56 protein-coding genes and 3 tRNA genes are annotated in these 54622 nt (G+C 75.6%); 18 read left to right on the plus strand and 41 right to left on the minus strand.

Annotation, left to right across the window (positions count from 1 at the left end):
• From ACFO3M_RS20265 to ACFO3M_RS20320, 12 genes are all read right to left on the minus strand, one after another.
• Nucleotides 1–1462, minus strand: a 1462-nt coding sequence (locus ACFO3M_RS20265; RefSeq protein ID WP_387993208.1) for a chromosome segregation SMC family protein, incomplete at its 3' end; no start/stop codon positions are given.
• Between the two features lie 76 nt (nucleotides 1463–1538).
• Nucleotides 1539–1730 (minus strand): hypothetical protein, encoded by a 192-nt coding sequence (locus tag ACFO3M_RS20270; protein WP_387993211.1) that lies wholly within the window; start codon nucleotides 1728–1730, stop codon nucleotides 1539–1541.
• Nucleotides 1731–1881: 151 nt separating this feature from the next.
• A complete protein-coding gene (locus ACFO3M_RS20275) occupies nucleotides 1882–2157 on the minus strand; it encodes an acylphosphatase (protein WP_387993214.1) in 276 nt (91 codons plus the stop codon).
• A complete protein-coding gene (gene mutM, locus ACFO3M_RS20280) occupies nucleotides 2154–3029 on the minus strand; it encodes a bifunctional DNA-formamidopyrimidine glycosylase/DNA-(apurinic or apyrimidinic site) lyase (protein WP_387993217.1) in 876 nt (291 codons plus the stop codon). Before mutM ends, ACFO3M_RS20275 begins: the two co-directional genes overlap by 4 nt.
• 3 nt (nucleotides 3030–3032) lie before the next feature.
• A complete protein-coding gene (gene rnc, locus ACFO3M_RS20285; protein WP_387993220.1) occupies nucleotides 3033–3827 on the minus strand; it encodes a ribonuclease III in 795 nt (264 codons plus the stop codon).
• Between the two features lie 11 nt (nucleotides 3828–3838).
• On the minus strand, nucleotides 3839–4018 hold the full coding sequence (gene rpmF / locus ACFO3M_RS20290) for a 50S ribosomal protein L32 (protein WP_089402499.1): 180 nt from the start codon (nucleotides 4016–4018) through the stop codon (nucleotides 3839–3841).
• A gap of 2 nt (nucleotides 4019–4020) precedes the next feature.
• Nucleotides 4021–4647 carry a YceD family protein gene (locus tag ACFO3M_RS20295; RefSeq protein ID WP_387993223.1) on the minus strand — a complete coding sequence of 209 codons (627 nt, stop codon included), beginning with the start codon at nucleotides 4645–4647 and terminating at the stop codon, nucleotides 4021–4023.
• Nucleotides 4648–4832: 185 nt separating this feature from the next.
• Nucleotides 4833–5522, minus strand: coding sequence for a hypothetical protein (locus ACFO3M_RS20300; protein ID WP_387993226.1), 690 nt, complete (start codon nucleotides 5520–5522; stop codon nucleotides 4833–4835).
• Nucleotides 5519–6007, minus strand: a complete 489-nt coding sequence (gene coaD / locus ACFO3M_RS20305; RefSeq protein WP_387993229.1) for a pantetheine-phosphate adenylyltransferase — start codon at nucleotides 6005–6007, stop codon at nucleotides 5519–5521. The genes ACFO3M_RS20300 and coaD overlap by 4 nt, the downstream gene beginning before the upstream one ends.
• Entirely contained in the window at nucleotides 6004–6558 is a 555-nt protein-coding gene (rsmD, locus tag ACFO3M_RS20310) for a 16S rRNA (guanine(966)-N(2))-methyltransferase RsmD (RefSeq protein ID WP_387993232.1), read from the minus strand. Before rsmD ends, coaD begins: the two co-directional genes overlap by 4 nt.
• Complete coding sequence (recG, locus tag ACFO3M_RS20315; protein ID WP_387993235.1) at nucleotides 6555–8738, minus strand: ATP-dependent DNA helicase RecG; 2184 nt, start codon at nucleotides 8736–8738, stop codon at nucleotides 6555–6557. Before recG ends, rsmD begins: the two co-directional genes overlap by 4 nt.
• A 4-nt stretch (nucleotides 8739–8742) precedes the next feature.
• Complete coding sequence (locus ACFO3M_RS20320; protein WP_387993238.1) at nucleotides 8743–10338, minus strand: DAK2 domain-containing protein; 1596 nt, start codon at nucleotides 10336–10338, stop codon at nucleotides 8743–8745.
• Between the two features lie 182 nt (nucleotides 10339–10520).
• Between ACFO3M_RS20320 and rpmB the strand changes: the two genes are divergently transcribed.
• The gene (gene rpmB, locus ACFO3M_RS20325; protein ID WP_436277817.1) at nucleotides 10521–10703 is read left to right on the plus strand and encodes a 50S ribosomal protein L28; all 183 of its coding nucleotides are present in this window, start codon (nucleotides 10521–10523) and stop codon (nucleotides 10701–10703) included.
• Between the two features lie 84 nt (nucleotides 10704–10787).
• On the opposite strand, the gene ACFO3M_RS20330 is transcribed toward rpmB, so the two are convergent.
• The 3 genes from ACFO3M_RS20330 to ACFO3M_RS20340 are packed head-to-tail and all read right to left on the minus strand — an operon-like array spanning nucleotide 10788 to nucleotide 12953.
• Nucleotides 10788–11417, minus strand: a complete 630-nt coding sequence (locus ACFO3M_RS20330) for a cytidylate kinase-like family protein (protein ID WP_387993242.1) — start codon at nucleotides 11415–11417, stop codon at nucleotides 10788–10790.
• Nucleotides 11405–11935, minus strand: a complete 531-nt coding sequence (locus ACFO3M_RS20335) for a GNAT family N-acetyltransferase (protein ID WP_387993245.1) — start codon at nucleotides 11933–11935, stop codon at nucleotides 11405–11407. Before ACFO3M_RS20335 ends, ACFO3M_RS20330 begins: the two co-directional genes overlap by 13 nt.
• Nucleotides 11919–12953, minus strand: coding sequence for a thiamine-phosphate kinase (locus tag ACFO3M_RS20340; protein WP_387993248.1), 1035 nt, complete (start codon nucleotides 12951–12953; stop codon nucleotides 11919–11921). Before ACFO3M_RS20340 ends, ACFO3M_RS20335 begins: the two co-directional genes overlap by 17 nt.
• A gap of 92 nt (nucleotides 12954–13045) precedes the next feature.
• On the opposite strand from ACFO3M_RS20340, the gene ACFO3M_RS20345 reads away from it, so the two are divergent.
• Together ACFO3M_RS20345 and ACFO3M_RS20350 are read left to right on the plus strand one after the other, a co-directional pair.
• Nucleotides 13046–13279 (plus strand): Lrp/AsnC ligand binding domain-containing protein, encoded by a 234-nt coding sequence (locus ACFO3M_RS20345; RefSeq protein ID WP_091212468.1) that lies wholly within the window; start codon nucleotides 13046–13048, stop codon nucleotides 13277–13279.
• Nucleotides 13280–13373: 94 nt separating this feature from the next.
• Nucleotides 13374–13868, plus strand: a complete 495-nt coding sequence (locus ACFO3M_RS20350; protein WP_387993251.1) for a DUF3515 domain-containing protein — start codon at nucleotides 13374–13376, stop codon at nucleotides 13866–13868.
• A 6-nt stretch (nucleotides 13869–13874) separates the two neighbouring features.
• Here the strand turns inward: ACFO3M_RS20350 and ACFO3M_RS20355 are convergent, their stop codons facing one another.
• Both ACFO3M_RS20355 and ACFO3M_RS20360 read right to left on the minus strand, forming a co-directional pair.
• Nucleotides 13875–14513: a hypothetical protein gene (locus ACFO3M_RS20355; RefSeq protein WP_387993254.1), complete on the minus strand. Its 639-nt coding sequence runs from the start codon at nucleotides 14511–14513 to the stop codon at nucleotides 13875–13877.
• The gene (locus tag ACFO3M_RS20360) at nucleotides 14510–15658 is read right to left on the minus strand and encodes a D-alanine--D-alanine ligase family protein (protein ID WP_387993257.1); all 1149 of its coding nucleotides are present in this window, start codon (nucleotides 15656–15658) and stop codon (nucleotides 14510–14512) included. The genes ACFO3M_RS20355 and ACFO3M_RS20360 overlap by 4 nt, the downstream gene beginning before the upstream one ends.
• A 109-nt stretch (nucleotides 15659–15767) precedes the next feature.
• Between ACFO3M_RS20360 and ACFO3M_RS20365 the strand changes: the two genes are divergently transcribed.
• Nucleotides 15768–16553, plus strand: a complete 786-nt coding sequence (locus ACFO3M_RS20365) for a CDP-alcohol phosphatidyltransferase family protein (protein ID WP_387993260.1) — start codon at nucleotides 15768–15770, stop codon at nucleotides 16551–16553.
• A 61-nt stretch (nucleotides 16554–16614) separates the two neighbouring features.
• On the opposite strand, the gene ACFO3M_RS20370 is transcribed toward ACFO3M_RS20365, so the two are convergent.
• The 4 genes from ACFO3M_RS20370 to ACFO3M_RS20385 are packed head-to-tail and all read right to left on the minus strand — an operon-like array spanning nucleotide 16615 to nucleotide 21244.
• Nucleotides 16615–18255 (minus strand): TIGR03767 family metallophosphoesterase, encoded by a 1641-nt coding sequence (locus ACFO3M_RS20370; protein WP_387993262.1) that lies wholly within the window; start codon nucleotides 18253–18255, stop codon nucleotides 16615–16617.
• A gap of 4 nt (nucleotides 18256–18259) precedes the next feature.
• Complete coding sequence (locus ACFO3M_RS20375) at nucleotides 18260–19399, minus strand: cystathionine gamma-lyase (RefSeq protein ID WP_387993265.1); 1140 nt, start codon at nucleotides 19397–19399, stop codon at nucleotides 18260–18262.
• A gap of 25 nt (nucleotides 19400–19424) precedes the next feature.
• Nucleotides 19425–20447, minus strand: coding sequence for an NAD(P)H-dependent glycerol-3-phosphate dehydrogenase (locus ACFO3M_RS20380; protein ID WP_387993268.1), 1023 nt, complete (start codon nucleotides 20445–20447; stop codon nucleotides 19425–19427).
• Entirely contained in the window at nucleotides 20444–21244 is an 801-nt protein-coding gene (locus ACFO3M_RS20385; RefSeq protein ID WP_387993271.1) for a lysophospholipid acyltransferase family protein, read from the minus strand. The genes ACFO3M_RS20380 and ACFO3M_RS20385 overlap by 4 nt, the downstream gene beginning before the upstream one ends.
• Before the next feature lie 111 nt (nucleotides 21245–21355).
• Here ACFO3M_RS20385 and cofC point away from each other — a divergent pair, with 111 nt between their 5' ends.
• The 3 genes from cofC to ACFO3M_RS20400 are packed head-to-tail and all read left to right on the plus strand — an operon-like array spanning nucleotide 21356 to nucleotide 25076.
• Nucleotides 21356–21991 carry a 2-phospho-L-lactate guanylyltransferase gene (gene cofC / locus ACFO3M_RS20390; RefSeq protein WP_387993274.1) on the plus strand — a complete coding sequence of 212 codons (636 nt, stop codon included), beginning with the start codon at nucleotides 21356–21358 and terminating at the stop codon, nucleotides 21989–21991.
• 54 nt (nucleotides 21992–22045) lie between these two features.
• Complete coding sequence (locus ACFO3M_RS20395; protein ID WP_387993277.1) at nucleotides 22046–24151, plus strand: RNA degradosome polyphosphate kinase; 2106 nt, start codon at nucleotides 22046–22048, stop codon at nucleotides 24149–24151.
• Complete coding sequence (locus tag ACFO3M_RS20400; RefSeq protein WP_387993280.1) at nucleotides 24141–25076, plus strand: NUDIX hydrolase; 936 nt, start codon at nucleotides 24141–24143, stop codon at nucleotides 25074–25076. Before ACFO3M_RS20395 ends, ACFO3M_RS20400 begins: the two co-directional genes overlap by 11 nt.
• Before the next feature lie 87 nt (nucleotides 25077–25163).
• On the opposite strand, the gene leuD is transcribed toward ACFO3M_RS20400, so the two are convergent.
• Together leuD and leuC are read right to left on the minus strand one after the other, a co-directional pair.
• The gene (gene leuD, locus ACFO3M_RS20405; protein ID WP_387993283.1) at nucleotides 25164–25763 is read right to left on the minus strand and encodes a 3-isopropylmalate dehydratase small subunit; all 600 of its coding nucleotides are present in this window, start codon (nucleotides 25761–25763) and stop codon (nucleotides 25164–25166) included.
• A gap of 33 nt (nucleotides 25764–25796) precedes the next feature.
• Entirely contained in the window at nucleotides 25797–27215 is a 1419-nt protein-coding gene (gene leuC, locus ACFO3M_RS20410; protein WP_387993285.1) for a 3-isopropylmalate dehydratase large subunit, read from the minus strand.
• A 65-nt stretch (nucleotides 27216–27280) separates the two neighbouring features.
• On the opposite strand from leuC, the gene ACFO3M_RS20415 reads away from it, so the two are divergent.
• From ACFO3M_RS20415 to ACFO3M_RS20425, 3 genes are all read left to right on the plus strand, one after another.
• A complete protein-coding gene (locus ACFO3M_RS20415) occupies nucleotides 27281–27982 on the plus strand; it encodes an IclR family transcriptional regulator (protein ID WP_387993287.1) in 702 nt (233 codons plus the stop codon).
• 40 nt (nucleotides 27983–28022) lie between these two features.
• Nucleotides 28023–29132 (plus strand): sulfite oxidase, encoded by a 1110-nt coding sequence (locus ACFO3M_RS20420; protein WP_387993290.1) that lies wholly within the window; start codon nucleotides 28023–28025, stop codon nucleotides 29130–29132.
• A gap of 146 nt (nucleotides 29133–29278) precedes the next feature.
• Entirely contained in the window at nucleotides 29279–29512 is a 234-nt protein-coding gene (locus ACFO3M_RS20425; protein ID WP_387993293.1) for a hypothetical protein, read from the plus strand.
• A 30-nt stretch (nucleotides 29513–29542) separates the two neighbouring features.
• On the opposite strand, the gene ACFO3M_RS20430 is transcribed toward ACFO3M_RS20425, so the two are convergent.
• Nucleotides 29543–30319 carry a helix-turn-helix domain-containing protein gene (locus tag ACFO3M_RS20430; protein ID WP_387993296.1) on the minus strand — a complete coding sequence of 259 codons (777 nt, stop codon included), beginning with the start codon at nucleotides 30317–30319 and terminating at the stop codon, nucleotides 29543–29545.
• A 177-nt stretch (nucleotides 30320–30496) separates the two neighbouring features.
• Here ACFO3M_RS20430 and ACFO3M_RS20435 point away from each other — a divergent pair, with 177 nt between their 5' ends.
• A complete protein-coding gene (locus ACFO3M_RS20435) occupies nucleotides 30497–30757 on the plus strand; it encodes a hypothetical protein (protein ID WP_387993299.1) in 261 nt (86 codons plus the stop codon).
• A 44-nt stretch (nucleotides 30758–30801) separates the two neighbouring features.
• On the opposite strand, the gene ACFO3M_RS20440 is transcribed toward ACFO3M_RS20435, so the two are convergent.
• From ACFO3M_RS20440 to ACFO3M_RS20485, 10 genes are all read right to left on the minus strand, one after another.
• Nucleotides 30802–31113, minus strand: coding sequence for a hypothetical protein (locus ACFO3M_RS20440; RefSeq protein WP_387993302.1), 312 nt, complete (start codon nucleotides 31111–31113; stop codon nucleotides 30802–30804).
• A 16-nt stretch (nucleotides 31114–31129) separates the two neighbouring features.
• Nucleotides 31130–32812: a sodium:solute symporter family protein gene (locus ACFO3M_RS20445; protein WP_387993305.1), complete on the minus strand. Its 1683-nt coding sequence runs from the start codon at nucleotides 32810–32812 to the stop codon at nucleotides 31130–31132.
• Nucleotides 32813–32833: 21 nt separating this feature from the next.
• Nucleotides 32834–33997 carry a galactokinase gene (galK, locus tag ACFO3M_RS20450; RefSeq protein WP_387993308.1) on the minus strand — a complete coding sequence of 388 codons (1164 nt, stop codon included), beginning with the start codon at nucleotides 33995–33997 and terminating at the stop codon, nucleotides 32834–32836.
• Entirely contained in the window at nucleotides 33994–35082 is a 1089-nt protein-coding gene (gene galT, locus ACFO3M_RS20455) for a galactose-1-phosphate uridylyltransferase (RefSeq protein ID WP_387993311.1), read from the minus strand. Before galT ends, galK begins: the two co-directional genes overlap by 4 nt.
• A 134-nt stretch (nucleotides 35083–35216) precedes the next feature.
• Nucleotides 35217–35289, minus strand: a tRNA-Glu gene (locus ACFO3M_RS20460).
• A 114-nt stretch (nucleotides 35290–35403) separates the two neighbouring features.
• A tRNA-Glu gene (locus ACFO3M_RS20465) sits at nucleotides 35404–35476 on the minus strand.
• A gap of 45 nt (nucleotides 35477–35521) precedes the next feature.
• Nucleotides 35522–35593: transfer RNA gene (locus ACFO3M_RS20470), tRNA-Gln, on the minus strand.
• A gap of 61 nt (nucleotides 35594–35654) precedes the next feature.
• Complete coding sequence (locus ACFO3M_RS20475) at nucleotides 35655–36770, minus strand: CPBP family intramembrane glutamic endopeptidase (RefSeq protein WP_387993314.1); 1116 nt, start codon at nucleotides 36768–36770, stop codon at nucleotides 35655–35657.
• A 173-nt stretch (nucleotides 36771–36943) separates the two neighbouring features.
• Nucleotides 36944–38461, minus strand: coding sequence for a glutamate--tRNA ligase (gene gltX / locus ACFO3M_RS20480; RefSeq protein ID WP_387993317.1), 1518 nt, complete (start codon nucleotides 38459–38461; stop codon nucleotides 36944–36946).
• Nucleotides 38458–39270: a fumarylacetoacetate hydrolase family protein gene (locus tag ACFO3M_RS20485; RefSeq protein ID WP_387993320.1), complete on the minus strand. Its 813-nt coding sequence runs from the start codon at nucleotides 39268–39270 to the stop codon at nucleotides 38458–38460. Before ACFO3M_RS20485 ends, gltX begins: the two co-directional genes overlap by 4 nt.
• A 54-nt stretch (nucleotides 39271–39324) precedes the next feature.
• Between ACFO3M_RS20485 and ACFO3M_RS20490 the strand changes: the two genes are divergently transcribed.
• The 5 genes from ACFO3M_RS20490 (at nucleotide 39325) to ACFO3M_RS20510 (ending at nucleotide 42463) form a co-directional block, all read left to right on the plus strand.
• Nucleotides 39325–39705 carry a VOC family protein gene (locus ACFO3M_RS20490; RefSeq protein WP_387993323.1) on the plus strand — a complete coding sequence of 127 codons (381 nt, stop codon included), beginning with the start codon at nucleotides 39325–39327 and terminating at the stop codon, nucleotides 39703–39705.
• A 16-nt stretch (nucleotides 39706–39721) separates the two neighbouring features.
• Entirely contained in the window at nucleotides 39722–40051 is a 330-nt protein-coding gene (locus ACFO3M_RS20495; protein ID WP_387993326.1) for a putative quinol monooxygenase, read from the plus strand.
• A 163-nt stretch (nucleotides 40052–40214) separates the two neighbouring features.
• Nucleotides 40215–41327: a sensor histidine kinase gene (locus ACFO3M_RS20500; RefSeq protein WP_387993329.1), complete on the plus strand. Its 1113-nt coding sequence runs from the start codon at nucleotides 40215–40217 to the stop codon at nucleotides 41325–41327.
• The gene (locus ACFO3M_RS20505) at nucleotides 41324–41977 is read left to right on the plus strand and encodes a response regulator (protein WP_387993332.1); all 654 of its coding nucleotides are present in this window, start codon (nucleotides 41324–41326) and stop codon (nucleotides 41975–41977) included. Before ACFO3M_RS20500 ends, ACFO3M_RS20505 begins: the two co-directional genes overlap by 4 nt.
• A gap of 81 nt (nucleotides 41978–42058) precedes the next feature.
• Nucleotides 42059–42463 (plus strand): hypothetical protein, encoded by a 405-nt coding sequence (locus ACFO3M_RS20510; protein WP_387993334.1) that lies wholly within the window; start codon nucleotides 42059–42061, stop codon nucleotides 42461–42463.
• A 71-nt stretch (nucleotides 42464–42534) separates the two neighbouring features.
• Here ACFO3M_RS20510 and cimA read toward each other — a convergent pair whose 3' ends face one another.
• From cimA to serA, 3 genes are all read right to left on the minus strand, one after another.
• Nucleotides 42535–44127, minus strand: a complete 1593-nt coding sequence (gene cimA, locus ACFO3M_RS20515) for a citramalate synthase (protein ID WP_387993337.1) — start codon at nucleotides 44125–44127, stop codon at nucleotides 42535–42537.
• Between the two features lie 250 nt (nucleotides 44128–44377).
• The gene (locus tag ACFO3M_RS20520) at nucleotides 44378–45400 is read right to left on the minus strand and encodes a 3-isopropylmalate dehydrogenase (protein ID WP_387993340.1); all 1023 of its coding nucleotides are present in this window, start codon (nucleotides 45398–45400) and stop codon (nucleotides 44378–44380) included.
• Between the two features lie 15 nt (nucleotides 45401–45415).
• Nucleotides 45416–47017 carry a phosphoglycerate dehydrogenase gene (gene serA / locus ACFO3M_RS20525; RefSeq protein ID WP_387993343.1) on the minus strand — a complete coding sequence of 534 codons (1602 nt, stop codon included), beginning with the start codon at nucleotides 47015–47017 and terminating at the stop codon, nucleotides 45416–45418.
• Between the two features lie 195 nt (nucleotides 47018–47212).
• Here serA and ACFO3M_RS20530 point away from each other — a divergent pair, with 195 nt between their 5' ends.
• Nucleotides 47213–48019, plus strand: a complete 807-nt coding sequence (locus ACFO3M_RS20530) for a hypothetical protein (RefSeq protein ID WP_387993346.1) — start codon at nucleotides 47213–47215, stop codon at nucleotides 48017–48019.
• A gap of 112 nt (nucleotides 48020–48131) precedes the next feature.
• Nucleotides 48132–48758 carry a hypothetical protein gene (locus ACFO3M_RS20535; protein ID WP_387993349.1) on the plus strand — a complete coding sequence of 209 codons (627 nt, stop codon included), beginning with the start codon at nucleotides 48132–48134 and terminating at the stop codon, nucleotides 48756–48758.
• A 66-nt stretch (nucleotides 48759–48824) separates the two neighbouring features.
• Here ACFO3M_RS20535 and ilvC read toward each other — a convergent pair whose 3' ends face one another.
• From ilvC to ACFO3M_RS20555, 4 genes are all read right to left on the minus strand, one after another.
• Entirely contained in the window at nucleotides 48825–49850 is a 1026-nt protein-coding gene (gene ilvC, locus ACFO3M_RS20540) for a ketol-acid reductoisomerase (RefSeq protein ID WP_387993352.1), read from the minus strand.
• A gap of 45 nt (nucleotides 49851–49895) precedes the next feature.
• The gene (ilvN, locus tag ACFO3M_RS20545) at nucleotides 49896–50423 is read right to left on the minus strand and encodes an acetolactate synthase small subunit (protein WP_387993355.1); all 528 of its coding nucleotides are present in this window, start codon (nucleotides 50421–50423) and stop codon (nucleotides 49896–49898) included.
• Between the two features lie 91 nt (nucleotides 50424–50514).
• Nucleotides 50515–52383 carry an acetolactate synthase large subunit gene (locus ACFO3M_RS20550; RefSeq protein WP_387993358.1) on the minus strand — a complete coding sequence of 623 codons (1869 nt, stop codon included), beginning with the start codon at nucleotides 52381–52383 and terminating at the stop codon, nucleotides 50515–50517.
• Between the two features lie 297 nt (nucleotides 52384–52680).
• A partial coding sequence (locus ACFO3M_RS20555; protein WP_387993361.1) for a putative bifunctional diguanylate cyclase/phosphodiesterase occupies nucleotides 52681–54622 on the minus strand: 1942 nt, incomplete at its 5' end.

Raw genomic sequence — 54622 nt, forward strand, 5'->3', positions numbered from 1 at the left:
GGCGGGCGGCCCAGGCGGCGCGGTCGCGGTCGGCGGCGCGCTCGGCGTCGGCGAGCTCGGTGACCGCCCGCGCGGCGGCGGTGTGCGCGGCGACGGCGTCGGTGTGCGCGGTGACCAGCGCGACGTCCTCGTCGTCGACGTCGGCGACGCCGGCCCGCCGCTCGGCCAGCCGCGCCCCGGCGGCCTCGGCGCGCGCGGCCGCCTCGGCGGCGGCCTGGGCCAGCCGCTCCACCTCGGCCTGCCCGGCGGCGGCGCGGGAGCGCCCGGCGGCGACCTTCCCCGACAGCCGGGCCAGGCCCTCGCGGCGGTCGGCGAGCTCGCCGGTGGCGGCCACCCAGGCGCGCTGCTCCGCGGCCAGCGCCTCCTCCAGCCCGGCGCGGGCGGCGACGGCGGTGGCGAGCCGGCCGCGCTCGGCCTCGAGCCCGGCGGCGAGCTCGGCCTCGGTCGCGGCGACCCGGTCGGCCTCGGCCTCCAGCTGCTCGGGGTCGCGGCCGCCCGTGGGGGCGGGTCCGGCGGCGGACAGGTGGCGGTGCCGCTCGGCGGCCAGCTGGGCGACGCCGCGGAACCGCTCGCCGAGCGCGGACAGCCGGTACCAGGTGTCCTGCGCGGCACCCAGGCGCGGCGCGTCCGCGGCCAGCGCCGCCTCCAGCGCGCCCTCCCGCGTCGACACCTGCACCAGCTCGGCCTCGACGACGGCGCGCCGCTCGCGGGCCGCGGTCTCGTCGGCGACGTCCTTGGCCAGGGCGTCGCGCAGGCCGACCAGGTCGTCGGCGAGCAGCCGGAGGCGGGCGTCGCGCAGCTCGGCCTGCACGCCGGCGGCGCGGCGGGCGACCTCGGCCTGGCGGCCCAGCGGCTTGAGCTGGCGGCGCAGCTCGGCGGTCAGGTCGGCCAGCCGGTCGAGGTTGGCCTGCATCGCGTCGAGCTTGCGGAGCGCCTTCTCCTTGCGCTTGCGGTGCTTGAGGACGCCGGCGGCCTCCTCGACGAACGCGCGCCGGTCCTCGGGGCGGCCGGACAGCACGGCGTCGAGCTGGCCCTGGCCGACGATGACGTGCATCTCGCGGCCGATGCCGGCGTCGCTGAGCAGCTCCTGCACGTCGAGCAGGCGGACCTTGTCGCCGTTGATCTCGTACTCGCTCTCGCCGGAGCGGTACATCCGGCGGGTGACCGAGACCTCGGTGTAGTCGATCGGCAGCGCGCCGTCGGCGTTGTCGATGGTGAGGGTCACCTCGGCCCGGCCCAGCGCCGGGCGGCCGGCGGTGCCGGCGAAGATGACGTCCTCCATCTTGCCGCCGCGCAGCGACTTGGCGCCCTGCTCGCCCAGGACCCAGGCGATGGCGTCGACGACGTTGGACTTGCCCGAGCCGTTGGGGCCGACGACGGCGGTGATGCCCGGCTCGAGCCGCAGCGTCGTCGGGGACGCGAAGGACTTGAAGCCCTTGAGCGTCAGGCTGGACAGGTGCACGGACTCGGCAGCCTAGTCCTCCCGGGCCGGCGCGCCGGGGCGGGCGAGGCGGGTGGTGCTGAGGAGCAGGACGCGGTTACGCGAGGGCCGGCTCGGCGTTGTCGCCGGTCAGGCTCATCAGCTCGTGGGCGATGGCCGCCTCCCGCTGGGCCCGCAGCTCGGTCAGCTCCTGCTCCAGACGGCGCACCTTGGCACGCAGGACCGCGTTCTCCTCGAGTACGCGGAGCTCCGCGGGGGACACGACGGAACCGAACAGGGCCTTGGCCATGGCGGAAACGGCCTTTCCGACAGCGAGAGGGGGTGCCCGCCGCCCCGGGAGGTCGGTCGGCGCGGGCTCGGTGTCCCCAGGGTGACAGCCCCCGACACGCAGGTCAACGCCAAGACCGGAGCGTCATCGTGTCGGGGGGATGTCGCCTTCGTCACGCGGTGGTGAAGCCGGGGACCCCCTGCACCTCGCGGTCCTCCTGCACCGTCCCGGTCACCCGGCCGGGGGCGTCCGGGCCGCTCAGCGCGGCGACGACGGCGCGGACGTCGTCGGCCGGTCCCTCCAGCTCGACCTCGACGCGGCCGTCGGGCAGGTTGCGCGCCGAGCCCGACAGGCCGGCGGACTCGGCCAGGCCGCGGACGAACCAGCGGTAGCCGACGCCCTGCACGCGGCCGGAGACCAGCACGCGCACGCGGACGGCGTCGCTCACGACCGCCTCGCGCGCGGGCGCGGCTGGCACTGCGGGCAGCTGTAGCTCGACCGGTTCGTGAAGGACTCCCGGACGATCGGCGTCCCGCACCGCGGGCAGGGCCGGTCGGCCTGGCCGTAGACGGCGAGGAAGCGGGAGAAGTAGCCGCTCTGCCCGTTGACGTCGACGTACAGCGAGTCGAACGAGGTGCCGCCCTGCGCCAGCGCCTCGCCGAGCACGCTGCGCACGCCGTCGAGCAGGTCCGCGACCTGGGTGCGGGTCAGCCGGTCGGTGGGCCGCGTGCCGTGCAGGCGGGCCCGCCACAGCGCCTCGTCGGCGTAGATGTTGCCGACGCCGCCGATCAGCGTCTGGTCGAGCAGCGCCCGCTTGACCTCGGTGCGCCGGCGGCGCAGCGCGGCGCTGAAGCCGGCCTCGTCGAACGAGGTGTCGAGCGGGTCGATGGCGATGTGCGCCAGCCGCGGCGGGATCCGCTCGCCGTCCGCGTCCTCGACCGCGAGCCCGCCGAACGTGCGCTGGTCGACGAAGCGCAGCTCGCGGCCGCCGTCGGTGAAGGTGAACCGGGCGCGCAGGTGGGTCTCGTCGGGCTGGGACCGCTTCTCCACGAGGAGCTGCCCGCTCATGCCGAGGTGGGCGACCAACGCCCGGCCGGCGGGTGTGCCGTCGGCCTCGGTCAGCGGCAGCCACAGGTACTTGCCGCGGCGGTGCGCGGCGCTGAACGTGCGGCCGGTCAGCGACTGCACGAAGGAGTCGGTGCCCTCGAGGTGCCGGCGCACCGCGCGCGGGTGGTGCACCTCGACGGCGGCCACGGTGCGCCCGGCGACCCAGCGCTCCAGACCGCGCCGGACCACCTCGACCTCGGGCAGCTCGGGCACGGGTCAGTCCCCGGCGGGCGCGGGGGCGTCGGCGGGCGCGGGGGCGTCGGCGGAGACGGCGCGCCAGGCGGCCTCGGCGGCCTCCTGCTCGGCGGCCTTCTTGGTGCGCCCGGTGCCCTTGCCCCGGACGACGCCGGCCAGCGAGACCGCGGCGGTGAAGGTCTTGGCGTGCGGCGGGCCCTCGTCGGTGACGTCGTAGACGGGGGCGCCCAGGCCGCGGGCGGCGCCGAGCTCCTGGAGGCTGGTCTTCCAGTCCAGGCCGGCGCCGCGGGTGGCGGACTCGACCAGCAGCGGGTCGAACAGGCGGTGCACGACGGCCGCCGCGGTCTCCAGGCCCACGCCCAGGTGCACGGCGCCGATCAGCGCCTCGAGCGCGTCGGCGAGGATCGAGTCCTTCTCCCGGCCGCCGGTGGTCTCCTCGCCGCGGCCGAGCAGCAGGTGCGGCCCCAGGCCGCCGTCGCCGAGCCGCCGGGCGACCCCGGCCAGCGAGGTCATGTTGACCACCGAGGCGCGCAGCTTGGCCAGCCGGCCCTCGGGCAGGTCCGGCTGGCTGCGGTAGAGCTCGTCGGTGACGACGAGGCCGAGCACCGCGTCGCCGAGGAACTCCAGCCGCTCGTTGGTGGGCAGGCCGCCGTGCTCGTAGGCGTAGGAGCGGTGGGTCAGCGCCAACGCCAGCAGGCCGCCGGGCAGCTCGATGCCGAGGGCGTCGAGCAGCCAGGCGGCCGCGGAGTCGGCGTGCGCCGGTCCCGCCGGCGAGCCGCCGTCGGGGACGACCGGCGGGCGGGCGGCGCTGCCCACGTCGTACCGGGTCAGACCGAGAGGACCTGGCGGCCGGCGTGCTGGCCGCAGTTCGGGCAGGCCTGGTGCGGCGGCTTGAGCTGGCCGCAGGCGCGGTTCGGGCAGGGGGCCAGCGTGGGGGCGCTCGCCTTCCACTGCGACCGGCGGGCGCGGGTGTTGGCGCGGGACATCTTCCGCTTCGGGACGGCCACGGTCAGTTCTCCTCAGGGTCGCCCGGACGGTCGGTGACCGCTCCGGTGGTGAAACGGCCGGCGAGGCCGGCCCAGCGGGGGTCGACCAGCTCGTGCGAGTGGTCGTCCGGCAGGTCGTCGAGGCGCTGGCCGCAGCCGGAGCACAGGCCGGCGCAGTCCTCGGTGCAGGTGGGCGAGAGCGGCAGGGCGAGGACGACGGCGTCGCGCACCATCGGCTGGAGGTCGATGCGCTCGCCCTCGACGAGGCGCACCTCGTCCTCCTCGCTGGTGGCCTCGGTGGTGCTGCCCGGGTAGGCGAACAGCTCCTGGACGTCGAGGTCGTAGGTGTCCTCGACCGGGTCCAGGCAGCGGGCGCACTGGCCCTCGACCGGCACCTCGACGTCGCCGGAGACCAGCACGCCCTCCATCACCGACTCCAGCCGCAGCCGCAGGTGGACCGGCGCGCCCTCGGGTACGCCGATCATCTCCAGCCGCCAGCCCTCGGGGGCCGGGACGGTGCGGTCGAGCTCCTGCATCGAGCCCGGACGGCGGCCGAGCTCGCGCAGTTCCACGGCCCAGGGGTCGGCGGCAGGGCGCCGGGCGTCGGGGGACGCGGCGCCGGGGCGGCGGTCGGCAGGTGCGGCAGGCATGTCGGTACTCGCGGTCGTCAGGGTGGGAGGGGATCCGGCCGGGCACGGACACCGGTGGTCGGACCAGCAACCGAGACTACCCGATCCCGCGCCGACGCCGTCCGGCCGTGGCGGGGTGCTGGAACGGCCACCCTCCACGGGCCCTCCGCCTGCGCGTGCGAGGCGTGGGGGGAAGGGTGGCCCTCCTACGGCTCCCGCAGCGTCTCGCGGGCCTTCTCCACCGAGCGCAGCATCCGCTCGAGGGTGGTGCCGAAGTCGGCCAGCCGGGTGTCGACGTACTCGTCGACCTCGGCGCGCATCCGGTTGACCTCGGCGACGGTCTGCGCGCCGAGCTCGTCGGAGCGGGCGACCGCGCCGCGGTAGACCTCGGTCTCGCTGACCAGCCGCTCGTGCTCGGCCTGCGCGGCGGCGAGCACCTCGGCGTGCTGGGCCTGCGCGTCGGCGAGCACCGCCTCGTGGTGCGCCTGCGCCTCGGCGATCAGCCGGTCGGCCTCCGCCTCGGCCCGGGTCAGCAGGTCCTCGGCCTCGGCCTGGGCGCGGGCGAGCAGCTCGTCGCGCTGCCGCCGGGCGGTCCCGAGGACCTCCTCGCGCTGGCGGCGGGCCGAGGCGACCAGCCGGTCGGCCTCCTCGCGGGTGCGGCCGGTGAGCTGCTCGGCCTCGGCCTGCGCCTGCTCGAGGATCTCGGTGCGCTGCTCGACGATCGCGCCGGCCGCGTGCACCTCCTCGGGCAGGTTCTCCCGCAGGTCGTCGAGCAGGTCGAGCACCTGGTCGCGCGGCACCATGCACGAGCCGGACATGGGCACGCTGCGGGCGCTCTCGATGAGCCGGCTGAGCTCGTCGACGGTCTCGTAGAGCCGGTACACGACCTCGGTCACGGCTGCGCCCCGTCGTCGCGCTTGGCCAGCAGCCGCTCGAGGACCGCCTTGGGCACCAGCCGGGAGACGTCGCCGCCGAAGGTGGCGATCTGCTTGACCAGGCTGGAGGACAGGTGGCCGACCTGCGGCGCGGTGGGCACGAACAGCGTCTCGACGCCGGCCAGCTCGCGGTTCATCTGCGCCATCTGCAGCTCGTACTCGAAGTCGCCGACCGCGCGCAGGCCCTTGACCACCACCGGGACGTCGTGGCTGCGGCAGTAGTCGACGAGCAGGCCGCTGAAGCTGTCGACGACGACGTTGGGCAGCTCGGCGACCGCCTCGCGCAGCAGCTCCATGCGCTCGTCGACGGAGAACAGCCCGGCCTTGCCGGGGTTGACCAGGACGGCGACCACGAGCTCGTCGTACAGCGCCGCGGCCCGGGTGATGACGTCGACGTGGCCGTTGGTGACCGGGTCGAACGACCCGGGACAGACCGCTCGCCTCACGGGAGGCGACCGTACCGGAGCACGGCCTCCCCGTAGCGGCGGTCGCGGATCCCGGTGAGGGGTGTCGGCCACTCCCAGGGCTCCTCGCGGGAGGAGCGCTCGACGACGACGACCGCGTCCGGGGCGAGCCACTCCCCCGTGACCAGCGCGCTCAGCACGCCGCGCACCTCGTCGGCCGGGACGGCGTAGGGCGGGTCGGCGAGCACGAGGTCGAAGCGGGCCGGCGGCGCGCCGCCGACGACGGTGGGCACCGACCCCGCGACCACCCGCGCGCCGGGCAGGCCGACGGCGGCGACGTTGGCGCGCAGCACCGGCAGCACGCGCGGGCCGTTCTCGACGAGCACCACCTGCGCGGCCCCGCGGGACAGCGCCTCCAGCCCGAGCGCGCCGGAGCCGGCGTAGAGGTCGAGGACGGCGGCGCCGTCGAGGTCGAGCAGGGTGCCGAGGCTGTTGAACAGCCCCTCGCGGGCGCGGTCGCCGGTGGGGCGCACCCCGCTGGGCGGCACCTTCAGCCGCCGCCCTCCGGCCGCCCCGGAGATCAGCCGCGTCATGCCTTCTCGAGGTAGCCCGCGCGCTCGTCGGTGGCCAGGGCGGCGACCTCGGCGGCGAGGCCGGGGTGGTCGGCCAGCCCGCGCTCGGTGGCCAGCAGCGCGGTGGCCTCGGCGCGGGCGGTGGCGATGAGCTCCTCGTCCTCGAGCAGGGACAGCAGCTTGACGGTGGAGCGCCGCCCGGACTGCGCGGCGCCGAGGACGTCGCCCTCGCGGCGGGTCTCGAGGTCCACGCGGGCGAGCTCGAAGCCGTCGGAGGTGCCGGCGACGGCGGCCAGCCGCTGCCCGGTCGCCGTCGTCTCGCGGGCCTCGGTGACCAGCAGGCACAGGCCGCGGTGCTTCCCGCGGGCCACCCGGCCGCGCAGCTGGTGCAGTTGGCTGACGCCGAACCGGTCGGCGTCCATGACCACCATCACGGTGGCGTTGGGCACGTCGACGCCGACCTCGACGACGGTGGTGGCGACGAGGACGTCGACCTCGCGGGCGGCGAAGGCCCGCATGGTCGCCTCCTTCGCCTCGGGCGTCATGCGGCCGTGCAGCACCGCCAGCCGCAGCCCGGCGAGCGGCCCCTCGCTCAGCGCCTCGGCGACGTCGAGGACCGCCAGCGGCGGGCGCCGGTCGTCGCCGCCGCTCTCCTGCGGGGCGTCGGCCTCGTCGGGCTCGTCCTCGCTGCCGGTGTCCTCGTCGCCGATCCGCGGGCAGACGACGTAGGCCTGCCGGCCGGCGGCGACCTCCTCGCGCAGCCGCTCCCACGCGCGGTCGAGCCAGGTGGGCTTGTCGCTGACGGGGACCACCGAGCTGGCCACCCCGCCGCGGCCGCTGGGCAGCTGCCGCAGCACGGAGGTCTCCAGGTCGCCGTAGACGGTCATGGCGACGGTGCGCGGGATCGGCGTGGCGGTCATGACCAGCACGTGCGGCGGCCGGTTGCCCTTGGCGCGCAGCGCGTCGCGCTGCTCCACGCCGAAGCGGTGCTGCTCGTCCACGACGACCAGGCCGAGGTCGGCGAACTCGACGCCCTCCTGTAGCAGCGCGTGGGTGCCGACGACGATCCCGGCGCTGCCGTCGGCCACCGCGGCGCGGGCGGCGCGGCGGGGCGCGGCCTTGAGCGAGCCGGTGAGCAGCACGACCTTCGTGCCCGCGGGGTCGCCGTCCAGCTCTCCGGCGCGGGCCAGCGGGCCGAGCATGCCTGCGATGCTGCGGGCGTGCTGCGCGGCGAGGACCTCGGTGGGCGCCAGCAGCGCGGCCTGCCCGCCGGCGTCGACCACCTGCGCCATGGCCCGCAGCGCGACGACGGTCTTGCCGGAGCCGACCTCGCCCTGCAGCAGCCGGTGCATGGGGTGGTCGCGGGCGAGCTCGGCGGCGAGCTCCTCCCCCACCTGCCGCTGCCCCTCGGTCAGCTCGAAGGGCAGCGCGGCGTCGACGGCGTCGAGGAGTCCGCCGTCGCGGCGCGGGCGGGCGGTGCCCGGCTCCAGCGCCGCGGCCCGCCGGCGGGCGCCGAGGACCAGCTGCAGGACCAGCGCCTCGTCCCACTTGAGGCGCTCCTCGGCGCGCTCGACGTCCTCGTCGCTGGTGGGGCGGTGCACGTCGAGCAGGGCGGCGGGGAGGCTGAGCAGCCCGTGGCGGCGGCGCAGGTCCTCCGGCAGCGGGTCCTCGACGAACCCGAAGCCGCCGGAGGCGTCGAGCAGCAGCCGCACCGACTTCTGGATGACCCAGCTGGAGACGTCCTTGCTCGCCGGGTAGATCGGGATGAGCGCGCGGGCCCAGTCCTCGTCGTCGTCGCCGGTGATCAGGTGGAAGTCCGGGTGGGCGAACTGCTTGGTCCGGCGGTACTCGCCGACCGTGCCGGCGAACAGCCCCCAGGCGCCCTCCTCGAGCTTCCCGAACCTGCGGTTGAAGAAGACCAGCTGCATCTCGCCGGCGCCGTCGCCGACGGTGACCTCGGTGAGCGTGCCGGGCCGGTTGCGCATCCGCCGGCTGGTCACGCGCCGGACCTGGGCGAGCACGGTCACGCGGTCGCCGACCTGCAGGTCGTCGAGCCGGGTCATCTCGCCGCGGCGGGCGTAGCGGCGCGGGTAGTGGCGCAGCAGGTCGCGGACGGTGCGCAGCCCCAGCGACTCGGCCATCGCCTTGGCCGTCTTGGCGCCGAGCACGCGCGCGAGGTCGGTGTCGAGGGTCACCGCCATCGGGCTACTCCACCCCCACCTGCAGGGGCAGGACCGCGCCGGCGTCGTAGCGGACGACCTCGACGGTCGGGTGGACGGCGGCCAGGTGCGCGCAGACGGCGTCACCGAGCGCGGCGTCCGGCCCGACGACGAGGGTGGCCATCTCGCCGCCGGCCGACAGCAGCCGGTCGAGCAGGTCGCAGGCCACCGCGGCGAGGTCGCGCCCGACCACCACGACGTCGCCCTCCGCCGAGCCCAGCGCGTCGCCGGGCCGGCAGAACCCGGCGCTGGTGAGCGCCTCCTGCTCGGCGAGGGTGACCTCGGCCCAGCGGGTGGCCGCAGCGGCCTCGGCCATGGCGATGACGTCGTCGCCGAAGCGGCGGGCGGGGTCGGCCACGGCGATGGCCGCCAGGCCCTGGACCGGCGAGCGGGTGGGGACGACGGCGACGTCGCGGCCGGCCTGGCGGGCCCGTTCGGCCGCGCGGGCGGCGACCGGGGTCAGCGCGGGGTCGTTGGGCAGGACGACGACGTCGCCGGCGGCCGAGACGAGCAGCTCGTCGAGCAGCTCGTCCTCGTCGACGCCGTCGGGCCCGCAGGCGACCACGCGGACGCCCTCCCCGGAGAACAGCTGCGCCAGGCCCTCCCCCGGCACGACCGCGACGACGGCGCGGCGGCCGGGCACCGGGGCGGCGGGGCGGACGGGCGCCAGCGGGGTGACGGTGATCCGGTGCGGCCGGCCGGCCTCGATGCCGGCCTCGATGGCGCCGCCGACGTCGCTGGTGTGCACGTGCACGTTCCACTGCCGGCCGGTGGGGGTGTCGACGCCGACGACGACGAGGCTGTCGCCGAGGGCGGCCAGCCGGGTCTGCAGGACGGTGACGGCGGCCTCGTCGGTGTCGGCGAGCAGGTACTGCACCTCGCTGCCGGGGCCCGGCGGCGGCTGGTGCGGCACGTCGGCGGGGTCGGCGGGGTGCGCCGGGCGGGGCACCAGCGGCGGTCGGGCGGGCTCGACGCCGGTGACGGTGGCGACCAGGGCGTCGAGGACGAGGCACAGGCCGGCGCCGCCGGCGTCGACCACGCCGGCGTCGCGCAGCGCGTCGAGCTGGCCGGGGGTGGCCTCCAGGGCCGTGCGGGCGCCGTCGGCCGCGGCGGTGACGACGTCGGCCAGGGCGGTGCGACCCTCGGCGACGCAGGCCACGGCGCACTCGGCTCCGGCGCGGGCGACGGTGAGGAAGGTGCCCTCCTCCGGGTCGGCGACCGCGGAGTAGGCGGTGTCGGCGGCCTTCTGCAGCGCCGCGGCCAGCGCGGGGCCGTCGGCGGGCTCCTGGCCGGCGAGCTGGTCGGACAGGCCGCGCACCAGCTGGGCGAGGATCGTGCCGCTGTTGCCGCGGGCGCCGAGGACCGCGCCGCGGGTGAGCGCGGTCCAGGCCGGCTCGCGCCCCCCGGCGGCGTCGAGCTCGGCGACCGCCGCCTGCGCGGTGAGGAGCAGGTTGGTGCCGGTGTCGCCGTCGGGCACGGGGAAGACGTTGAGGTCGTCGAGGCTGCGCCGTCCCGCGGACAGCGCGGCGACCGCGGCCCGGCACCAGCGACCGACCGCGGCGTCGTCCAGCGCCTGCAGCACGGCCGGAGGGTACCCGCGGGAACGGACGGACCCGGTCCCGTGGCGGAGCCGCTCCCCGTCCTCCCCCGACCTCGGCGACGGTTCCGCGGAGGAGCGGTTATGCTGGACGACGGTCTCGCGGTCGCCTCCTGTGCGCCGCCGTCTGAAAATCGATTCTCTGGGAGTGATCCACCGTGGCTGCCGTGTGCGATGTCTGTGGCAAGGGGCCCGGTTTCGGTATGTCGGTGTCGCACTCGCACCGCCGCACGCCGCGCCGTTGGAACCCGAACATCCAGTCGGTGCGGGCGCTCGTCGCCCCCGGCAACCGCAAGCGGATCAACGCCTGCACCTCGTGCATCCGCGCGGGCAAGGTCGTCCGCGCCTGATCGCCGGGCCTCCTGACCGGAGGCCGCCGCTCGCGAAGGACCCCGGAGGTCGCCGACCTCCGGGGTCCTTCGCGTGCGCGAGGGTCAGCGGGCGCCGATCCCGCGGGCGCGCGCCGCGGTGACCACCAGGTCCACCACCGTCCCCAGCGGCAGGGCCGTCCCGTCGACGACGAGGTGGTAGTGCCGGGCCGCCGCGGGGTCGCACCGGTAGAAGTGCCGGACGTAGGCCTCGCGGGTGGTGTCGTTGGCTGCGAGCTCCCGCCGGAGCTCCTCCTCGGGGCGGCCGTAGCGCGCCACCGCCGCCCGGAGGCGGGCCTCCGGCGGGCCGTCGAGCCGCACGTGGAGGGCGTCGGGCCGGTCGCGCAGCACCAGCGCCCCGCCGCGGCCGAGCACCACCCCGCCGGCGCCGTCGGCGATCTCGCGCAGCACCCGCTCGGTGTGCTCGCGGTAGGCCCGCTCGTCGGGCTGCGTGGTCGACGGCATGACGCCGCCGACCGGGTCGGGCATGGCACCCAGCGAGGCCACCAGCCGCCACAGGCCGCGCACGACGCGCTCGTCGTTGGCCTCGGCGTCGTCCTGGGAGACGCCGAGCCGGCCGGCCACCTGCGCCGGGATCGCCCGGTCGTGGAAGGCCAGGCCGAGCCGCTCGGCGACGGCGGGACCGACCTCGGGGCCGCCCGCGCCGTAGGACGCGGAGATCGTCACGACGCCCACGGGCGCTCCTCCTCGTCGATCCGCCGGCCGAGGAACACCGCCCCGGCCTCGCCGGCGTAGATGCCGTACCCCGGGACGGGCGTGTACCCCATCGCCGAGTACAGCGCGAGCGCCTCGGGCTGCCGGTCGCCGGAGTTGAGCACGACCGAGCGGTGGCCCGACTCGCGAGCGGAGCCCTCGAGCGCGGTGACGAGCACCTGGGCCAGGCCGCGCCGGCGGAAGCGCGGCACGACGTACACGCGCTTGACCTCCGCGACGGTGGGGTCGTCGCCTCCGGTGTGCCGGCGCCAGGCGCCGCAGCCGGCCGGCTCGCCGTCGACCTCGGCGACGAGGAACAGCCCGGCCGGCGGGACGAACTCGGCGGGGTCGACGACGGCGCCGTCCGGGCCGCCGTAGCGCTCCACGTACTCCTGCTGCACCCGGCCGACGAGGTCGCGGGCCAGCGGGTCGTCGTAGGGCACCGCGCGCAGCCGCGCGACCGACCCGTCGCGCAGCCGCACCTCAGCCGAAGTGGACATGCCCGGTCCCCTCCGCACCGACCGCTCCCGCGACCGCGGCCGCGGGCTCCCCGCTGACGGACACGCCCGGTTCCCCCTCCTCGACCCGCCCGATCGGCACCCACCCCTCCGGCAGCGCCGCGGACGGCGGGAAGGTCGCCAGCAGGGCGTGGTCCTCCCCGCCGGTGAGCACCCAGGCCAGCGGATCGGCGCCGAGGGCCGCCGCCACCTGCTGCAGCGGACCGGGCGGCTCCAGGGTCGCACGCACCAGCGCGGCCCGGTCGACGTCCAGGACGACGCCGCTGTCGGCGGCCAGGTGCCCGGCGTCGGCGAGCAGGCCGTCGCTGACGTCGCACATGGCGGTCGCCCCGGCGTCGGCCGCGGCCGGCCCGGCGAGGTAGGGCGGGGTGGGGCGGCGGTGCGCGGTCACGGCGGCCAGGGGGCTGCTGAAGCCGCGGCGCAGCACGGCCAGCCCGCACGCCGACCAGCCCAGCCGCCCGGCGACGGCGAGCACGTCCCCGGGCCGCGCCCCCGAGCGCAGCACCGGCGCCCGGCCGCCGAGGTCGCCCAGCGCGGTGACCGACAGGACGACGGCGGCGCTGTCGGGGGCGGAGGCCACGGTGTCCCCGCCGACGACGGCGGCGCCCAGCGGCGCGCACTCGGCGGCCATCCCGGCGGCCACGCCCTCCAGCCACGAGGTGGGCGTGTCCGCGGGGCAGGCCAGCCCGACCAGCAGCGCGGTGGCGACCCCGCCCATCGCGGCGACGTCGGCGAGGTTCGCGGCGGCGGCCTTGTGCCCGACGTCCTCGGCCGAGGACCAGTCCCGGCGGAAGTGGCGGCCCTCGACGAGCACGTCGGTGGTGGCGACCACCCGGCCGTCGGGCACCCGCAGCACCGCGGCGTCGTCACCGGGGCCGACCTGCGCGACCCGCGCTGCGCCGGCGCGGGCGACCACCCGGGCGATGACGCCGAACTCCCCCACGACCCGCACGCTGTCGGCGGGGTCCTCGCGCGGCACCAGCGGACGGGGCCGTGTCACAGGCCACCCCGGGTCGCTGGGGTACGTTGCGCTCCGGTCCGTCTGCCGGTGGCAGGCAGCCACCCGCAGAGCCGTCCGAGGAAGGTCGTCCCGTGGTCCACGCCTACATCCTGATCCAGACCGAGGTCGGCAAGGCCGCCCAGGTGGCGTCCACGATCAGCGAGATCGCCGGCGTGACCAAGGCCGAGGACGTCACCGGCCCCTACGACGTCATCGTCCGCGCCGAGGCCGAGACCGTCGACGAGCTGGGTCGCCTGGTGGTCGCCCGCGTCCAGTCGGTCGACGGCATCACGCGCACGCTGACCTGCCCCGTCGTCAACATCTGAGCCGCTGAGCGAGGACACCCCCGCCCCGGACCCGGCGCCGGCGCCCGCGCGCGACCCGCTGCGCCGGCTGGCGCTGATCGCGACCGCCGTAGTCGTGCCGGTGCTCGTGGCGCTGCTGGTCCTGGTCCGGGTGGTCGGCGGCGACGACGAGGGCGACGAGCCGGTCGCCGACGTCAGCGGCGCCCCGACGCAGCAGCGCGCCGAGGACCTCCCGGTGCTGCCGGTCGAGGTCCCGCCGCCGACGCCGGAGGCCGACGCGCACTGCCCCGCGCTGATGTCCGGCCTCCCCCTCGACCTGACCGGGGAGCCGCAGCGGCTGGTCGACTCCGACACCCCCTACGCCGCCGCCTGGGGCGACCCGCCGATCGTGCTGGTGTGCGGCGTGCCGCAGCCCGCGGGCCTGGTCCCCGGCGAGGGGCTGCTGCAGATCGACCAGGTCACCTGGTTCGTCGAGCAGACCGAGGAGGCCACGACCTGGACCGCGGTCGACCGCGCCGCCTACGTGCAGGTGACCCTGCCGCCCGACGTCGACAGCGCCCCGGTCACCGTGCTCAGCGGCGTCATCGCCGACACGCTGCCGCCGCGCTGAGGCCGCTCAGGCAGCCGGGAGCCGCTCCAGCTGGGCCCGGACGGCGTCGTGCACCTCGTCGCCCGCGGCCTGCTCCGTGGCCGCCACGGCGGTCACCCCGACGCTGAACACCCCGTGCGCGCACCAGGCGAACGCCGCCGGGCCCGACAGCCCGGTCGCGGGGTCGACCTCGGCCACGGTGAGCAGGCTGCAGCCCTCGGGCAGCGACGACGGGTCGTGCTGCAGCACGCCCTCGTAGAGCTCGGCGTCGTTGCCGGCGAGGTCGCGCGCGTAGGCGGCGGCGCCGGCGGGGTCGGCGAACTGGTCGAGGAAGACGCTGGTGAGCGGGCCGGTCGTGGCGCCCCAGAAGCGCTCCCAGCCGTGCCGGTAGCCGTACTCGCGCAGCACCGCGCGCTCGCGGGCGGGGTCGTCGGAGTAGGTGGCCACGTCGTCGACGGTCTTGGCGCCGGCGGGGGGCTGCAGGTCGGCGTCGGCGATCCGCGGGAGGCCGGAGGGCACCTCGTCGAGCAGCAGCTCCCCGAGCTCCTCGACGCTCTCCGGCGTGGCCGGGGCGGGCGCGGGGGTGGCGCTGGTGGGCGTGCAGCCGATGGCCGGCACGAGCGACACCAGCCCGGCGAGGACGGCCGCGAGCCGGCCCGGGGTCACCGGGGTGTCCGCTGGTCCCCCGGCCGGCCCGCACGGGTCAGTGCGGAGGCGACCAGCCGGTCCACCAGCTCGGGGTAGGACACCCCGCTGGCCGCCCACATCCGCGGGAACATCGAGATGGGCGTGAAGCCCGGCATGGTGTTGACCTCGTTGACCACCAGCCGCTCACGGCCGTCGGGGCCGGTGCCGAGGAAGAAGTCCACCCGCGCCAGGCCCTCGCAGTCCAGGGCGAGGTAGGCGCGGCGGGAGGCCTCCTGCACCTTCCGCGTCTGCTCGGGCGTGAGGTCGGCCGGGACGTCGAACTCGACGGCGTCCTCGAGGTACTTGGCGTCGAAGTCGTACCAGTCGGTGCCCGGCTTGAGCCGGATCTCGGCCGGCAGGCTGGCCTCCGGCGGCCCGCCGGCGCGGCCGGCGAGCACGCCGCACTCGATCTCCCGGCCGGGCACGGCGGCCTCGACGACGACCTTCGGGTCGACGGCGGCGGCGGTGGCCACCGCCTCGGGGAGCTGCGCCCAGTCGGTGACCCGGGTGATGCCGATGCTGGACCCGGCACGCGAGGGCTTGACGAACACCGGCAGGCCCAGCCGCTCGCGGTCGGCGGCGGTGAGCAGGCCGGGGTCGGCCGACAGGGCGCCCTCGGCGTCGCGGAGCACCACGTGGTCGCCCTGCGGCAGCCCGGCGGCGGCCAGGAGCTTCTTGGTGAACTCCTTGTCCATCGACGCGGCGCTGGCGAACACGCCCGACCCCACGTAGGGCAGCCCGCTCATCTCCAGCAGCCCCTGGATGGTGCCGTCCTCGCCGTAGGCGCCGTGCAGCACCGGGAAGACGACGTCGACCTCGGTGAGCGCCGGGCCGATCGCAGCGGCCGGCTCCAGCACGGCCAGCCCGCGCCCGGCGGGGTCGCCGACCAGCGACACCGCCGTCCCGCCGGTGACCTCGGGCAGCCGGCCGCCGTCGATGGCCAGCTGCTGGCCCTCGTCGGGGAGCACCCAGCGGCCGTCCCGGGCGATGCCGACGGGGACCACCTCGTAGCGCTCCCGGTCCAGCGCCGCCATCACGCTGCCGGCGCTGACGCAGGAGATGGCGTGCTCGGCGCTGCGCCCCCCGAACACGACCGCGACGCGCACCTTGCCCGTTCCGCTCATCGCGGCCGACCCTAGTCGACGGTCCCCGCGCGTCCTCCGGCTCCCGCGGGGCCGGCGTCCGCGTCGTGTGGGAACCTCGTCGGCGATGCGGGAGAACGCGGCCCCTCCGGTGGACCCCCGACCTCCGGCGACGACGGCGCACCAGGGGGACGGCGCTGCGCGCAGGCACCCGCTCCCGCTGCGGCTGGCCGGCGCGGCGGTGCACGCCTACACGGCGCTGGGCTCGGTGCTGGCGCTGCTGTTCGTGCTGGCCGCGATCGAGGGTGAGGTCGAGGCCGCGCTGTGGATCGGGCTGGCCGCGCTGGTGGTCGACGGCACCGACGGGATGCTGGCCCGCCGCGCGCGGGTCAAGGAGACGATCCCCTGGTTCGACGGCGCGCTGCTGGACAACATCGTCGACTACCTGACCTACGTCTTCGCCCCCGTCGTCCTGCTGTGGACCACCGGCGCGCTGCCGCACGGGCCGGCCGGCTGGGTGCTGGCCGCGCTGCCGCTGCTGGCGTCGAGCTACCAGTTCTGCCGGGTCGACGCGAAGACCGACGACCACACGTTCCTGGGCTTCCCCAGCTACTGGAACGTCGTCGCGTTCTACGCGGTCGTGCTGGACCTGTCGCAGGTGGCCGTGGCCGTGGTGCTCGTCGTCTGCTCGGTGCTGGTGTTCGTGCCGGTGCGCTACCTCTACCCGTCGCGGACCGAGGCGTTCTGGCAGGTGAGCATGGCGCTGACCGCCGTCTGGTTCGTGTCCTACGCCGTGCTGGTGGCCCAGCTGCCCGACCCGAACCCGTTCGTCGTCGCGCTGTCGTTCGTCTACGTCGTCTACTACCTGGCCTTCAGCGGCTGGCTCACCGCCCGCGCCGCCCACCGCCGCCGCCGGGACGCCCGCACCGCCCGGTGACGTGCCGGAACGGCCCTCCCGCACGGGCCCGCGCCGAGCGGAGCGGGGCGTGGGGGTCCTCCTAGAAGGGGGCTCGGAGGACCAGCTCGACGTTGCGGTCGGCGGGCGTGCCGGCCAGCGGCGAGCCCAGGCCCGCGTACGGCACGTTGGCGGCCAGCTCCCGGTGCAGCGCCGCCAGCGCGGCGGGGTCCCCGGCGGCCGGGTCGTCGGCGGCCGGCGGCCGGGCGGGGCTGTCGTGGTCGACCATCGTGCAGACCAGCGAGAGGGTGCCGTCGCCGTTGTCGAGCAGCTCGACCAGCCGGGCCTGCCCGGGCCAGTCGACGACGGCGCACGTGGTCACCTCCCACAGCCCGCGCCCGGGCTCGTGCGGGTGCGCCCACGGCCGCACCTCGCTGACGTGCGTGTGCCCGTTGAGCCACAGCACGACGTTCGGGTACCGGTGCAGCAGCGCGAGCAGCTCGGGCGCGCCCAGCGCGGTGTCGCCCGTGGCCGGCTGCCCGCCGAGGGCGTCGGCGCGGGTGAGCGTGCCCGACCCGTGGTGCGAGAGCAGGACCACCAGCCGGTCGGCGTTGCCGGTGGCCACCCGCCCGCCGTCGGGACCGGGCGCCGACGACGACACCTCGCGCAGCCGCTCCTCCAGCCACCGCGCCTGCGCCGCGTCGACCGAGCCCGCGGCGCCGCCGGTGACCCGGGTGGTGTCCAGGCAGACGACGCGCACGCCGGGCAGCCCGTCCCAGGCGTAGTAGGCGGTGCCGTCGCGCAGGTTCTCCTCGGTGAACCCGTGGCCGGTCGGCGCCCCGCCGTCGGAGAGGTGCGCGGCGACGAAGGACCGGCGGTCGATGAAGCGGCGGTCGGCCACCGGCGTCACCGGGCGGGAGGTGGCGGTGGTGAAGACCTCGGAGCGGTGCGTGAACAGGTGCAGCGCGTCGTCCAGCGGCAGGGCGGGGTCGACGTCGACCGGCTTGCGCCCGGCGCCGAGGACGGCGGCCAGCGCGGGCGTGGGGACGCCGACGCCCTGGATGAGCGCTTCGTGGTTGCCGTGGCAGCCCAGCCACGGCAGCCGCAGCCCCTCGGCGGCGAAGGCGGCGAACGCCGCCTCCAGCAGCCCGGGGCGGGCGGGGAAGCCGAACCGCTCGTGGTGGACGCCGCCGTCGTCGTCGGGCCGCCAGAACAGGTCGTGCGGCCACCCGGAGGCCTGCACGCCGTCGTAGGCGGTCAGCCCGGCGCCGGGTGAGACCACTCCCCCGCGGAGGACGGCCAGGTACAGCTCCAGCTCGTTCCACTGCGCGTTGTCGATGGCGTCGCCGGTGGTGACCACCACCTGCAGCGGCTGCCCGGTCCGCGGCGCGCCGGCCAGGCCGTTGAGGGTGCGCACCAGCGCGTCGACGGCGTGCGCGGTCAGCGCCTCCTGCGGCCGGTGCATGGGCACGAGGGCGCGCATCCGCGGGTCGGCCTCGAAGCGGTGGAAGAACTCGAAGCGGGCCGGCGAGCAGACGTCGGCCAGCTGCAGGTCGGTGACGTGGGCGAGGCAGGCGACCGCCCGCACGCCCCGGCGCGGCGGCTCCCACGACGGCCCCACCAGCTCGCGGCGCACCCGGTGCGGCTCCCCGGCCGCCCAGGCGAGCGCCCGGTAGTCGCCGTCCCGGCCGGCGTGCAGCACGGGGCCGGCGGCAAGGACGCGGTCGAGGGTGGTGCGGCTCATCCCGTCAGACGGCGTCGAGCGCGGTGGTGAGGTCGGCGACGACGTCATCGGTGTCCTCGATGCCGCAGGAGAAGCGCAGGAAGCCCGCCGGGACCGCGTCCCCGCCCCACTGCGCCCGCCGGTCGACGGTGCTGTGCACGCCCCCGAAGCTGGTCGCCGCCGTCCACAGCCGGCTCGCGGCGAGGAAGCGCGACACCGCGGCCTCGTCGGCGAGCTCGGCCGAGACGACGCCGACCGGCCGCAGCATCTGCCGGGTGGCGAGCTCGTGCGAGGGGTCCGAGGCCAGCCAGGGCCACCGGACGCCGGTCACCGCCGGGTGGCCGGCGAGGACCTCGGCCACCGCCGCGGCGGTCTCCGCCTGGCGGGCCAGCCGCAGGTCCAGCGTGCTCATCGACCGGTGCCCGAGCCACGCGTCGAACGCGCCGGGCGTGCTGCCGGTGTGGTCACGCCAGCCCTTGAGCCGGTCGAACACCTCGCCGGAGGTGGTGCTCACGTGGCCGAGCAGCAGGTCGCTGTGCCCGGTGAGCGCCTTGGTGTCGGCGCCCACGGTGAGGTCGGCGCCGAGCGCCAGCGGCCGCTGGCCGAGCGGGGTGGCGGTGGTGTTGTCGACGGCGAGCAGCGCGCCGGCCGCCCGCGTCGCGCGGGCCACCGCGGCGACGTCGCAGACGTCGAGGTGCGGGTTGCTCGGCGTCTCGAGGAGGACCATCCGGGCGCCGTCGAGGTCCCCGCGGGCGGCGACGTCGCCGATCCCGGTGGTGGGCACGTACTCCACCCGGACGCCGAGCCGCTCAAGCTCGTCGCGGGCGAGCAGCCGGGTCGCGTAGTAGCCGTCGGCGGGCAGCACGAGGCGGTCGCCGGCCGACACCAGCGCGGTCACCGCGGCGGTGACCGCGGCCATCCCGGTGGAGAACGCGAGGCACCGGCCGCCGTCGAGCTCGCCGACGGCGTCCTCGAAGGCGCGGAACGTGGGGTGCTCGGTGCGGGCGTAGGCGTCGGCGCCGTCGGCGCGCGGCGGGCGGTCGCCGAGGTGGAAGGGGGCGGCGAACACCGGCGAGGGACGCAGCGGGGTGCCCGGCACCGGCGGGGCGTCGCCCGCCCGGACCGAGCGGGTGCCGTCGCCCCACCCGGCAGGGAGCGTCGTCACTCCGGCTCGGCCCGGGGGTGCGTCGTCACTCCGGCTTCGCTTCCCGACTCATGATCTCCTTCACCATCTGCGCGGCCGGCACGCCCTCGTGGCAGACCCGCACGACCGCCTCGGTCACCGGCACGTCCACGCCGTGCGCGCGGGCCAGGTCCAGCACCGGGCGGCAGCTCTTGACCCCCTCGGCGGTCTGCCGGGTGGTGGCCTGCACCTCCTCCAGCGACAGGCCCCGCCCCAGCTTCTCCCCGAACGTGCGGTTGCGCGACAGCGGCGAGCTGCAGGTGGCCACGAGGTCGCCCAGCCCCGCCAGCCCGGCGAAGGTCGAGGGCTCCGCGCCCAGGGCCACGCCCAGGCGGGTGGTCTCGGCCAGGCCGCGGGTGATCAGGGAGGCCCGGGTGTTGTCGCCGAAGCCCATCCCCTCGGCGATGCCGCACGCCAGCGCGATGACGTTCTTCACCGCGCCCCCGAGCTCGCAGCCGACGAGGTCGGAGTTGGTGTACGGCCGGAAGTAGACGGTGTGACAGGCGGCCTGCAGCGCCGCGGCGCGGTCGGCGTCGGTGCAGGCGATGACGGTGGCGGCCGGCTGCTCCTCGGCGATCTCCCGCGCCAGGTTCGGCCCCGACAGCGCCGCCACCCGGTCCGGGCCGGCGCCGGTGACCTCGCAGATGACCTCGCTCATCCGCTTGGTCGTGCCGAGCTCGACGCCCTTCATCAGCGACAGCAGCGTCGCGTCCGCAGGGAGCAGCGGCGTCCACTCGAGCAGGTTGGCGCGCAGCGACTGCGAGGGGACGGCGAGCACCACGACGTCGGCGCCGTCGAGGGCCTCGGCGGCGTCGGGGGTCGCCGTCAGCGCGCGGGGCAGCGGCACGCCGGGCAGGTACTCGGCGTTCTCCCCCGTCTCCGCGATCGCCCGGGCCAGCTCCGGCCGGCGGGCGTGCAGGGACACCGTGCAGCCGGCGTCGGCGAGCACCTTGGCGAAGGTGGTGCCCCAGGAGCCGGCGCCCAGGACGGCGGCGCGGGTGCCCCGCCCGAGGCGGTCCAGCTCGCTCACGCAGCGCTCCCCGGGAGGTCGCCGGGCAGCGACCGCCCCGGCCGGGGGGCGAACGAGGCGGGGGCCGGCTCACCCCGGAGACCGGACAGCAGGTCGCGCACCCGGCCCATGATGAGGTCGGTGGTCTCCCGGAGCAGGTCCGGGGTCAGCGGGCGGCCGGCGCGGACCTCCGCCCGCAGCGCGGACAGGTCGACCGGCTCCCCGACGGCGTAGTCGGCGGGCGCCCGGAGGCGCAGGTGCAGCTCCTTCGTGTGGTAGTCGTGCACCCGGTGCGGGCCCCACTGGGCCACCGGCAGCACCACCGCGTCGGTGGTCAGCGCCAGGCGCGCGACGCCGGTGCGCGCCTGCATCGGCCACCAGTCGGGGTCGCGGGTCACCGAGCCCTCGGGGTAGATCACGACGACGTTGCCCGCCTCCAGGTCGGCCGCCGCGGCGGCCAGGGAGCCGAGGGCGTCGGCGGAGCCGCGCGCCACGGGGATCTGCCCGGCGTGCCGGAGGATCTTCCCGACCACGCCCTTGAACACCGCCTGCTTGGCCAGGAAGTGCGGTACGCGCCCGTTGTCGTAGACCAGCCGCGCGCAGGCCAGCGGGTCGAGCACCGACACGTGGTTGGCCACCAGCAGCACCGGGCCGGTGCGCGGCAGCCGGTCGCCGTCCCGGTAGCGCAGCCGGAACAGCAGCGAGGTGAGCGGGTAGATCAGCAGGACCGCCAGCTTCAGCGACCACGGCAGCCGGCCGCGCTCGTGCAGCGCGCGCCGCTGTACCGCAGTGGTCCGGGAGGACTGCTCCTCGGTCACCGGCACCCCTCCGCTCGGTCGTGACGACCGGCACATGATCGACCCTCCGGCCGGTCCGGGTGCGCACCGGGGTCCTCCGGCGTCCGCGGCGGGCCGTGGCGGTGTGCTCACATGGTGCCCGTGCGGTGGTCCCTGGTCGTCCCGGCGAAGCGGCTGTCCGCGGCCAAGACCCGCCTGGTGCCGCTGACCGGCGGCGGTCCCGGGCTGCACGCGGACCTCGTGCTGGCGCTGCTGGCCGACACCGTCGCCGCGGCCCGCGCCTGCCCCGCGGTGGCCGACGTCGTCGTCGTGACCGACGAGGACCTCGCAGCCGCCACCGTCCGGGCGCTCGGCGCGCGCACGGTGCCCGACGAGCCCGACCGCGGGCTCAACCCGGCGCTCGCCCACGGGGCCCGGGCCAGCGGCGGGCACGCCGTCGCCGCCCTGTCGTCGGACCTGCCGGCGCTGCGGCCGGCGGAGCTGGCCGCCGCCCTGGCCGCGGCCGAGGCGGCGCCGCGCTGCTTCGTCGCCGACGCCGCGGGCACCGGCACCACCCTGCTCACGGCGGCCGGTGTGCCCCTGGACCCGCGGTTCGGCCGGGACTCCGCCGCCGCGCACGCCGCCGCCGGTGCGGTGCCGCTGGACGGCGACTGGCCGGGCCTGCGCCGCGACGTCGACACGCCCGCCGACCTGGCCGCGGCCGCGGGCCTCGGCGTCGGGACGGCGACGGCGGCGCTGCTGCCGCGGCTCCCGCACCCGGCCGCCTGACGGGGACCGCGCACGGGCGGCGGCCGTCCCCGTGCGTGGGGCACGATGAGCGCCGTGGCAGCCGAGACGACGTCGCCGATCACCGGTCCCGAGACGCCCGCCCCCGCGGATCAACCCCCGCTGCCCGCGGACCGCTTCCTCAACCGGGAGCTGTCCTGGCTGGACTTCAACGCGCGGGTGCTCGAGCTGGCCGAGGACGCGTCCATGCCGCTGCTCGAGCGGGTCAAGTTCCTGGCGATCTTCGCGGGCAACCTCGACGAGTTCTACATGGTGCGCATCGCCGGGCTGAAGCGGCGGCTGAGCACCGGGCTGACCGTGCGCTCCCCCGACGGGCTGACCATCCGCGAGCAGCTGGCCCGGGTCACCGAGCGCACCCAGGAGCTGGTGCACCGGCACGCCGAGTGCTTCGAGCGGGACGTCACGCCGCGGCTGGAGGCCGAGGGCATCCGGATCGTGCACTGGGACGACCTCGCCGAGACCGAGACGCGGCGGCTGCGCGAGTACTTCCGCGACCAGGTGTTCCCGGTGCTCACCCCGCTGGCCGTCGACCCGGCGCACCCGTTCCCCTACATCAGCGGCCTGTCGCTCAACCTCGCCGTCGTGGTGCGCGACCCGGAGACCGGCGCGCCGCGGTTCGCCCGGCTCAAGGTGCCCAACAACGTGCCGCGGTTCGTGCCGGTGGGGCCGGTCGACTCCCAGGCGACGTTCCTGCCCCTCGAGGACCTCATCGCCGCGCACCTGTCGCTGCTGTTCCCCGGCCTCGACGTGATCGACCACCACCTGTTCCGGGTCACCCGCAACGCCGACCTCGAGGTGGAGGAGGACCGCGACGAGGACCTGCTGCAGGCCCTCGAGCGGGAGCTCGCCCGCCGCCGGTTCGGCCCCGCGGTCCGGCTCGAGGTCACCGAGACGATGGACCCGCAGATCCTCGACGTCCTCGTCTCCGAGCTCGAGGTCAGCCCGCAGGACGTCGTCACCGTGCCCGGGCTGCTGGACCTGGCCTCGCTGTGGGCGCTGTACGACATCGACCGCCCCGAGCTCAAGGACGAGCCGTTCGTGCCGGCCACCCACCCGCGGCTGTCCGAGGGCGAGACGCCCAAGAGCGTGTTCGCCACGCTGCGCGAGGGCGACGTGCTGGTCCACCACCCGTACCACTCGTTCGCCACGAGCGTGCAGCGCTTCATCGAGCAGGCCGCCGAGGACCCGCACGTGCTGGCGATCAAGCAGACGCTGTACCGGACCTCCGGGGACTCCCCGATCGTCAACGCGCTGATCACCGCCGCGGAGCTCGGCAAGCAGGTGGTCGTCCTCGTCGAGATCAAGGCACGCTTCGACGAGGAGGCCAACATCACCTGGGCCCGGTCGCTGGAACGGGCCGGCTGCCACGTCGTCTACGGCCTGGTGGGCCTGAAGACGCACTGCAAGACGGCGCTGGTGGTGCGCCGCGAGAACGGCGTCATCCGCCGCTACGTGCACATCGGCACCGGCAACTACAACCCGAAGACGGCGCGGCAGTACGAGGACCTCGGCATCCTCACCGCCGACCCGCGGGTGGGCGCCGACCTCACCGACCTGTTCAACGTGCTCACCGGCTACTCGCGGCAGACCACCTACCGGCAGCTGATGGTGGCGCCGCACGGGGTCCGCGCCGGGCTGGTGGAGAAGATCCGCCGGGAGGCGCGGCACGCCGCCGAGGGCCGTTCGGCGGGCATCCGGTTCAAGGTGAACTCGCTGGTCGACGAGCGGGTCATCGACGCCCTCTACGAGGCCTCCCGCGCCGGGGTCCCGGTCGAGCTGTTCATCCGCGGCATCTGCGCGCTGCGCCCGGGTGTGCCCGGGCTGAGCGAGACGATCCGGGTGCGCTCGATCGTCGGCCGCTTCCTCGAGCACTCGCGGGTCATGGCGTTCGACAACGCGGGCGAGCCGGAGTGGTGGCTCGGCAGCGCCGACCTCATGCACCGCAACCTCGACCGCCGGGTCGAGGTGCTGCTGCGCGTGTGCGACGACACCGCCCAGCGGGAGCTGCAGGCGGTGTTCGACGCCGCCATGGCCCCCGGTGTGCGCTGCTGGGAGCTCGGCTCCGAGGGCCAGTGGACCCGCACCGGGACCCGGGACTACCAGGCCGCCCTCATGCACCGGGTGATCGAGCATGCCGGCTGAGCGGACGGCGGTCGTCGCGGCCGCGGGCGGGGTGGTGTGGCGGCCGGCCGCCGACAGCGGGGTCGAGACCGTCCTCGTGCACCGGCCGCGGTACGACGACTGGTCGCTGCCCAAGGGCAAGCTCGACGCCGGGGAGAACGCCCTCTCCGCCGCGGTGCGGGAGGTCGTCGAGGAGACCGGACTGCAGGTGGCGCTCGGCCGCCGCAGCCTGCGCACCCGCTACGAGGTCGCCGCCGGGCCCAAGCACGTGGACTACTGGCTCATGCGGGCGGTCGGCACCGAGCAGCCGTTCGAGCCCAACGACGAGGTCGACGAGCTGCGCTGGCTGCCGCTGGACGACGCCGCCGCGCTGGTCACCCACGAGCACGACCGGCGGGTGCTGGCCGACCTCGCCCGCGACGACGTCCCGCGGGGGCCGTCGCTGCTGCTGGTGCGCCACGCCAAGGCCGGCAGCCGCAGCGACTGGGACGGCCCCGACGACGAGCGGCCGCTGGAGTCCAAGGGGTGGCGGCAGGCGCGGCAGCTGGCCGACGTCCTGCCGGCGTTCAGGCCGGTCGAGCTGCTCAGCGCCGCCCGCGTGCGCTGCCGGCAGACCCTGGAGCCGCTGGCCGAGCGGACCGGCCTGCCCGTGCGCGACCTGCCGGAGCTCGGCGAGGAGGAGTTCACCGCCGACCCGCAGGCCGGCCTGGCCGTCGTCGAGCGGCTGCTGGAGCCGCGGGAGGGCGCCGGGGTCACGGTGGTGTGCAGCCAGGGCGGGGCGATCCCGTCGGTGCTGATGAGCCTCGGCGTCCGCTGGGAGGGCGTCGCCGGGCGGCTGCACCCGCCGGCGGCCAAGGGCAGCGTGTGGGCGCTGGGCGGCCGGCCCGGAGCGCTGCTGGCCGACTACTACCGCGACCTCGGCCCGGACCCCGACGCCCCCGAGTAGGGGGCGCCGGGGCCGACGAAGGACCACCCCTCCCCCCACGCCCCGCGAGCTCGGCGCGGGCCCCTGGAGGGTGGCCGTTCCCTCACGTCACCTGGCGGGGAGCGCCCTCGGCAGCCAGGACGGGCGCTGCGCCTCGTAGGCCTCGATGTCGGCCAGGTGCCGCTCGGTGAGACCGACGTCGTCGAGCCCCTCCAGCAGCCGCCAGCGGATGTAGTCGTCGACCTCGAACGGCACCGTCGTGTCGCCGTAGGTGACCGTCTTCGCCTGCAGGTCGACCGTCACCGGCAGCGCCGGGTCCGCCTCGACCGCCTGCCACAGCGCCTCGACGTCGGCCTGCGGCAGGACGACGGTGAGCAGGCCGGACTTGGTCGAGTTGTTCCGGAAGATGTCGGCGAACCGCGAGCTGATCACGACGCGGAAGCCACCGTCGAGCAGCGCCCAGCAGGCGTGCTCGCGCGACGATCCGGTGCCGAAGTCGGGGCCGGCGACCAGGATCGAGGCGTCGGCGTGGTGCGGCTGGTTGAGCACGAAGTCCGGCTCGTTGGTGCGCCAGGCGACGAACAGGCCGTCCTCGAACCCGGTGCGGGTGATCCGCTTCAGGTACTCGGCCGGGATGATCTGGTCGGTGTCGACGGCGCTGCGCCGCAGCGGGGCCGCGGTGCCGGTGTGCGTGGTGAACGGCTGCATCTCAGACTCCTGCTGGGGTGGCGGGGCGGGTGGTCACACCGTCGCGGGGACGTCGGCCAGGTCGGCGGGGGCGGTCAGCCGGCCGGTGAGCGCGGTGGCGGCGGCCACGGACGGCGACACGAGGTGCGTGCGCCCGCCCTTGCCCTGCCGGCCCTGGAAGTTGCGGTTGCTGGTCGACGCCGACCGCTCCCCCGGCTTGAGCTGGTCGGGGTTCATGCCCAGGCACATCGAGCACCCGGCGCCGCGCCACTCGGCGCCGGCCTCGGTGAACACCCGGTCCAGGCCCTCGGCTTCGGCCTGCTGCTTGACCCCGATCGAGCCGGGGACGACGAGCATCCGGGTGCTGGCGTCGATCCGCTTCCCGCGCAGCAGCTCGGCGGCGGTGCGCAGGTCCTCGATCCGGCCGTTGGTGCAGGAGCCGAGGAAGACCGTGTCCACCTCGATCTCGCGCAGCGGCGTGCCGGGGGTGAGGCCCATGTAGGCCAGCGCCTGCTCGGCGGCGCGGCGCTCGTTGTCGTCGGCGAAGTCGGCCGGGTCGGGCACCCGCCCGGTCAGCGGCAGGCCCTGGCCGGGGTTGGTGCCCCAGGTGACGAACGGCGAGAGCTCCGCGGCGTCGAGGACGACCTCGGTGTCGAAGACCGCGCCCTCGTCGGTGTGCAGCGTCCGCCAGTGCGCGACGGCGGCGTCCCAGTCGGCGCCCTGCGGGGCGTGCGGGCGGCCCTGCAGGTAGGCGAACGTCGTCTCGTCGGGGGCGATCATCCCGGCGCGGGCGCCGGCCTCGATCGACATGTTGCAGATCGTCATCCGGGCCTCCATCGACAGCGCCTCGATGGCGCTGCCGCGGTACTCGATGACGTGGCCCGCGGCGCCGTTGGTGCCGATCCGCGCGATGACAGCGAGGATGACGTCCTTGCTCGACACGCCCTCGGGCAGCTCGCCGTTCACCGTGACGGCCATCTGCTTCGGGCGGTACTGCGGCAGCGTCTGGGTGGCCAGCACGTGCTCGACCTCGCTGGTGCCGATGCCGAACGCCAGCGCGCCGAACGCGCCGTGCGTGGACGTGTGGCTGTCGCCGCAGACGATCGTCATCCCCGGCTGGGTCAGCCCGAGCTGCGGGCCGATGACGTGCACGATGCCCTGGTCGCGGTCGCCCATCGGGGCCAGCCGGATGCCGAACTCCGCGGCGTTCCTCCGCAGCGCCTCGACCTGCGCCCGGCTGACCGGGTCGGCGATCGGCGCGAGGACGTCGAGCGTCGGGACGTTGTGGTCCTCGGTGGCCATGGTGAGCTCGGGGTGCCGCACGCGGCGGCCGGCGGCCCGGAGGCCGTCGAACGCCTGCGGGCTGGTGACCTCGTGCACGAGGTGCAGGTCGATGTAGAGCAGGTCCGGCTCGCCCGCGGCACTGCGCACGACGTGGGCGTCGTAGACCTTCTCCGCCAGGGTCTTCGGCACGGGGTCCCTCCCGATCGGGCCATCCCACGGTGGCGTCTCACTGTGTGGGATGGGAGTATCGCTGTGTGGGACAGCCTAACCCCGTCGCCGTTCTGGACAAAGCAGTGGCCATCCTCCGCGCCGTCGCGCAGGAGCCGGCGTCGCTCGCCGACCTCGTGACGCGCACCGACCTGCCGCGGGCGACCGCCCACCGGCTGGCCGTCGCGCTCGAGGGTCACCGGCTGCTGCGGCGCACGCCGGCGGGCACCTGGGCGCCCGGTCCCGCCCTGGCGGAGCTCAGCCACGGCAGCGCCGACCTCGCCCGGGTCGCCGGTCGGCACCTCGCGGCGCTGCGCGACGCCAGCGGCGAGAGCGCGCAGTTCTACGTGCGCGAGGGCGGATCGCGGGTGTGCGTCGCCGCCGCCGAGCGGGCGCACGGGCTGCGCGACACGGTGCCGGTGGGCGCGCGGCTGCCCATGACGGCGGGGTCCGCGGCGCACGCGCTGCTGGCCTTCGCGCCGCCGGAGGAGGTCACGCCGCTGCTGCCGCAGGCGAGCTTCACCGCCCGCACGCTGCTCGACGTCCGCCGGCGCGGGTGGGCGCACAGCGTGGCCGAGCGCGAGGCCGGCGTCGCCTCGCTGTCGGCACCGGTGCGCGACCCGGCGGGCGCCGTGCTCGGCGCGGTGTCGATCTCCGGCCCGGTCGAGCGGCTGGGCCGCCGGCCGAGCCCCGAGGTGGTCGGCGCGGTCCTGGAGACGGCGGCGGCGATCGCCCGCGCCGCCTCCTAGGAGGGTTCTCCCCGGCGCCCGCGGGGCGGAGACTCCTCGCATGACCGCCACGGAGCCCCGGCAGCGCGGGCGGGCCCGGATCGCCGGGCCGGGCGAGGGCATCGGCCTGGACGAGCTGGCGCTGGCCACCCGCAACCACGGCCTGCCGCTCGAGGCGCTGCGCTACGACGTCACGCCGCCGGGCCTGCACTACGTGCTCACCCACTACGACATCCCCGCCGTCGACCCCGCCACCTGGCGGCTGGAGGTCACCGGCGCGGTCGAGCGGCCGCTGCGGCTGGACCTCGACGACCTGCGCCGGCGGCCGGCGGTCACCTCGCGGGTGCTGCTCGAGTGCGCCGGCAACGGCCGGGCCCGGCTCGAACCGCGCCCGGTCAGCCAGCCGTGGCTGCTCGAGGCCGTCGGCAACGCCGAGTGGACCGGCACACCGCTGGCGCCACTGCTCGAGGAGGCCGGCGTCTCCCCCGCCGCGGTCGACGTCGCCTTCACCGGCGCCGACCACGGGGTCGAGCGCGGCGTCGAGCAGGACTACGCCCGCGGCCTGCCGCTGGCCGAGGCGCTGCGGCCCGACGTGCTGCTGGTGTGGGCGGTGAACGGCGCTCCGCTGCCGCCGCAGCACGGGGCGCCGCTGCGGCTGCTGGTGCCCGGCTGGTACGGCATGGCGCACGTGAAGTGGCTGACCCGGGTCGAGGTGCTCGAGCACCCCTTCCGCGGGTTCCAGAACGCGACGGCCTACCGGCTGAAGACCGAGGCGCACGAGGCCGGCGTGCCGGTCACCCGGATCGCCCCGCGGGCGCTGGTGGCCCCACCCGGCTTCCCCGACTTCATGACCCGCGAGCGGTTCGTGCGGCCCGGCCCGGTGACGCTCACCGGCCGGGCGTGGTCCGGCCGCGCCCCGCTGACCGGCGTCGAGGTGAGCACCGACGGCGGGGTCACCTGGACCCCGGCCGACCTCGCGCCGGCCGACCCGGCGCACCCGCACGCGTGGCGGGCGTGGACCTGCGCCTGGGACGCGGAGCCCGGCGGGTACGAGCTGGTCGTGCGCGCCACCGACGCCGAGGGCCCGCAGCCGGTCGAGCAGCCCTGGAACCGCCAGGGCATGGCCAACAACCTCGTGCAGCGGGTGCCGGTCACCGTCCTCGACGACTGAGCCGGCGGGCCGCCGGCGGCCGGGATACGCACCGTCGCGTATTCCGCGCGGCTCGGCGCGGGCGGAACGTCGTGGTCCCCGGTCACCCACCGCCGGGTCGGCACATCCCAGGGACGGCCCCGTGCCGCACCCGGAGGGGCCTCCCGATGACCACCGCCACGCACGGCCCGGCCGCCGCCTGGGCCGCCGCCCACCGCTCCCTGCTCGTCCTGTTCGCGATCGTGGCCACGCTCGCCGTCGCCGCGGCCGTCACCCTGACGGTGCTGCTGGCCACCGACGACGCGGTCCCGGTCGCGCCGTCGCCGGCGCCGGCGCCGGTCGACGAGGCCTGCGTCCTGCCCGGCGCGATGACGGTCGCCCTCGCCAAGCCGTTCTGCTGACGGCCCGCGACCGGGCCGGCGCGGACCGGGTCAGCCGCCCCACCGCACCACCGGCTGACCCGGTCCCGGCCCGTACGGCAGGCACCGCGCGGCCGCCTCGGCGACGGTGTGCGTGCCGCACTTCTCCCGGATGTGCTCGGTGTGCTTGCGCACGGTGCCGACCGCGATGCGCAGTGCCGCGGCGATCTCCTCGGCGTACAGGCCCGCGCCGGCCAGGCCGAGCACCTCCCACTCGCGCGCGGTCAGCCGCGGCACGTCCGCCCGGCGGTGCTCGGCGTCCAGCCACAGCTCCAGCAGGTGCGGCCGGGCCAGCTCCAGCAGCCGCCGGTCCCGCTCGCCGAACGGGGTGCCGCCGGAGCGGAGGAACAGCAGCACGGGGGCCTGCCCGAGCGGCGCGCGCAGCGGCACCACGAGCTCGCCGGGCACGTCGGTGGTCACCTCGGGGTGCAGCGGACCGGTGCCGTCGCCCGGGTGGAGGTCGGCGGCGGACAGCACGCGGCGGAGGACGCGCTGGGACTGCGGCCCGACCAGCGGGGAGCGCAGCCGGCCGGAGGGGCCGGTCAGCGCGTCCTCGCCGGCGCGCTCGACGCCGCGCGTCCCGTCGGCCAGCACGCCCTGGACGACGACGGTCCGGAGGTCCCGGTGGTCGACCAGCCGGGCGGTCAGGTCGAGGTCGGCGGGGACCAGGCGCAGCAGCCCCTCGAGCAGCTCCCAGGGCAGCACCGGCCCGGGGTCGAGGGACCGCGCCGCCCGGAGCAGGGCGAGCAGCTCCTCGGCGTCCCCAGCGCGCAGGTGCCCCGTGGCCATGTCGGACCCCCCGTCGGCCGTGCCGGTCACGCTAGGCCGCCCGGCGGCGCCCACGGGATACGCACTCTGACGTATTCCGCCCGCCACGGCGGAGGCGCAGCGTCGTCCTCCCCGGGTGTGCCGAGCCCGGGTCCGCGCCTCAGGGGCGGCACGGCCGCACCCGGAGAGGGGCTCCTGATGACCGTGCCCGTCCACCACCCGGCCGGCGCGTGGGCCGCCACGCACCGCATGCTCATCGCCGTCATCGCCGTCGTCACGGCGGCCGTCGTCACCGTCGGCATCGTCCTGCTCGTGCAGCTGACCGGCGACGAGCCCGTCACCGGGACGACGCCCCCGGCCGCCCCCGCCGTCGAGGACTCCGGCGGGGTCCCGCCCTCCGTGGAGACGTGCACCAACCTGAACGGCCTGCAGTCCGTGGCCGCCGCGCTGCTCTGCTGAGCGGCGCCCGGGCCCGCCGTCCCTGGGGACGGCGGGCCCGGAGGTCAGTGCCCGGGGACCGTGCGTCCGCTGCCGTCGTCCTCGGGGTCCTGCCGGTCCGGCGGGGCCTCGACGACGATCGGGCGCAGCCGCGACCACAGCGCGAACGCGGCCGCGAACACGAGCATGGCGAGGCCGGCCCACAGGTTGGCGTTCACGTCGCCGGTCTTGTCCTGCTCGGCCGGCGAGTTGCCGAACAGGCCCATGAGGACCAGCACGACGCCGTAGAAGCCGATCAGCGCCGCGATGACGTTGCGGACGTCGAAGGCGCCGGCCGCGTGCTTGGTCCCGGTGGGGCCGGAGGTGCTGCTGCTCATGACCGTGCTCCTGACGTCAGCGGAAGATCACGTTGAGGACGACGACCATGACCAGCGCGATGCCGGCCAGCTTGGTCGGTGACTGGTACCAGGGCAGCCGGTGCGCGTCGGGGTCGGTCCGCTGCTCCTTCGGCGTCTCGGAGTAGACCAGCCCGGCGAGCTGGGCCACCGGCTTGGGCGCGGTGACCTGGCTGACCACGACGCTGACCACGATGTCGACGACGAAGGCGGCGCTCGCGGCGACGAAGCTCGCGCCCTGGCCGCCGATCGGCAGGACGCCCAGCGACGCCGTCCCGAACGCGTCCTCGCTGAGGAACGCGACGGCGACCGCGGCCAGCGTCCCGGACACGAGGCCCGCCCAGCCCGCGGTCGGCGTCATCCGCTTCCAGAACATGCCGAGGATGAAGGTGGCGAACAGCGGGGCGTTGAAGAAGCCGAACAGCGTCTGCAGGTAGTCCATCAGGTTCGTGTAGCCCGACGCGATGATCGCCGTCCCGATGGCGGCCACGGTCGCGCCGACGGTCGCCCACCGGCCGACGGCGAGGTAGTAGCCGTCGGGCCGGTCCTTCTTCACGTACTGCTGCCACAGGTCGTAGCTGAAGACGGTGTTGAAGGCGGAGATGTTGGCCGCCATGCCGGCCATGAACGCGGCCAGCAGGCCGGCGAGCGCGACGCCGAGCAGGCCGTTGGGCAGGGTGTCGCGGATGAGCAGCAGGATCGAGTTGTTGTAGTCGAAGTCCGTGGCCGACGCCGCCCGGGCCTCGACCACCTCCGGGACCAGGACCGTGGCGATGATGCCCGGGACCACGACGATGAACGGGACGAACATCTTCGGGAAGGCGCCGATGATCGGCGTGCTCCGGGCCGCCGACATGGACTTGGTCGCCATCGCCCGCTGGACCTCGACGAAGTTCGTCGTCCAGTAGCCGAAGGACAGCACGAAGCCGAGACCGAACACGATGCCGATCACCGACAGGACGGGACTGCCGATCCCGGACAGCTCCGTGGCCGGCCACGAGGTGAGCTCCTCGCCGCGGCCCGAGTCGGTGACCCGGTCGATCAGCCCGCCCACGCCGCCGACCCGGTGCAGGCCGATGAGCGTCAGGGGCAGCAGCGCGGCCACGATGACGAAGAACTGCAGGACCTCGTTGTAGATGGCCGCCGACAGCCCGCCGAGGGTGATGTAGCTGAGCACCACGGCCGCCGCGACGATCAGCGACAGCCACAGCGGCCAGCCCAGCAACGCCTCGACGATGGTGGCCAGCAGGTAGAGGTTGATGCCGGCGATGAGGATCTGCGCGACGGCGAAGCTCAGCGCGTTGACCAGGTGGGCGCCGGTGCCGAACCGGCGGCGCATGAACTCCGGGACGCTGCGGACCTTCGACCCGTAGTAGAAGGGCATCATCACCACGCCCAGGAACAGCATGGCCGGGACCGCGCCGATCCAGAAGTAGTGCATGGTGCTCATGCCGAACTGCGCGCCGTTGGCCGACATGCCGACGATCTCGACGGCGCCGAGGTTGGCCGAGATGAACGCCAGGCCGGTGACCCAGGCGGGCAGCGAGCGGCCCGACAGGAAGAAGTCCAGGCTATCGGACACCCGCCGGCGGGCGGCGGCACCGATGAGCAGCACCACGGCGAAGTAGGCGGCCACCAGCAGGTAGTCGACGAACCCCGCGTCCAGTCTCAGATCGTCCACTCGGGCCTCCCTCGGTTCGGGTCAGGACAGGCGGCGGGCCCCCGCGGAGGGGACCACGACGTAGGAGCGGGGGGCGCCGGCGCGCCCGGCGACGGCGGCGGCGACGTCGTCGACGGCCGCGGCGTCGACGAGCGCGACCGCGCTCCCGCCGAAGCCGCCGCCGACCATGCGCGCGCCGTGCGCCCCGGCGGCCAGCGCCGTCTCGACGATCGCGTCGAGCTCGGGCACCGACACCTCGAAGTCGTCGCGCAGCGAGGCGTGCCCGGCGGTGAGCACCGCGCCGACCTCCCGCGGGTCGCCGCCGGCGCGCAGCAGGCCGACGACCTCCTCGACGCGGGCGTCCTCGGTGACCACGTGGCGGGCCCGGCGCAGCAGCAGCGCGCCGCGCTCCGTGCCGTCGTCCAGCGGTGCGAGCGCGTCGACGCCGGTCACCTCGCAGAGCAGGCCGACGCCGAGCCGCCGGGCGGCCTCCTCGCACTCGCGGCGCCGGTCGCCGTAGCCGCTGTCGGCGTGGCTGTGGGTGGTGCCCGAGTCGACGACCAGCAGCGCCAGGCCGGCCGCCTCCAGGTCGAGGGGGACCTGCTCGCTGCCGCGGTCGCGGGTGTCCAGGTGCAGCGCGTGCCCGGCGGTGCACAGCACCGACGCGGACTGGTCGAGGATCCCGGTGGGCGCGCCGACGAAGTCGTTCTCGGCCCGCCGGGCGACGTCGACCAGCTCGTCCGGGCCGAGGTCGAGGTCCAGCAGGTCGCGCAGGGCCACGGCGACGGCGCACTCCAGCGCCGCCGACGACGACAGCCCCGCGCCGGCCGGGACGTCGCCGTCGACCAGCAGGCTCAGGCCCCCGGGCACGGCCTCGCGCAGCTGGTGGACGACGCCGGCCGGGTAGCCGGCCCAGCCGCCGGGGGTGCCGGGCTCGAGCTCGGCGACCGCGACGTCGGCGTCGGCGCCGGGGTGCTGGGCGGAGACGAGGACCAGACGGCCGTCGTCGCGGCGGGCGACCGCGGCCCGGGTGGTGTGCGGCAGCGCGACCGGCAGCACGTGCCCGCCGTTGTAGTCGGTGTGCTCGCCGATCACGTTGACCCGCCCGGGCGCGGCCCAGACGCCCTCGGGCGCGGCGCCGAACCGCCCGGTGAACGCGGCGGCGGCGCGGGCCGCGGCCTCCTCGTCGGTGGGCAGCTCGCTCACGGGACCACCACGTTCCGCAGCTGCTCGGCGACGTCCTCGGGGTTGGTGTCGGTGATGAACGCGCCCATCCCCGACTCGGAGCCCGCCAGGTACTTGAGCTTGCCCGGCGCGCGGCGCAGCGAGAACAGCTGCAGGTGCAGCCACCAGTCCTCCCGGCCGGTGCGCACCGGCGCCTGGTTCCACGCGGCGATGTAGGGCATCGGGGTGTCCATGCGGTGCGCGAAGCGGCCCAGGACGTCGAGGTAGACCTCGGCCAGCGCGTCCCGCTGCGCGTCGTCGAGGGCGGGCAGGTCGGGCACCCGGCGGGTGGGGAACAGCTGCACCTCGTAGGGCCAGCGCGCCGCGGCCGGCACGAAGGCCACCCAGTGCTCGTTCGCCGCCACCACCCGGGGGCCGGTGCGCTCGGACTCCACGACCTCGGCGAACAGGTCCCCGCCGGTCTCCTCGCGGTGCCGGCGCACCGAGGCGAGCACCTTCTCCACCCGCGGGGTCACGAACGGGTAGGCGTAGATCTGCCCGTGGGGGTGGGACAGCGTCACCCCGATCTCCTCGCCGGAGTTCTCGAAGCAGAAGACCTGCTCGACGCCGTCGATGCCGCCGAGCTCCGCGGTGCGGTCGGCCCAGACGTCGACGACCAGCCGCGCGCGGTCGCGGCCCAGCCCGGCGAAGTGCTGGTCGTGGTCGCTGGTGAACAGCACCACCTCGCAGCGGCCGAACCCGGGCCGCAGCTCGGCCAGCGGGGCGCCGGGCGCGGTGGGCGGCACGTCGCGGTCGACGGCGGTGGACAGCGAGGGGAAGCGGTTCTCGAAGACGGCGACCTGGTAGTCGGCCTCGGGCACCTCGGTGGGCCGGCCGGGCCGCGACGGGCACAGCGGGCACTGGTCGGCCGGCGGCAGGAAGGTGCGCGTCTGCCGGTGGGCGGCGATCACCACCCACTCGCCGAGCAGCGCGTCCCGGCGCAGTTGCGAGTGGGTGCCGACGGGTGGCAGGTCGCGGGTGTCCTCGGCGACGCGGGCGGGCGTGCCGTCGGCGTCGAAGTAGACGATCTCGCGGCCGTCGGCCAGCCGTCGACTGGTCCGGATCACCGTGTCCGCCTCCGTTCCCGGCCCGGGATGGGGCCCTGGGAACGCTACGTCCGCTCACGATCATGGGCCACTCGGGGGGGGGTCCCGGAACGGCGCAGGGCCCCCGGCCGGGTGGCCGGGGGCCCTGCGTGCTGTAGCCCCGAAGGGATTCGAACCCTCGCTACCGCCGTGAGAGGGCGGCGTCCTGGACCGCTAGACGACGGGGCCGGACGGCGTCCATCCTGCCACGCCCCGCGCCGGCACCTCCGACCGGGTCCGCCCGGCGGGCCCCCCGGAACGGCGAGAGCCCCCGGTCGGTGACCGGGGGCTCTCGCTGCGCTGTAGCCCCGAAGGGATTCGAACCCTCGCTACCGCCGTGAGAGGGCGGCGTCCTGGGCCGCTAGACGACGGGGCCGTGCGGTGGTGCTGGTCGTGCTGGTGAGGAGGTGGTGCTTCCTCGCTGGGGTACCAGGACTCGAACCTAGACTAACGGAGCCAGAATCCGTCGGGCTGCCAATTACCCCATACCCCAAGGTTTGGCGGGCACCTCGCGGCGCCGGGGAAGACGATACCCGACGTTCCCGGAGGCCGTGTCACCACCCCCCGGTCCGCGGGTCGCCCGCCGGGACGCGCAGGTCCTGCGCCCCGGTCAGGGTCTCGAACCGCAGCCGGCGGCGGGAGGCCGCCACGACCGCGACGTAGGCGCCCATCGACACGAGCGTGACCAGCAGGTACAGCAGCCCGACGCCGGCCGGGACCTCCTCCGTGGCGACGTCCTCGCCGAGCGTCCCGGCCAGGAGGAACACCAGCACGTTGTTGACCGCGTGCAGCACGATCGCCGCCTCGAGGCCGCCGGTGAGGAAGACCACTGCCGAGGCGGCCAGCCCGAAGGCGAACCGGTCGAGGAAGGTGACGACGTCGCCCGGCGCGTGGGCCAGCGAGAACAGCGCGGCGGTGACCACCGCGGCCACCACCGCGCCGGCACGCGGGTCGCGGATCCAGCCGGCGATCGCCTGGCTGAGGTAGCCGCGGAAGACGTACTCCTCGGCCGCCGACTGCAGCGGTGTGGTGAGGACCACGACCAGCAGCAGCCAGCCCAGGTCGTCGACCGGCCCGGTGACCTCGCCGTCGTCGAGCAGGTAGCCGAGGGTGACCGAGAGCGCGATGCCGACGCCGAGGGTGGCCAGCGCGCGCAGCGTGAGCGGCGCGAACAGCCGCCAGCGCAGGCGGGCGAGCACCGACGACGACCACCCCGGCGACATGCCGTGGGCGGCGACCCAGGCCAGCCAGACGATGGGGATCGCCACGATCAGCGAGAGGTTGGTGAGCAGCAGCACGCCGGGGTCGACCAGGTCGAGCAGCTGCAGGTCCGGGGTGACGCCGGTGAGGAGCACGGCGAGGACCACGACGAACGCGGCGACCCCGTAGGCGACGGTGAACAGCAGCAGGCCCAGCAGCGGCCGCCACCAGCCCCAGTCCCGCGCGCGCATCGCGAGCAGGTAGGGCTGCGGCTCGTCGTGCGGCGGCGTCCCGGGCGGCGGCGCGAGCGCGACGCCGGGCGGGAACGGCGCCGGCGGGTGGGGGGCGTGCGGGTGGGGGGCGTGCGGGTGGGGGGCGTGCGGGAACGGCCCCGGCGGCGGGAACGCACCGTGCCCGGCCGGGCCGTGCGGGCCCGGCGGCAGGGGCACCGGCCCCAGCGGCCAGGGCACCGGCCCGGGCCCTCCTCCCCCGGCCGGCGCCCACGGGGCCGCCCCGCCGCCGTACGGCGTGCCCGGGACCTGGGGCGGCGCCCCGTACGGGCCGGTGGGCGGCGGGCCGGTGTAGGGCTCGTCCTCCGGGGCCGGCGGGCGGTCCGGGGGCGGCGGTCCCCAGGGCGGGACGGTCACCCCGCCGTGTCCCCCGTCGTCGCCCGGGCCGCCGCCAGCCGGGCCAGGGTGCGCTCGCGGCCGAGCAGCTCGATCGACTCGTAGAGCGGCGGGGAGACCGTGCGGCCGCTCACCGCCACCCGCACCGGCCCGAACGCCTGCCGCGGCTTGCGGCCCAGGCCCTCGACGAGTGCGGCCTTGAGCGCCTGCTCGATGCCGGCGGGGCTCCAGTCGGCCAGGTCGCGCAGCGCGTCGGCGGCCGCGTCGAGCACCGCGGCGTCGTCGGGCCGCAGGTTCTTGGCCGCCGCGGCCGGGTCGATGGCCACCTCCTCGGTGAAGAGGAACCCGAGCAGGCCGACGGCGTCGGAGAGGACGACCGTCCGCTCCTGCGCCATCGGGGCGATCGCGCGCAGCACCCGGTCCTGCTCGGCCGTCGGCGGGTCGGCGACCAGTCCGGCGCCGGCGAGGAAGGGCACCACGCGGGCCACGTACTCCTCCACCGGCAGCTCGCGGACGTGCGTGGCGTTGATCGCCTCGGCCTTCTTCACGTCGAAGCGGGCCGGGTTGGCGCTGACCCGGGTGACGTCGAAGGCCTCGACCATCTCGGCGGTGGAGAACACGTCGCGGTCCTCGGCGATCGACCAGCCGAGCAGCGCCAGGTAGTTGGCGAAGCCCTCGGGCAGGAAGCCGCGCTCGCGGTAGACGTCGACGTTGGACTGCGGGTCGCGCTTGGACAGCTTCCTGTTGCCCTCGCCGGTCACGTAGGGCAGGTGGCCGAAGCGCGGGGTGCCACTGGCCACGCCGACGTCCTGCAGCGCCGCGTAGAGGGCGAGCTGGCGGGGGGTCGAGGGCAGCAGGTCCTCGCCGCGCAGCACGTCGGTGATGCCCATCAGGGCGTCGTCGACGGGGTTGACGAAGGGGTACAGCGGCACGCCGTTGCCGCGCACGAGGACGAAGTCGGGCACCGAGCCGGCGGCGAAGCGGACCTCACCGCGGACCAGGTCGGTCCACACCAGGTCCTCGTCGGGCATCCGCAGCCGCAGCACCGGGTCGCGGCCCTCGGCGCGGAAGGCGGCCTTCTGCGCGTCGGTGAGGAAGCGGTCGGCGTTGTCGTAGCCGAGCTTGGGGTCCTGTCCCGCGGCCAGCCGCCGCGCCTCGACCTCCTCGTTGGTGGAGAAGGACTCGTAGGCGTGCCCGGCCGCGAGCAGCTTCGCCGCGACCTCGCGGTAGACCTCGTGCCGCTCCGACTGCCGGTAGGGGCCGTGGGGGCCGCCGACCTCGGGGCCCTCGTCCCAGTCCAGGCCCAGCCAGCGCAGGCAGTCCAGCAGGTGCCGGTAGGACTCCTCGGAGTCGCGGGCGGCGTCGGTGTCCTCGATGCGGAAGACGAACGTGCCGCCGGTGTGCCGGGCGTGCGCCCAGTTGAACAGCGCGGTGCGCAGCAGGCCGACGTGCACCATGCCGGTCGGCGACGGGCAGAACCGGGTGCGCACGGTGCTCGCCGGGGTGCTCGCCGGGGTGCTCGCCGGGGTGCTCATCGTGCGCCGCCCGCGGTGGAGGCGGTGTCGGCGCCGCTGACGGCGTTGGTCAGCGTGCCCAGGCCCTCGATCGAGCACTCGACCCGCTGGCCGGGCCGGATCGGCCCGACCCCGGCCGGGGTGCCGGTGAGGACGACGTCGCCGGGCAGCAGCGTCATCACCTGCGAGATGTAGCTGACCAGGGTGGGCACGTCGAACAGCAGCTGGCTGGTGCGCCCGGCCTGCCGCGGCTCGCCGTCGACGGTGCAGGTGATCTCCAGGTCGGCCGGGTCCTTGCCCAGGCCGCGCAGGTCGGTCTCGATCCACGGGCCGAGCGGGCAGAACGAGTCGAAGCCCTTGGCGCGGGTCCACTGCCCGTCGGCCTTCTGCATGTCCCGCTCGGTGACGTCGTTGCCGATCGTGTAGCCGAAGACGCTGCCCGGGACCTGCTCGGGCGTCAGGTTGCGCGCGCCGCGGGCGCCGATGACGACGGCGAGCTCGACCTCGTGGTGCACGTTGGTGCTGCCGGCCGGGATGCGGATGGCGTCGCCGGGGCCAATGACCGACGTCGAGGGCTTGAGGAACAGCAGCGGCCGCTCCGGGGCGTCGCCGGTGTTCATCTCCTTGACGTGGTCGGCGTAGTTCTTGCCGACGCAGACCACCTTGCTCGGCAGGATCGGCGACAGCAGCCGGACGTCGGCCTGCGCGTGGCGCTGGCCGGTGAAGGAGATGGTCCCGAACGGGTGGCCCTCGATCTGGGCGACCTGGCCGTCGCCGTCGAGGACTCCGAAGGACATGCCCGAGGGCGAGGCGAAGCGGACGATGCGCACGACGTCGAGGCTACTGACCCCGCGCCCACCCGCCGCCCGCCCTACGGTGACCGGGTGGCCTGCCGTCTGAGCGAGATCGTCGTCGACAGCCGGGACCCCGAGGCGCTCGCCGCCTGGTGGGCCGGGGTGCTCGGCTACCGGGTGCTCGGCCGCGACGACGACGGGGCGGTCGAGATCGGGCCGGAGGCCGGTTTCGGCGGCGGCGCCCCCACGCTGGTGTTCGCGCCGGTGCCCGACCCGGCGCCTGGCAAGCCCCGGCTGCACCTCGACGTCAACCCCACCGACCGTGACCAGGACGCCGAGCTGCAGCGGCTGCTCGACCTCGGGGCCACGCGCGCCGACGTCGGGCAGAGCGGCGGGGAGTCCTGGCACGTGCTCGCCGACCCGGAGGGCAACCCGTTCTGCCTGCTGCGCCGCCGTCTCGACCCGCTGTGACCCCGAGGAGAGTCCCGTGATCCTGATCGTCATCAAGTTCCCCGTCCGGCCGGACAAGATCGAGGAGTTCCGCGCGCACGCGGACGAGTACGCCGCCGCGGTCAACGCCGAGGAGGGCAGCCTCTTCTTCGAGTGGTCGCGCAGCGTGCTGGACCCGAACACCTTCGTCTGCATCGAGGGCTTCCGGGACTCCGAGGCCGGCGCCTCGCACGTGGCCACCCCGCACGCGAAGGCCGCCTTCGACTGGATGTCGGACCTCGTGGCCGAGCAGCCGCAGATCATCTACATCGACGAGCCGTCGGTGTCCGGCTTCGGCCCGATGGGCGAGGTGAAGCCCCGGCACTGACGCCCGACGGCGGACCGGTCGCGGGGCCGGAGGCCCCTGGCCGGGACGGCGTGGCGTGGCGTGGCGTGGCTCAGCGGAACGGGGGACGGCCTCCGGCCGCGGTGTCGGCCGGAGGCCGGCGACGGTGTTGACCCCGGCGCGGCGGCGGCGCGACAGTGAGCGGGTGACCCGCGCGCTCGCGGTGCTGACCCTGCTGGCGCTGCTCACCGTCGCGGTCGAGGCCACCGACGACCCGCACCCGCTGCTCGCCGTCGCCCTCGGGACGACGTACGCGGCTCACAGCCTGGTGACGTTCCCGTGGCTGGCCCGGCAGCCGGCCCCGCGCCGGTACTGGCTGACGGCCGGGCACGTCTGCCTGCAGCTGCCGCTCGGGGTCCTGCTGTTCGGCGCGGCGCACGCCGGCGTCGGGGCGACCCTCCTGCTGCTGGTGCTGGTGGCCCAGTGCGTGCTGCTGCTCCCCCTGCCCGCCGCCGCTGCGGTGACGCTGGTCGTGCCGCTGGTGCACCTCGGGATGGGGTGGGCCGACTTCGCCCGCAACGCGCTCGGGCTGCTCGGCGCCGCGGTGTTCACCGCCGTCGTGACCGCGCTGCTGCAGCAGGCGCAGCGGGCGCGGGCGGAGCTCGCCGAGGCCAACGAGCTGCTGCGCGGGTACGCCGCCCAGGCCGGGGAGCTCGCCACGACGCGGGAGCGCAACCGGCTGGCCCGCGACATCCACGACGGCCTCGGCCACCACCTGACCGTCGTCCAGATGCAGGTGCAGGCCGCCCGCGCGGTGCTGCCGACCGATCCGGCGCGCGCCGACGAGGTGCTCGCCAAGGCCCAGTCGCAGGCGAGCGAGGCGCTGGCGGAGGTGCGCCGGTCGGTGGCGACGCTGCGGGCGCCGGTGTCCCGCCCGCCCCTGCGCGTGGCGCTGGAGACGCTGACCGGCGAGGCCGCGGCCGCGGGGCTGCCGGCCACGCTCGAGGTCAGCGGGCCCGAGCGACCGCTGCCGGAGGAGACCGAGGAGTCGCTGTTCCGGTCGGCGCAGGAGGGGCTGACCAACGTGCGCAAGCACGCCGGCGCGACCTGCGCGCGGGTGACGCTGGTCTACGGCGGGGACGGCACCGTGCGGCTGGCGGTCCGCGACGACGGCCGCGGCATCCCCGACACCCCCGGGGACCGGCCCACCTTCGGCCTGCTCGGGGTGCGCGAGCGCGCCGCCCGGGTGGGCGGCCGGGTCACCGTGGGGCCGTGCGGCGGAGCAGGCACCGAGCTGCTGGTCGAGGTGCCCGGGTGAGCGCCGTCCGCGTGCTCGTCGTCGACGACCAGGCCCTGTTCCGGGAGGCGCTGGTCACCCTGCTCGGCGCGCGGCCGGAGGTCGAGGTCGTCGGCGAGGCCGGGGACGGGCACGAGGCGCTGGAGCGGGCGGCGGCCGTGCGTCCCGACGTCGTCCTCATGGACCTGCACATGCCGGTGCTGGACGGGATCGGCGCGACCCGCCGGCTGCGGGTGGAGCAGCCGCACGTCCGGGTGCTGGCGCTGACCACCTTCGACGACGACGAGGACGTCTTCGCCGCGCTCCGCGCCGGCGCGCTGGGCTACCTCCTCAAGGACGTCTCCTCCGACCGCCTGGTCGAGGCGGTGCTGTCGGCCGCCCGCGGCGAGTCGGTGCTGCAGCCATCGGTCGCGGCCAAGGTGGTCGCCCGCTTCACGCAGCTCGACGACGCCCCGCGACCGCGGCCCCAGCCGCTGGTCGTGCCGCTGTCCGACCGCGAGCTCGACGTCCTCCGGCTGCTGGCCGAGGGCCGCAGCAACCGGGAGATCGCGCGGACGCTGTACCTGGCGGAGGGCACGGTCAAGAACCACGTCACCAGCGTGCTGGGCAAGCTCGGCGCCCGGGACCGCACGCAGGCGGCACTGCGCGCCCGCGCGCTCGACCTGGTCTGAGGCCGGTCACGCCGGACCGTGACCGGCGGCCGTGACCTCCGGCACGTGGCGGGGACGGCGCCGCGCCCGACCCTCTCCGGCATGACGACGCAGACCCCTCCCGGGCAGACCCCCACGCGCACCCGGCACACCTGGCACCTGGTCCGCCACTACCTGGAGATGGTCGTGGCGATGGTCGCCGGCATGGTGGTCCTCGGCCCGGTCGGGACCTGGCTCTGGCCGGGGCTCGACGACCGCGCCGACGTCCACGCGATCGTGATGGCGACCGAGATGGCGATCGGGATGGCCGCCTGGATGCGCTTCCGCAGGCACTCGTGGCCGGCGATCGCGGAGATGTCCGCGGCCATGTACGCGCCGTTCGCCGTCCTGCTGGTGCCGTACTGGACCGGGACCGTCTCAGCGCCGGCCCTGTTCACCGCCGGGCACGTGCTGATGCTCCCGGCGATGGCGCTGGCGATGTGGTGGCGCCTCGACGAGTACCACTGACCTCGTCGGCCCACCGGCCGACACCGCGACCAGGTGCCGTCCCGGCCTGCGCTGAGCCCACCCCCCGCGGCCTAACGGTGGCGGACGGCGTAGGTCAGCGCGTCGACCAGCGCGTGCCAGGAGGCCTCGACGATGTTGTCGTGGACGCCGACGGTGGTCCACTCCCCCACGCCGTCGGTGGTGTCGACGAGCACCCGGGTGGTCGCGCTGGTGCCGCCCTTCCAGCCGAGGATGCGGACCTTGTAGTCGGCCAGCGAGACGTCGGCCAGCCGCGGGTACCGGCTGACCAGCGCCTGGCGCAGCGCGTTGTCCAGCGCGTTGACCGGGCCGTTGCCCTCGCCGGTGCTGATGATCCGCTCGCCGTCGACGTGGACCTTCACCGTCGCCTCGCTCATGACGACGCCGTTGGCCCAGTGCTCGACCGTCGTCCGGTAGCTCTCCAGCTCGAACAGCGGGGCGGGGGCGCCGGGCAGCTGGGAGCGCAGCAGCAGCTCGAAGGAGGCGTCGGCGGCCTCGAACGACCAGCCCTCGGCCTCGAGCACCTTGACCTGGTCCACCACCCGGCCGACGGCGTCGGCGTGCCCCTCGAGGTCGACGCCGAGCTCGCGGCCCTTGAGCTCCACCGAGGCGCGGCCGGCCATCTCGGTGACCAGGATGCGCATGTCGTTGCCGACGACGGCCGGGTCGAGGTGGTTGTAGAGCTCCGGGCTGACCTTGATCGCGCTGGCGTGCAGGCCGGCCTTGTGGGCGAACGCCGAGGCGCCGACGAAGGGCTGGTGGTCGTCGGGGGCGATGTTGGCCAGCTCGGCGATCGCGTGGCTGACCCGCTGCAGCTCGGCCAGGCACTCCGGGGGCACGACCGGCAGGCCCATCTTCGTGACCAGGTTGGCCACCAGCGCGAAGGTGTCGGCGTTGCCGGCCCGCTCGCCGTAGCCGTTGGCGGTGCCCTGCACGTGGGTCACCCCCGCCTCGACGGCGGCCAGCGAGTTGGCGACGGCGCACCCGGTGTCGTCCTGGCAGTGGATGCCCAGCCGGCCCTCCACCCGCGACCGGACGTCGGCGACCACCCGGGCCACGCCCATCGGCAGCATCCCGCCGTTGGTGTCGCACAGGACGCCGACCTCCGCGCCCGCGCCGAACGCGGCCCGCAGCACCGCCACGCCGTAGTCGGGGTCGGCGGCGTAGCCGTCGAAGAAGTGCTCGCAGTCGAGGAACACCCGGCGGCCGTGGGAGACGAGGTGGGCGACGGTGTCGGCGACCATCGCGAGGTTCTCCTCGAGCGTGGTCCGCAGCGCCTCCCGCACGTGCCGGACGTCGGACTTGGCGACCAAGCAGACCACCGGCGTCTCGGCGTCGAGCAGCGCGCGCACCTGCGGGTCGTCCTCCACCCGGACGCCGGCCTTGCGCGTGGCGCCGAACGCGACCAGGACCGCGTGCCGCAGCTTGAGCTCGCTGCGGGCGCGGGCGAAGAACTCGGTGTCCTTGGGCAGCGCCCCCGGCCAGCCGCCCTCGATGTAGCCGACGCCGATCTCGTCGAGCAGCCTCGCTGTGGCGAGCTTGTCGGCGACGGAGAAGCTGATCCCCTCGCGCTGGGCGCCGTCGCGCAGCGTGGTGTCGAAGACGTGGAAGTCGGTGCTGACGGCGGTCGGGCTGTCGGTGGCCACGGGTGCTCCCGGGGGGTCGACGGCGATCAGGCCCCTGACACGAGAAAGACCCCCCGGGTACGGAGGGTCTGCGCGCGGTCGGGGGTGCTGACCGCGCGCTAGGCGATGATGATCGTGCCGGACAGGTGCATCGCCGCGGAGTCTAACGCCGCCGACCGCACGCGGCGGTGCCCGGCCTCACCGTGCGGGGCGGGGCCGGGCACCGCACGGCGAGGTCGGTGCCGGTCCAGCAGCCGGTCCAGCAGCCGGTTCAGCCGCCGGCGAGGGCGGCCAGGCGGTCGCCGACCTCGGCGGTGCGGACCTGCGCCTGCGGGTCGCGGGTCGACAGGTCGAAGGCCACGGCGGCGTTCACCTTGCGGGCGAGGTCGGCGGAGCCGAGGTGCTCGAGCAGCAGGCCGACCGACAGCACGGTCGCCGTCGGGTCGGCGATGCCCTTGCCCGCGATGTCCGGCGCCGAGCCGTGCACCGGCTCGAACATGCTCGGGTTGGTGCCCGAGGCGTCGAGGTTGCCGCTGGCGGCCAGGCCGATGCCGCCGGTGACCGCCGCGGCGACGTCGGTGACGATGTCGCCGAAGAGGTTGTCGGTGACGATGACGTCGTAGCGGCCGGGGTCGGTGATGAAGAACATCGAGGCCGCGTCCACGTGCTGGTAGGCCACGGTGACCTCGGGGAACTCCGCCGACACCTCCTCCACCGTCCGCGACCACAGCGACCCGGCGTGGGTGAGCACGTTGGTCTTGTGGATCAGCGTGAGGTGCCGGCGCGGCCGCGCGGTCGCCCGCTCGAAGGCGTAGCGGACCACCCGCTCGACGCCGAAGGCGGTGTTCAGGCTGACCTCGGTGGCCACCTCGTGCGGGGTGTCGCGGCGCAGCACGCCGCCGTTGCCGACGTAGGGACCCTCGGTGCCCTCGCGCACGCAGAGCATGTCGATGGTGCCGGGGTCGGCCAGCGGGCTGCGGACGCCGTCGTAGAGCCTGGCCGGGCGCAGGTTGACGTGGTGGTCGAGCTCGAAGCGCAGCCGCAGCAGCAGCCCGCGCTCGAGGATGCCCGGCGGCACGCCCGGGTCGCCGATCGCGCCGAGCAGGATCGCGTCGTGCCCGCGCAGCTCCTCGAGCACGGAGTCCGGCAGCAGCTCGCCGGTCCGCTGCCAGCGGGCGGCGCCGAGGTCGTAGGGCGTCGTCTCCAGGTCGGGGGCGACGGCGCCCAGGACCTTGAGGCCCTCGGCCACCACCTCGGGACCGATGCCGTCCCCTGCGATCACAGCCAGGCGCATGACGACGACCCTAGGTCAGCGCGGGTCGAGGTCCGCGGAGCGGGCCTCGCGCGCCCCGATCCGGCCGGCGATGCCGGCGAGCAGGTCGGGGGCCACCGGGCTGTCGACGACGACCGCCATGAGCGCCTCGCCGCCGCGGGTGGTGCGGCTGACCTGCGCCCCGGCGATGTTGATCCCGGCCTCGCCCAGCGCCGCGCCGACGGTGCCGACGACGCCGGGCCGGTCGGTGTAGACGAAGAACAGCAGGTGGCCGGACAGGTCGAGGTCCATGTCGAAGCCGTCGACCTCGACCAGCTTGGGCACCTGGTTCTTGCCGAACAGCGTGCCGGAGACGCAGACCTCGCGGCCGTCGGCCATCGCGCCGCGCACCCGGACGAGGTTGCGGTAGTCGGGGCTGTCGAGGTCGCTGGTGAGGGTCACGTCCAGGCCGCGCAGCTGGGCCAGCAGCGGCGCGTTGACGTAGGTGACCTGCTCCTCGACGACGTCGGCGAAGACGCCCTTGAGCACGGCCAGCTGCAGCACCGAGTCGTCGAACTCGGCGAGCTTGCCGCGGACCTCGACGGTGACCGACTGGGCCAGCCCCCCGGCGACGGCGGTGAAGACCGTGCCCAGCCGCTCGGCCAGCGGCAGCCCGGGCCGCACGTCCTCGGCGACGACGCCGCCGGCCTGCACGTTGACCGCGTCCGGCACGAACTCGCCCTGGAGCGCCAGCCGCACCGAGTGCGCGACGGCGGTGCCGGCCTTGTCCTGCGCCTCCGCCGTCGAGGCGCCCAGGTGCGGGGTGACGACGGTGTTGGGCAGCGCGAACAGCGGGCTGTCGGTGGTGGGCTCGGTCGCGAAGACGTCGATGCCGGCGGCGCCGACCTGGCCCGAGCGCAGCGCGTCGGCGAGCGCGGCCTCGTCGACCAGCCCGCCGCGGGCGGCGTTGACGATGATCACGCCGCGCTTGGTGGTGGCCAGTTCGGCGGCGCCGATGAGCCCCAGCGTCTCCGGCGTCTTGGGCAGGTGGATCGTGATGAAGTCCGCCTCGCGGAGCAGCTCCTCCAGCGACACCATCCGGACGCCGAGCTGCGCGGCGCGGCCGGGTTGGATGTAGGGGTCGTACGCGATGAGGGTGGTGCCGAAGGCGGCCAGCCGCTGCGCGACGAGCTGGCCGATGCGGCCCAGGCCCACGACGCCGACGACCTTGTCGGTGACCTCGACGCCCATGAACTTCGAGCGCTGCCAGGCGCCCCGGCGCAGCGACGCGTCGGCCGCCGGGATCTGCCGGGCGGCGGCCAGCAGCAGGGCGACGGCGTGCTCGGCGGCGCTGACGATGTTCGACGTCGGGGCGTTCACCACCATGACGCCGCGCTCGGTGGCGGCGCTGACGTCGACGTTGTCCAGGCCGATCCCGGCCCGCGCGACGACCTTGAGGTTCGGCGCGGCGGCGAGGGCCTCGGCGTCGATCCGCGTGGCGCTGCGGATCATGACCGCGGCGGCGTCGGCCAGCGCCGGGAGCAGGGCGGACCGGTCGGCGCCGTCGACGTGGCGGATCTCGACGTCGTCGCCGAGCACCCCCAGCACGCTCGGGGCCAGCTCCTCGGCGATCAGGACGACGGGCGCGCTCGCGGTCACGGGTCCACAGCCTAGGGAGGCGGGTGTCCGGGCGGGGTCCCGCGTCCGGGCCGCCCGTGATCACCGGGCGGTGACGGTACGCACCAGCCGCCACGACACCCCCGCCGCGGAGGGAGGGCCGCTTGCCCTGCCGGGTGGCCCCCCCGCACGCTGGGCGCGACGCGCCGGGACGAGCCGGCGCCTCCGGAGGAGACCATGACCGACTTCAGCAAGGACAGCGGCGGGGCCTCGGCCTCCGGCCAGGGCCAGCCCCAGGACCCCTCGTACGGCCAGCAGTACGGGCAGCAGGGCCAGGGCCAGCAGGACTACGGCCAGCAGGACTACGGCCAGCAGTACGGGCAACCGGGCTACGGGCAGACCCAGCCGTACGGCCAGCAGGGCTACGGCCAGCAGGGCTACGGCCAGCAGGGCTACGGCCAGCAGTACGGCCAGCAGGACTACGGCCAGACCCAGCCCTACGGGCAGCAGTACGGCCAGTACGGGCAGCCGGCGCCCTACGGCCAGCAGTACGGCCAGTACGGCCAGGACGGCGTCCCGGCCAAGCCCGGCGGCGTCGTCACCGCGGCCGTCCTCGGCTTCGTGCTGGGGGCGATCGGCGTCCTGATCAGCCTGCTGCTGGTCTTCGCCGGCGCGGTGGCCAGCAGTGCCGGCGACGAGCTGGACAGCGAGATCCCCGGCTTCGGGTCGGTCGCCGGCGCGGTCGGCGGCGTGATCCTGGTCTTCGGCCTGGTCGCGCTCGTCTGGACCGTCGTCATGATCTGGGGCTCGGTGTGGGCGCTCACCGGGCGCAGCCGCGTGATGCTCCTGGTCGGCGGCTCCATCGCCCTGGCCTTCACCCTGTTCGGCCTGATCGGCAACCTCGCCGACGCCGACACCGCCGGTGCCGGAGGGATCGTCACCAGCCTGCTGTTCTTCCTGGCGGCGCTGGCGATCGTCGTGCTGCTGTCCATGAAGCCGGCCGCGGCCTTCTTCGCGGCACACCGCGCCCGCCGCGGTCGTTGAGTCCGTCCGTGGGGGGACGTCGCGTCGGCGGACCCCCGCGGACGCCAGCGAGCCCCTACACTCCGCCGCCGACCGCCGACAGGGCGGAGCCACCTCCAGGAGGAACCCGAGCATGACCAGCCCCAGCTTCGACAAGAACACGCCGCCGGGGGGTCAGCCCGGGTACGGTGCGCCCGGCGCCCAGCCCTACGGCCAGCAGCCCTACGGCCAGCAGCCCTACGGCGCCCAGCCCTACGGCCAGCAGCCCTACGGCGCCCAGCCCTACGGCCAGCAGCCGCACGGCGACCCGGCCCCCTACGGCGGCGGCTTCGGCGGCCCCTCCCCGTACGGCGGCGGCCCGGCCGGGCAGCGTCCCGGGCAGGTCACCGCAGCCGCGGTGATCGGCGTCGTCATCGGCGGCCTGGGCTCGCTGTTCGGCCTGCTCGCCGTCCTGGGGATCGGCGTGCTGTTCGCGCTCAGCCCGCTGCTCGGGATCATCACCCTGCTGGCGGTCGCCACGGCCGTCGTCGTGCTGGTCGGCGGCATCCAGGTGCTCACCGGCAAGTCGCCGCGGCTGCTGCTCCTCGGCAGCTACGCCTCGATCGGCATCCAGCTGCTGACGCTGGTCATCTCGCTGGCCGTCGGCGGCGGCTTCGAGTTCTCGGCGCTGCTCGGCTTCGTGCTGCCGGGCCTGATCGTCTTCTTCCTGCAGCAGCCGCAGTCCAAGCAGTACTTCGCCTCGCGCGGCCTGGCGTACTGACCTCCTCCGCACACGCAACGGCCCCCGCTGCCGGCAGGCAGCGGGGGCCGTTCGCGTCGCGGGACGCTACGAGCGGGCGGCGGTGCCGGTGTAGTCGTCGGAGGCCGACACCCAACTCATCAGGCCGCGGAGCCTGCGGCCGGTCTCCTCGATCGGGTGTGCCTCGGCCTCGGCGCGGCGGCGCTTGAAGTCCGGCGCCCCGGCGTCCTGGTCGGCGATGAAGGCCGCGGCCCACGAGCCGTCCTTGATCGCGGCGAGGACCTCCTTCATCGACTCCTTGACGCGGGCGTCGATGATCTTCGGGCCGGAGGTGTAGTCGCCGTACTCGGCGGTGTCGGACACCGACCAGCGCTGCTTGGCGATGCCGCCCTCGTACATGAGGTCGACGATCAGCTTGAGCTCGTGCAGGCACTCGAAGTAGGCGACCTCGGGCTGGTAGCCGGCCTCGGTGAGGGTCTCGAACCCGGCGGTGATCAGCGCGCTGGCGCCGCCGCAGAGGACGGCCTGCTCGCCGAACAGGTCGGTCTCGGTCTCCTCGGCGAACGTCGTCCTGATGACGCCGGCGCGGGCGCCGCCGATGGCCTTGGCGTAGGACAGCGCCAGCTGCAGGGCCTGCCCGCTCGCGTCCTGCTCGACGGCGACCAGGCAGGGCACGCCCTTGCCGTTCTCGAACTCGCGGCGGACGAGGTGGCCGGGGCCCTTGGGGGCGACCATCGCGACGTCGACGCCGGCCGGGGGCTTGATGTAGCCGAACCGGATGTTGAAGCCGTGGCCGAAGAACAGCGCGTCGCCGTCCTGGAGGTTCGGCTCGATCGACTCGCTGTACAGCGTCCGCTGCACGTGGTCCGGCGCGAGGATCATGATCAGGTCGGCCTCGGCGGCCGCCTCGGCCGGCGTGACGACCCGCAGGCCCTCGGCCTCGGCCTTGGCCCGGCTCTTGGAGCCCTCGGGCAGGCCGACGCGGACGTCCACCCCCGAGTCCCGCAGCGACAGGGCGTGCGCGTGGCCCTGGCTGCCGTAGCCGATGACGGCGACGGTGCGCCCCTGGATGATCGACAGGTCGGCGTCGTCGTCGTAGAAGATCTCGGCCATGCGGTGCGTGCTCCTTCGGTTGTTCTCGTGCGGGGGGTGCGGGGGCTAGGCGCTGCGGTCGACCGGGCGCAAGGTACCGGCGCCGCTCATCGCGCGCGGACCCCGGCCGAGGGCCACCGTGCCCGACTGCGCCATCTCCTTGATCCCGAGCGGGGCGAGGACGGCGAGCAGGGCCTGCAGCTTGTCCGGGGTGCCGGTGGCCTCGAGGGTCACGGTGTCGGTGTTGACGTCGACGACGCGGGCGCGGAAGAGCTCGGCGGTCTGCAGCACCGTCGTGCGCTCGGCCATCGGCGCCCGCACCTTGACCAGCAGCAGCTCGCGCTGGACCGCGGCGCCGCCGTCCAGTTCGACGATCTTGATGACCTCGACGAGCTTGTTGAGCTGCTTGGTCACCTGCTCCAGCGGCGCGGACTCGGCGTCGACGACGATCGTCATCCGCGACAGGTCGGGGTTCTCGGTCGGCCCGACGGCCAGCGACTCGATGTTGAACGCGCGCCGGCTGAACAGCGCCGAGACGCGGGCCAGCACACCGGCCTTGTTCTCGACCAGGACCGACAGGGTGTGGCGGGTCATCTGTGAAGAACCTGCTTCCGATTCGTCGTTCGGCCCCGTTCCAGGGGCCCGCCGCGGGCGTGCGAGTGGTGGGGAGGAACGGGGTCCTCCGTCAGACCTGGTCGTCGCCGAAGACCGGGCGCAGGCCGCGCGCGGCGAGGATGTCGTCGTTGCTCGCGCCCGCGGCGACCATCGGCCACACCTGGGCGTCGTGGCCGACGACGAAGTCGATGACCACCGGCGCGTCGTTGATCGCCATGGCCTTCTCGATCACGGCGTCGACGTCGTCCTTGGACTCGCAGCGCAGGCCGACGCAGCCCATCGCCTCGGCCAGCATCACGAAGTCGGGGATGCGCACCGGCTTGGGCCGGCCCTCGTCGTCCACCGGGTGCAGCTTGGTGTTGGAGTAGCGGCCCTCGTAGAAGAGGGTCTGCCACTGCCGGACCATGCCGAGGTTGCCGTTGTTGATGATCGCGATCTTGACCGGGATGCCCTCGATGGCGCAGGTGGCCAGCTCCTGGTTGGTCATCTGGAAGCAGCCGTCGCCGTCGATGGCCCAGACCGTGGTCTCCGGGCGGCCGTACTTGGCGCCCATGGCCGCGGGCACGGCGTAGCCCATCGTCCCGGCGCCGCCGCTGTTGAGCCACGTGCCCGGCTTCTCGTACCGGATGAACTGCGCGGCCCACATCTGGTGCTGGCCCACGCCGGAGGCGTAGATCGCGTCCGGGCCGGCGATCGTGCCGAGCCGCTCGATGACGTACTGCGGCGACAGCGAGCCGTCCTCGGGCCAGTCGTAGCCCAGCGGGTAGCGCGCCCGCCAGTCGTCGAGCTGGGCCCACCAGGCGGCGAGGTCGGGCGTGCGGCCGGCGGCGTGCTCGGCGCGCAGCGCGGTCACGAGCTCCGCGATGGTCTCCTTCGCGTCGCCCACGATCGGCACGTCGGCCCGGCGGTTCTTGCCGATCTCGGCGGGGTCGATGTCGGCGTGGACCACCAGCGCGCCGGGCGCGAAGGAGGACAGCTGGCCGGTCACCCGGTCGTCGAAGCGGGCGCCGAGGGCGACGAGGACGTCGGCCTTCTGCAGCGCGGTGACCGCGGCGACGGTGCCGTGCATGCCGGGCATGCCCAGGTGCTGCGGCGAGCTGTCGGGGAACGCGCCGCGGGCCATGAGGGTGGTGACGACCGGCGCCCCGGTGAGCTCGGCGAGCTCCGCCAGCTCCTCGGTGGCGCGGGCCTTGAGCACCCCGCCGCCGACGTAGAGGACCGGCCGGCGGGCACCGGCGATCAGCGCGGCGGCCTCGCGGACCTGCTTGCCGTGCGGGCGGGTGGTCGGCTTGTAGCCGGGCAGGTCCAGCCGCGGCGGCCAGGAGAAGTCGGTGGTCGCCTGCAGCACGTCCTTGGGGATGTCGACGAGGACCGGGCCGGGGCGGCCGGTGGCGGCCAGGTGGAACGCCTCCGCGATCCGCTGCGGGATCTCCGCCGGGTCGGTGACCAGGAAGTTGTGCTTGGTGATCGGCATCGTGATGCCGCGGATGTCCGCCTCCTGGAAGGCGTCGGTCCCGATCGCGCCGCTGGGCACCTGGCCGGTGATCGCGACGATCGGCACCGAGTCCATGTAGGCGTCGGCCAGCGGGGTGACCAGGTTGGTCGCGCCCGGGCCGGAGGTGGCCATGCAGACGCCGACCCGGCCGGTGGCCTGCGCGTACCCGGTGGCCGCGTGCCCGGCGCCCTGCTCGTGCCGGACGAGGACGTGCCGCACGCGCGAGTCGAACAGCGGGTCGTAGGCGGGCAGGATCGCGCCGCCCGGGATGCCGAAGACGACGTCGACGCCCACGGCCTCGAGCGAGCGGACCAGGCTCTGCGCGCCGGTGATGCCGGTCGCGGGCTCGGCGGCGGACTCGGCGATCGAGCGGACCGTCGTCTCGACACCGGTGAGGGCCTCGGCGGCCTCTCGGGTGGCGGACTCGCTCGGGGTGCTGGTCATGCGGGGCGTCTCCTGTGCCGGACGGGCGGGACGGGCGTGCGGTTCCGGGTGTCTGCTCGGTGTCGCCCGGGTGCGGGGAGGCTCCCGGCTGTCCGCCGGGCCGGCCCCGCCCCGGGCCTCGTGCCAACAAAAAACCCCTCGTGCCGTGGGCACAGAGGGGCGTAGCGCGTCGGTCGGGCGACCGGCGCGCTAGGCGACTACGAGGAGCAGGCGGGCGGAGGTCACGCGGACACTGTGCGCCTCGACCGCCGCGACGTCAACCAGGCTGTCCCACACAGTGGACTCGTGTCGTCCGTCTCATGGGACGGCGACGGGGACCGGGCCGTCCAGCGGGGCGGGGTCGAAGGCGTCGACCAGCGCCGGCAGCGCGGGGCCGGGGACCGGCCGGCCGATCAGCCAGCCCTGCAGGAACCGGCAGCCGAGCGCGGTGAGGACGGCCATCTGCTCGCGGGTCTCCACGCCCTCGGCGACGACGTCCATGCCGAGCGTGCGGCCGAGGTCGACGACGCTGCCGACCAGCGCCGCGCCGCGCGGGTCGGTGTCGATGCCGGACACGAAGCCGCGGTCCATCTTCAGCACCTGCACGGGCAGCCGGGCGAGGTAGGCCAGCGACGAGTAGCCCTTGCCGAAGTCGTCGAGGGAGACGATGCAGCCCAGCGCGGACAGCTCGGCGAGCTCGGCCAGCAGCCGCTCGTCGTCGTCCATGAGGACGCTCTCGGTGACCTCGACCATCAGCAGGTGCGTGGGCAGGCCCGAGCGCTGCAGGGCACGGGTGACGTCCTCGACCAGGCAGCGGGCCTGCAGGTGGCGCACGGAGATGTTGACGCCGAGCTTGAGGTCGCGGCCCTGCTCGACGAGGCGGGCGTGCTCGGCGGTCGCCGTCTGCAGCACCCACCGCTGCAGCGGCACGATCAGCCCGTCCTCCTCGGCCAGGCCGATGAACTCCTCCGGCGGCACGGGGCCGAGCACCGGGTGGTCCCAGCGCACGAGGGCCTCGACGCCCAGGACGCGGCGCTCCGCCACGCCGGCGACGGGCTGGTAGACCACCCGCAGCTGGCCCCGCTCGATGGCGGCGGGCAGGTCGCGGGCCAGCCGGCTGCGGCGGGCGGACTCCTCCACCAGCGCCTCCCCCGAGGCCCGGACGCCGTTCTTGCCCTGTGCCTTGACCGTGCGAAGCGCGAGGTCGGCCTCCCGCACGGTCGCCGAGGCGTCGGCGCCGGCGACCACCTCGGTGACGCCGACGCTGGCCGAGGTGCGCAGCACCGGGCCGGCGCCCTCCGGGTCGCCGGGGGCGGCGTAGCGCTGGGTGCGGTCCAGCCGCGCGACCAGCCGCTCGGCCAGGGCCAGCGCCTCGTCGGGACCGGCGTCGACGACGAGGGCGAACTCGTCGCCGCCGAGGCGGGCGACCAGGTCCCCGGCGCGGGCCTCGGCGCGCAGCGAGTCGGCCACCTCGCACAGCAGCCGGTCCCCCGCGTCGTGCCCGGCGACGTCGTTGACCGCCTTGAAGCCGTCGAGGTCGAGCAGCAGCACGCAGGAGCGCCGGCCGCGGGAGGCCTGGGTCAGGGCGCCGTCGAGGGCGGCCATGAAGCGGGCGCGGTTGGGCAGCCCGGTGAGCGAGTCGGTGTAGGCCAGCCGCTCGAGCTCGCGCTGCCCGGCGCGGCGCTCGGTGACGTCGCGCAGGTGCAGCACCAGCCCGTCGCCGGACCGGCGGCCCGCCGCGGGGGCGGCGCCGGACACCTCGACGTCGCGCCAGGTGCCGTCGGCGGCGCGCAGCCGGCCGGCCGCGGGCAGGCCGTCGGGCGTGCCGTCGCGCAGGGCGGCGGAGACGCGGTCGAGCAGGTCCCGGTCCCCCGGGTGCAGCAGGCCGGGCAGCACCCGGCCGATCAGGTCCTCCTCCGCGACGCCGAGCCGCTCGGCGACCGGGCCGGTCGCGGAGGTGACCCGGCCGGAGCCGTCGAGGACCAGCGTGACGGCGTCGCCGCTGTGCACCAGCGCGCGGAACCAGCCCTCGGTCCGCTCCAGGCGGCGGGTCAGGGCGGCGGCGTCCCGGGCCCAGTACAGCGTCCGCGCCGAGGTGAGGAGCACGAGCACGAAGGTCGCCGCGGCCTCGGCGGCGGGCAGCGGGCGGCCGGCGACGGTGCCGCCGGCGACCGCGAGCAGCGCGGCGGTGGCCGCGCCGTGGGCGAGCACGCCCCCGCGCAGGGGCAGCGTGCGGCGGACGGCGTCGGCGACGGCGGGG

The organism is Geodermatophilus arenarius, assembly GCF_042654585.1.
GTDB lineage: Bacteria > Actinomycetota > Actinomycetes > Mycobacteriales > Geodermatophilaceae > Geodermatophilus > Geodermatophilus arenarius.

Excerpts from the sequence above, each read along its gene's own strand:
- cofC (WP_387993274.1), top strand. The coding sequence starts at position 21,356 with ATGGTGCCCGTGCGGTGGTCCCTGGTCGTCCCGGCGAAGCGGCTGTCC.
- ACFO3M_RS20440 (WP_387993302.1), bottom strand. The coding sequence starts at position 31,113 with ATGAGCAGCAGCACCTCCGGCCCCACCGGGACCAAGCACGCGGCCGGC.
- ACFO3M_RS20430 (WP_387993296.1), bottom strand. The coding sequence starts at position 30,319 with ATGGCCACGGGGCACCTGCGCGCTGGGGACGCCGAGGAGCTGCTCGCC.
- ACFO3M_RS20335 (WP_387993245.1), bottom strand. The coding sequence starts at position 11,935 with ATGTCCACTTCGGCTGAGGTGCGGCTGCGCGACGGGTCGGTCGCGCGG.
- gltX (WP_387993317.1), bottom strand. The coding sequence starts at position 38,461 with ATGAGCACCCCGGCGAGCACCCCGGCGAGCACCCCGGCGAGCACCGTG.
- ACFO3M_RS20435 (WP_387993299.1), top strand. The coding sequence starts at position 30,497 with ATGACCGTGCCCGTCCACCACCCGGCCGGCGCGTGGGCCGCCACGCAC.
- ACFO3M_RS20510 (WP_387993334.1), top strand. The coding sequence starts at position 42,059 with ATGACGACGCAGACCCCTCCCGGGCAGACCCCCACGCGCACCCGGCAC.
- ACFO3M_RS20535 (WP_387993349.1), top strand. The coding sequence starts at position 48,132 with ATGACCAGCCCCAGCTTCGACAAGAACACGCCGCCGGGGGGTCAGCCC.
- ACFO3M_RS20530 (WP_387993346.1), top strand. The coding sequence starts at position 47,213 with ATGACCGACTTCAGCAAGGACAGCGGCGGGGCCTCGGCCTCCGGCCAG.
- ACFO3M_RS20270 (WP_387993211.1), bottom strand. The coding sequence starts at position 1,730 with ATGGCCAAGGCCCTGTTCGGTTCCGTCGTGTCCCCCGCGGAGCTCCGC.
- ACFO3M_RS20425 (WP_387993293.1), top strand. The coding sequence starts at position 29,279 with ATGACCACCGCCACGCACGGCCCGGCCGCCGCCTGGGCCGCCGCCCAC.
- recG (WP_387993235.1), bottom strand. The coding sequence starts at position 8,738 with ATGGCGGTGACCCTCGACACCGACCTCGCGCGCGTGCTCGGCGCCAAG.
- leuD (WP_387993283.1), bottom strand. The coding sequence starts at position 25,763 with ATGCAGCCGTTCACCACGCACACCGGCACCGCGGCCCCGCTGCGGCGC.
- ACFO3M_RS20400 (WP_387993280.1), top strand. The coding sequence starts at position 24,141 with ATGCCGGCTGAGCGGACGGCGGTCGTCGCGGCCGCGGGCGGGGTGGTG.
- ACFO3M_RS20550 (WP_387993358.1), bottom strand. The coding sequence starts at position 52,383 with ATGACCAGCACCCCGAGCGAGTCCGCCACCCGAGAGGCCGCCGAGGCC.
- ACFO3M_RS20370 (WP_387993262.1), bottom strand. The coding sequence starts at position 18,255 with ATGAGCCGCACCACCCTCGACCGCGTCCTTGCCGCCGGCCCCGTGCTG.
- ACFO3M_RS20420 (WP_387993290.1), top strand. The coding sequence starts at position 28,023 with ATGACCGCCACGGAGCCCCGGCAGCGCGGGCGGGCCCGGATCGCCGGG.
- ilvN (WP_387993355.1), bottom strand. The coding sequence starts at position 50,423 with ATGACCCGCCACACCCTGTCGGTCCTGGTCGAGAACAAGGCCGGTGTG.
- ACFO3M_RS20295 (WP_387993223.1), bottom strand. The coding sequence starts at position 4,647 with ATGCCTGCCGCACCTGCCGACCGCCGCCCCGGCGCCGCGTCCCCCGAC.
- ACFO3M_RS20360 (WP_387993257.1), bottom strand. The coding sequence starts at position 15,658 with ATGAGCGGAACGGGCAAGGTGCGCGTCGCGGTCGTGTTCGGGGGGCGC.
- ACFO3M_RS20520 (WP_387993340.1), bottom strand. The coding sequence starts at position 45,400 with ATGCGCCTGGCTGTGATCGCAGGGGACGGCATCGGTCCCGAGGTGGTG.
- rsmD (WP_387993232.1), bottom strand. The coding sequence starts at position 6,558 with ATGACGCGGCTGATCTCCGGGGCGGCCGGAGGGCGGCGGCTGAAGGTG.
- ilvC (WP_387993352.1), bottom strand. The coding sequence starts at position 49,850 with ATGGCCGAGATCTTCTACGACGACGACGCCGACCTGTCGATCATCCAG.